The following is a 55,233-nucleotide window of genomic DNA, read 5'->3' on the forward strand; positions in this document are numbered from 1 at the left end:
CGTGACCCGGCGCCACCTCCAGATCTTCATCCTGGGGAGCGCCATCTGCGGCGTCGCGGGCGCCATGATGGTGACTCTCGACGGCCAACTCACGCCGGGCTCCTACACCCCACTGCGCTACACCTTCCTGATCTGGGTCATGGTGATCGTCGGCGGCTCGGGCAACAACTGGGGCGCGGTGCTGGGCGGCTTCCTGATCTGGTGGCTCTGGGTCATCGTGGAGCCGCTGGGCAACTGGCTCTTCGGCCACATCATCTCTGTCCTCCCCCCAGGCTCGGGCCTCGCCGCACATCTCCACGACGCAAGCGCCCATATGCGCCTGCTGACGATGGGCGTGGTCCTGCTGCTCGTCCTGCGCTTCTCGCCGAGGGGCCTCCTCCCGGAACGGTAGGGGCCCAAGCCCCTACCGTCGCAGCCTCTTGATGAGGCTAGAGGTGTCCCAGCGCCCGCCGCCCATGGCCTGCACGTCGCCGTAGAACTGGTCCACCAGGGCGGTGACGGGCAGCGAGGCCCCGATCTCACGCCCGGTGTCGAGGCAGATTCCGAGGTCCTTCCGCATCCAGTCCACGGCGAAGCCGTGGTCGAAGTGGTCGTCGATCATGGTTCCGTGCCGGTTCACCATCTGCCACGACCCGGCCGCCCCCTGCGAGATCACCTCCACCAGCGCCCGCCCGTCGAGCCCCGCCTTCCCGGCAAAGGCCAGCGCCTCCGAGAGCCCCTGCACGAGCCCGGCGATGGCGATCTGGTTGGCCATCTTGGCCATCTGGCCGGCCCCGACCTCCCCTAGGCGCTTGCAGACGCGGGTATAGGGACGAACGATGTCCTCGGCGCGCGCGTAGTCCGCCTCGGGCCCCCCGCACATGATCGAGAGCTGGCCGTTGACCGCCCCGGCCTGCCCGCCCGAGACCGGCGCGTCCACGTAGCCGATCCCATGCTTGGCCGCCTCGGCTGCGAGTTCCCGCGTGACCCTGGCGCTGACCGTCGTGTGGTCGATGAAGAGCGTCCCCTCCGCCATCCCGGCAAAGGCCCCGTCCGGCCCGAGGCAGACGCTCCGCAGGTCGTCGTCGTTGCCCACGCAGGCCAGCACGGCCTGAGCGCCGTCGGCCGCCTCGCGGGGCGTCGGCACGCTCCGGCCGCCATGTTCCCCAACCCACGCCTCGGCCCTTGCCTGCGTCCGGTTGTAGACCGTGACCGCCGCCCCCTTGGCCGCGAGGTGCCCGGCCATGGGCCCGCCCATCACGCCCAACCCAAGGAAGGCGAGCCGCTCGCCGCCCGCTCCCGCCGCTTTGTCCGCCATGCGCTTGCCCCGCCTCTGAAAGCCTGCCAAACGAATGGCCGCCCCCTCCGCCCTCGTCAACCAACTCGCCGGGAGCCCGCGAATGGTCACCCTCTTCCGCTGGCTCTTCCGGGCGACGGTGGCCTTGGTCCTGGTGGGCGTGCTGGGCTTCGGCTTCATCTGGTGGGTCGCCTCGCGGTCCATGCCCGACTACGACGGCACTTGGGCGGTCCAGGGGATCGGCGCGCCGGTCGAGATCGTCCGCGACCACTCCGACGTGCCGCACATCTTCGGCAAGACCGACGCCGACGTCTTCTTCGCCCTAGGCTATGCCCATGCGCAGGACCGGCTCTGGCAGATGCTGATGCTCCGCCGGACCGTCCAGGGGCGCCTGTCCGAGCTCTTCGGCGAGCGGACGCTCCCCATCGACCGCCTGATGCGTCGCCTCGACCTCTACACCCTCGCGACGGCCTCCGTCGACGCGCAGGACGACGATGCCGGGGCGGCGCTCGACGCCTACAGCGCCGGGGTGAACGCCTGGCTGCAGGAGGTCAACGCCGGCGCCCGCGGTCGCGGCGCGCCCGAGATGTGGCTCTTCCCGCAGGCGATCTCGCCCTGGCAGCCCGCCGACTCGCTCGCGATCCTCAAGCTGATGGCGCTGGAGCTCAACGCCCAGCTCCCGGCCGAGGTCCTGCGCGCCCGCACCTCGCTCGATCTCCCGCCCGAGCGCCTCGCCGACATCCTCCCCGATGCGCCGGGCCAGGGCGTCGCCGCGCTCCCCGCCTATGCCGAGCTCGTCGGCCCCCTCCAGCCGAGCTACGCCGATGCCGCGCCGCGCGACCCGCTCTTTCCCAACGGAGGCGAGACGGCACTTGCGGGCGCGTCGAACGCCTGGGCCTCCGGCCCCATCCGCTCCGCCACCGGCTCCACGCTCCTCGCCAACGACCCGCACCTTCCCCTCACAGCCCCCGGCTGGTTCTACCTCGCCCGCCTGGAGCTCCAGTCCGGCGGCGTCATCGGCGGCACGATCCCCGGCCTCCCCGTCGTCATCACCGGCCGCAACGCCGACCTCGGCTGGGGCGTCACCTCCTCCTACCTCGACGACCTCGACGTCTATGCCGAGGAGGTGAACCCCCAGAACGCCGACGAATACCGCACCCCCGACGGCTGGGTCCCCTTCCGCACCCGCGCCAGCATCATCGAGGTCAAGGACGCCCCCGCCGAAACGCTGACGCTCCGCTGGACCGACAACGGCCCCGTCCTCGGCCCCGAGGACTTCGACCTCGGCCTCGTCCGTCCGCCGGGCCACGTCATGTCCGTCGCCTGGACGGCCCTCTCAGACCACGATACGACGCTGACCGCCGCCATGCACCTCATGCGTGCCCGGAGCGTGCAGGAGGGACTCGACGCGACCAAGCTCTTCGTCGCCCCCTCCCAGAACCTCACCCTCGCCGACCGGGAGCACATCGCCATGGCCCTCGTCGGCGCCATCCCCGCCCGCGACCCCGGCCACCAGAGCAAGGGCCGCCTGCCCACCCTCGGCTGGCACCCCGAGAACCGCTGGCACGGCGTCCAGCCCGTGTCCTCGAACCCGGTCTTCCTCGACCCCGAGGGCGGAATCGTCGGCAACACCAACAACAAGATCCTCGACGCCCCCTTCCCCGACCACATCTCCTACCTCTGGGGCGACACGCAGCGCATCCAGCGCTGGCAATTCCTGATGCAGGGCCGCGAGATCCACACGCGCGAGAGCTTCATCGAGGCGCAGCTCGACACCGTCTCGCCCGCCGCCCGCACGCTCCTGCCCCTCGTCGGCCGCGATCTCTGGTTCACCGGCGAAGCCGCCCCCGACGGCACGCCCGAACGTCAGCGCCAGCGCGCCCTCGCCCTCCTCGCCGAATGGAACGGCGAGATGAACGAGCACATGCCCGAGCCGCTGATCTACTCCGCCTGGATGCGCGCCCTTCAGGAGCGGCTGATCCGCGACGACCTCGGCCCCCTTGCCGACAGGTTCGACCACGTCGAGCCGCTGTTCATCGAGCGCGTGTTCAAGAACGTCGACGGCGCCTCGGCCTGGTGCGACGTCAAGCAGTCCGCCCCCGTCGAGACCTGCGACGACATGGCCCGCGAGTCGCTCGACGACGCGCTCCTCCTGATCGGGGAGCGTTACGGCACCGCCATCGAATCCTGGCGCTGGGGCGACGCCCATGAGGCTGCGCAGGACCACCCGGTCCTCGGCACGACACCCCTCCTTGCCTGGTTCGTCAACATCCGCCAGAGCACGAGCGGCGGCGACCAGACCCTCATGCGCGGCGTCACCTCGGGCCAGGAGCCGAATCCCTATCTCAACGTCCACGCCTCGGCCTATCGCGGCGTCTACGACTTCGCGGACCCTGACTCCTCGGTCTTCATCATCGCCACCGGCCAGAGCGGGCATCCTCTCTCGCCTTTCTACGACGACCTGGGCGAGTTGTGGCGGCGGGGCGAATACATCCCGATGAGCCTCGACCCGGCGCTCGCGCGAGCGGCGGCGGTGGGGGTGACGACGCTGGTGCCGACTCCGTAGGCACGAACGCGCTCCTGACGTCGGCCTCGCAAAGCCACATCGTTCCAGCGGTGCAAGGACCCGCGGCCCCCGCACCGCTCGGAAGTCGTTCTCGACGGGCTAGAACGGTCGTCATGTCAGTCACCCATTCCCACCTTTGGCCCGGCGTTCCGCTCGCGCTCGCCTCGGCCGTCCTGTTCGGAGCGTCCGCGCCCCTCTCGAAGCTGCTGATCGGCTCCGTCGATCCCTGGCTCCTGGCGGGCATCCTCTACCTCGGCGCGGGCCTGGGGCTCGTGCTCGTGCATGGGGGCCGCACCGCTCTGGGCCTCGAAGGTGTCGAGGCTCCTCTCCGCCAATGCGATGCGCCCTGGCTCGCCGCCGTGATCCTGTTCGGCGGCCTCCTCGGCCCGCTCCTGCTGATGCTGGGCCTGTCCCGTACCTCGGCCGCCTCGGGCTCGCTGCTCCTGAACCTCGAAGGCTTGGCGACGATGGGGATCGCCTGGCTGGTGTTCCGCGAGAACGTGGATCGCCGGCTCCTCCTCGGCGCGGCGGCCATCCTCGCCGGGGCCGTCATGCTGTCCTGGAGCGGGGAAGGCGCGCGGCTCGACCTGGGCGGGCTCCTCATCGCGGGGGCCTGCCTGTGTTGGGGGATCGACAACAACCTGACGCGCAAGCTCTCGTCGGCCGACCCGGTGCAGATCGCCATGCTCAAGGGGCTGGTGGCGGGGACCATCAACCTGGTGCTGGCTCTCTCGGTTGGTGCAGCCCTGCCAGGGGGTGGTTTGATCGCGGCGGGAGCCGTGGTGGGCTTTCTCGGTGTGGGCGTGAGCCTCGTCATGTTCATGCTGGCGCTGCGCCACCTCGGGGCCGCGCGCACGGGCGCCTACTTCTCGCTTGCCCCCTTCATCGGCGCGGTGCTGGCGGTGCTTCTCTTCCGCGAGACGGTCACAGCGCAACTCGTCCTCGCCGGCGCGCTCATGGGCTTGGGACTCTGGCTCCATCTCGCAGAACGCCACGAGCACGAGCACGTCCACGAGGTGCTGGAGCACGAGCACGCCCATGTGCACGACGACCACCACCGGCACCACCACGACGGCCTCGTGAGCGAGCCGCACTCACACTGGCATCGGCACGAGCCCATGCGGCACAAGCATCCGCACTATCCCGACCTTCACCATCGGCACGAGCATGAGATGCGGAATCACTGATCCCCGCACGCTGGCACGCCAACGATCAGATCAGAGCGTCAGGAACCGGTCCCTCTGCCGCGCCGTCCACCGAACCCGCACGCGCGTCCCCTTCTCCTCATCCCGCTCCTCGACGACCAGCCGGTTCTCGTGGAGCCAAGCCCGCTGCCGCCCGGCGGCGTAGGGCACGACGATCTCCTCCTCCTCGCGCGGCTCGTCCAGCCGCCGCGCGACCTCGGCGAGGAGCGCGTCCAGCCCCTCCCCGGTCAGCGCCGAGACCGGGAACACCGCCGGCGCCCGCTCGCCCTGCCGCTGCACCGTCTCCCGCGCCTCGGGGGTCAGGAGGTCGATCTTGTTCCAGACCTCGATCAGCGGCGTGGCCTCGCTGACCCCGAGGCTCCCCAGGATCGCCTCCACGTCATGCGCCTGTGCGTCGGTCTGGGGATGCGAGATGTCCCGGACGTGCAGGATCAGGTCCGCATCCAGCACCTCCTCCAGCGTTGCGCGGAAGGCCGCGACCAGCTCGGTCGGGAGGTCGCTGATGAAGCCCACCGTGTCCGACAGGATCACCTGCAGGCCCGCCGGCAGCACGATCCGCCGCATCGTCGGGTCGAGCGTGGCGAAGAGCATGTCCTTCGCCAGCACCTCGGCCCCGGTCAGCCGGTTGAAGATCGTGCTCTTCCCGGCGTTGGTGTAGCCCACCAGCGCCACGACCGGGAACGGCACCTTGGCTCGCGCCGCCCGGTGCAGCGTCCGCGTCCGCGCCACCCGGTCGATCTGGCGCTTGAGCTTGATGAGCTGCTCGTCGATGGCTCGCCGGTCGGCCTCGATCTGCGTCTCGCCGGGGCCACCGACGAAGCCGAAGCCGCCGCGCTGGCGTTCGAGGTGGGTCCAGGCCCGCACCAGCCGCGTCCGCTGGTAGCTGAGCGCCGCCATCTCGACCTGCAGCACGCCCTCGCGAGTCCGCGCGCGGTCCGAGAAGATCTCCAGGATCAGCCCCGTCCGGTCGAGGAGCTTGACCCCCCATTCCTTCTCCAGGTTCCGCTGCTGCACCGGCGATACCGGCCCGTCCACTAGGACGAGCTCAACCTCGGCCTCCGTGAACCTCGCCTTCAGCTCCTCGATCTTCCCCGATCCGAAGAGCATCCCGGGATGCACGCGCCCCAGCCTCACGACCTCCGAGCCCCGCACGTCGAGGCCCGGCAGCGCGGCGGCGAGCGCCACGGCCTCCTCGAGCGCGGGCTCCGACGGCCTCGCGTCCCGGTCGCCCTTGATGTCCGGGTGAAGGACCCAGGCGCGGGTCACCTTCTCCCTGCGGTCGAGCAAGGCCTACTCGTCCCCGTCGTAGAGGTTGATGGCCTGAGCCGGCATGATGGTCGAGATCGCGCTCTTGTAGACGAGCTGCGACTGCCCGTCCCGGCGCAGCAGCACGCAGAACGAATCGAACCAGGTGATGACGCCCTGCAGCTTCACGCCGTTGATGAGGAAGATGGTCACGGGAACCTTGGTCTTCCGGACGTGGTTGAGGAACGCGTCCTGAAGATTCTGCTTGCTGTCGGCCATTCCGGCTCCCGCCTTGTTCTTGCGGCCCTGCACAGGTGGGCCGTCCCCCTCCGACTCACTCTGCCGTGAGACAACGGGGGTTTCCATCCCCGGCGCTGGCACCGGGGACACAACTGTTGCGGGTTTGCCCTGCGGAGCGACGGCCCGGGGCGCCAGCCCCAGCACCCGCCGCGGCGCCTGTCCTTCGTCCGCCACTCAACCCTCCTCTGCGTAGACCAACCTGGGCGTGGTCTTGAGTCCCGTCACCACGCCCAGCGACTTGAGCTTACGGTGCAACGCCGAACGCTCCATCCCCACGAACGCCGCCGTCCGCGAAATGTTGCCGCCGAAGCGGTTGATCTGCGTCAGCAGGTATTCCTTCTCGAAGAGCTCCCGCGCCTCGCGCAGGGGCAGCGTGGCGAGCCCACCCGACAGCACCACGCGCCCGTCATCGCTCGCGCCCTCGTCGAGGCTCGGCAGCTCCTTGGCCGTGATGTCCCCGGCGGAATCCCCCAGGATCAGCACGCGCTCGATCACGTTGCGGAGCTGCCGCACGTTCCCCGGCCAGAGCATCGTCTGGAGAAGCGCCCGCGCATCCTCGCCCAGACGCCGCAGCGGCAGGCCCTGCGTCCGGTTCAGCACCTGGATGAAATGCTCGGCCAGGAGCGGGATGTCCTCGCGCCGCTCCTCCAGCGACGGCACGTGGATCGGCACCACGTTCAGCCGGTGGAACAGCTCCTGTCGGAAGGTGCCGCCCGCGATGGCGGCGGTCAGGTCGCGATTCGAGGACGAGATGACCCGCAGGTCGACATGGACCTTTTCGCTGCCCCCCACGCGCGCGAACTGCTGGTCCACGAGCACCCTCAGGATCTTGGACTGGGTGACGAGCGGCATGTCCGCCACCTCGTCGAAGTAGATGACGCCGCCATGGGCCTGCTCCAGCAGGCCCTTCTCGATCCCCTTGCCGGCGGACTCCCGCCCGAACAGCACCTCCTCGAAGCGCTCGGGCGCGATCGAGGCGGAGGACACCACCACGAAGGGCCCGCCCGCGCGGTTCGAGTTCGCGTGGATGTAGCGCGCCGCCGATTCCTTGCCGGACCCTGGGCTCGCCGGTCAGCATCACGCGGCCATTCGACTTCGTCACCTTGTCGAGCTGCGCCCGCAGCGCCCGGAACGAGGCGGAATCGCCCAGCATCTCGGCCTTCTGGCTGTCGCCGCGCTTCAACGCGATGTTCTCGCGCCGCAGCCGCGAGGCCTCCATGGCGCGGCGGATGACGACGAGGAGCTGCTCGATGTTGAAGGGCTTCTCGATGAAGTCGTAGGCGCCCTGCTTGATGGCCGCGACCGCGATCTCGATGTTGCCATGGCCCGAGATGATGATGATCGGGATCTCGGGATGCTCGCGCTTCACCTGCTTGAGGATGTCGATCCCGTCCATCCGGCTGTCCTTGAGCCAGATGTCGAGGATCATCAGCGAGGGAACCTCCCGGGCGATCTCGGCCATGCACTGGTCCGAGCTCCCCGCGAGGCGGGTCGTATAGCCCTCGTCCTTCAGGATGTCCGAGATCAGCTCGCGGATGTCGCGCTCGTCGTCGGTGATCAGGATGTCGCCCATCTCTTTATACCGCCCTTCTTGCCTGCGATGTTTCTGGTTGATCTGCTTCGATGCTGGGTCGCGCCTTCGTGGGAAGGCGGATGACGGCGCGAGCCCCCCGCCCTTCGGCGTCCTCCAACTGGAGGGTCCCGCCGTGTTCCTCGATGATCTTCTTGACGATGGGCAGGCCCAGGCCCGTCCCCTTGGCCCGCGTGGTCACGTAGGGCTCGAACAGCCGCGCCCGGTCCTCCGGCAAGCCGATGCCATTGTCCTCGATGGTGATGCGCGCCACGGCCCCCTCGGGCTGGAGTTGCACCTTGATGACCGGCTGGAACCCCGGCTCGGCACCTTGCTCCTGATAGCTCTCAATGGCTTCGCCGGCGTTCTTGATGAGGTTGGTCAAGGCCTGCGAGATCATGCCCGGATCGACCTCGGCCGGCACCTGCGCGGCCGGAAGGACCGAGACGAACTTCACGCCGGGCTGTCCGGCCTCCTGCAGCGTCACCGCGTCCCGCACCAGCGCGGTCAGGTCGCTGTCGCGGCGGTCCGGCTCGGGCATCCGCGCGAACTTGGAGAACTCGTCCACGATCCGCCGCAGGTCCTCGGTCTGCCGCACGATCACGTCCGTCATCTGGTCGAGGTCGCCCGCCGCCGTCTCGTCGAGGTGGCGCCGGAACTTGCGCTTGATCCGCTCGGCCGAGAGCCGGATGGGCGTGAGCGGGTTCTTGATCTCGTGCGCGATCCGCCGCGCCACGTCGCCCCAGGCCGCCATCCTCTGCGCGCTCACCAGGTCGGTCACGTCGTCGAAGGCCACCACGTAGCCCTCGAGCGAGCCGTCGTCCGCGCGCCGCGGCGACATCCGGACGAGCAGCGTCTCCTGCTTGCCGCCCCTCACCAGCGCGACCTGCTCCTGCACGACCTCCCGGCTCTCCTGAGAGAGCGCGTCGAAGAGCGGCCCGAACTCCGGCACGGCCACCGCCAGGGCGACACGCCCCGGCGCCTCGCCCACGTCGAGCAGCCGCTGCGCCGAGCGGTTGGCGAAGGTGACGCGCCCCATGGCGTCCAGGCCGACCACGCCCGAGGTCACCGAGGACAGCACCGAGTCGAAGAGCCGCCGGCGCTGCTCGATCTGCTCGGTCGTCTCCAGGAGCCGTCCTCGCTGCGCCTTGAGCTGCCGAGTCATCTGGTTGAAATGCCGCCCCAGGGCCGCGATCTCGTCGTCGCCCTCCTCCTCGATCACCCGCACGTCGAGGTCGCCTTCGCCCACGCGCTGCGAGGCGCTCAGCAGGCGTCCGATCGGCTTGGACAGCCCCTCGGCGAACCAGAGACCCAGCCAGACGGCGGCCAGGATCAGGATGACGGCGAAGCCCAGATAGAGCAGCCCGAACTCGAACAGCAGCCGCCCCTTGTCCGAATCGAGCTGCCGGTAGAGCTCCACCGTGTCCTTGGTCTCGTCGAGGAGGGACAGGATCTCCCCGTCGACGGCCCGCGTCACGTAGAGGTAGCGGTCGAGGAAGGACGGCAGCGGGATCAGCGCCCGGAACTCGTCGTTCGGCCAGTCCTCGATGATACGGATGCCCTCCGCCTGAGCGAGACGGAAATCCTCGTCGCTCGGGCGTTCGTAGGCGAACTCGTAGCTCCGAGCGCCGCGCGCCCGGATATCGCCCGCACCGTCGATGACGAAGGCCTCGGTCAGCCCCCGCTCGATCTGGGCCTGCATTCGACCCAGGGCCTGCCGGATGTCCCCGTCGGACAGGGCGACGTTGGCCTGCTTCTGCTGGTCCAGCGCCTCGGCCAGGGCCTCCCCGTCGCGGGTGAGCTCCTGCCGGTGCTCCTGCTCGTAGGCCTCGGCGGCGGCCATCGAGTTGGTGACGACCTCGCGCACCCGCTCCGAGAACCAGCCCTCGAGTCCCACGTTGATCGTCAGCACCGAGAAGACGGCGACCGTCACCGTCGGCAGCAGGGCGAGGAGCGCGAAGACCCCCACGAGCCGCAGGTGCAGCCGGCTCCCTGCCGACTTCGCCCGCCGGGCCGCGACCATGCGGGCCACCTCGCGGGCGACCAGCGCCGCGATGGCCAGGACGTAGACGAGGTCGGTCAGAAGGACGATCCGCAGGGCGGTCGAGGAGGCGCCCTGGTCGAGCGGCCCAAGCACCACATAGGTGAGGCCCGCGAGCACCGGCCCAAGGACGACGAGACCCAGCGTGGCGGCATTGCGCACGCGGCGTTCCCGCCGAAAACGCGCCAACCGCGTGAGTCCCCTGCCTGCCAGCCCCCGCTGCACGCTTGCATCGCCTCATCAAGGGGGCCCGACGGGCCCCTCCGCCCTCGCCACGGTCACCTTGGGTCAAGCCCGCAGAGCCACGGTTCTGTGGCAGGTTTACATCAACTTCCGGCGACGTGTCACGCGGATATCCAGATCCGTGATCTTTTTGCGAAGCGTGTTCCGGTTGATGCCCAGGAGGTCCGCGCAGCGCGCCTGGTTGCCGGCGGTCGCATCCAGCGCGATCTCTATGAGCGGAACCTCAACTTCGTGCAGTATCCTATCGTAAAGTCCGGCCGGAGGCAGCACGCCCCCGTGCAGGTCGAAGTACCGCCTGAGGTGCTTTGCCACGGCCGAGCGAAGTTGCTCCCCACTGTCACCGTTCCGCAACGGTTCCATGGCCGGCTGGCTGCCCAGCACGGCCTCGACCTCGCCGCGCGTGATCTCGTCGCCCATCGCGGTGACCACCAGCCGCCGCACGGCATTCTCGAGCTGCCGGACGTTGCCCGGCCAGGAATATCCGCGGACGAGGTCCAGCGCCGGCCCCGCGAAGCGCCTCGGCGGCGCGCCCTCCTTCTCGGCCTTGGAGAGGAAGTGGTCGGCCAGCAGCGGGATGTCGTCCACGCGCTCCCGCATCGCCGGCACGGCCACGGTGACGCCGCTCAGCCGGTAGAACAGGTCCTCGCGGAAGCGCCCCGCCTCCATGCGGGCCGAGAGGTCCGCGCGCGAGGTGGCCAGCACCCGCGGCGCCCCGTCCACCAGCGCGTCGAGCATCCGCACGACCCGCGCCTGCGCGTCCTCCGGAAGGTCGCCCACCTCGTCGAGAAGGATCGACCCGCCCCGGGCGCGCGCCAGTACCGTGGACGGCCCGTCCATGCCCTGCAGGTCCGCCGCCGTGACTGTCACGAAGGGCTGGCCCCGACGATCCGAGAAGTCGTGGATCGCCCGCGCGACCAGCGACTTGCCCGTCCCGGATTCCCCCGTGACGAGAACGGGAAGCGTGGTGTTCATCACCCGCGCCACGAGCTTGTAGAGCGCCTGCATCGCCGGCGTCCGCCCCACCAGCGGCAGGTCCGCCCCGCGTTCCTCGGCGGGCTTCGGTGCCATCACCCGTCGCTTCACGTCCAGCGCCCGCGCGGCGCGCTTCATCAGGTCCGGCAGGTCGAAGGGCTTGGGCAGGTAGTCGTAGGCGGCCGCCTCGTTGGCCTGGATCGCCGTCATGATCGTGTTCTGCGCCGAGATGACGATCACCGGCAGCCCTGGCCGCGCGGCGCCGATCTTCGGGATCTGCTCGATCCCGTTCCCGTCCGGCATGATGACGTCCGAGATCACGAGGTCGCCCTTGCCCTCCTCGACCCAGCGCATCAGCGTCACCAGCGAGGAGGTCGCATGGACCTTGCACCCCGCCCGGGTGAGCGCTTGCGTCAGGACCGTACGGATCGTGCGGTCGTCGTCGGCGACAAGGACGGTGCCGTCCATTCAACGTTCTCCCTCAAGGGCTTCCTCGGCGTTCTTCGGAGCGAGCGGCAACGAGACCCGGAACACCGTCCGCCCCGGCACGGAGTCCACCGATATCCATCCCCCGATGTCCGCCAGAAGCTTGGACACCAGCGCGAGGCCCAGCCCCGTCCCGTTCTCCCGCCCGGAGACGAAGGGCTCGAACACGTCCGCCGCGATCTCGGGCGGCAGGCCGGGGCCGTCGTCCACGACCTCCACCTGCAGGGGCAGCCGCGCCTGCGACCCATCGGTGCGCCTCAGCCGCAGCGAAGGCTCGTAGAAGGTCCGCAGCCGGATCGTCCCGCCCTCCGCTCCCACCTCGCAGGCATTCTTGATGAGGTTCAGGAACACCTGCAGGAGCTGGTCCGCGTCCGCCAGCGTGCGCGGCAGCGACGGGTCGTAGTCCTCCACGAAGCGCATATGCGCGCCATACCCCACCGCCGCCGACTTCCGGGCCCGATCCAGAACGTCGTGGAGGTTCACGGCCTTGAGCGTCGGCGGCCGAAGGTTCCCGAACTGCTCCACCTGCTCCAGGAGCTTCACGATCCGCCGCGACTCCTCCACGATCAGGTCGGTCAGCTCCAGGTCCGGCCCCGTCATCCCCATCGAGAGGAGCTGCGCCGCCCCGGTGATCCCGGCCAGCGGGTTCTTGATCTCGTGCGCCAGCATCTCCGCCATGCCGATCGCGCTCTTGGCGGCCTTGTGGGAGCTGACGTTCTGCGTCATCCGCGTCGCCATCTCGCGGGGGGAGACCAGCATCAGCATCCGTCCCTCGCCCCGCACCAGTGGCGCGAAGCGGATGTTGCACTGAAGGGGCGGCCTCTCGCCGGAGCCCACGTCCACGTCGTTGACGTGCAGGGACGAGCTCTCGGCCCGCGCCCGCCGGAACGCCTCCTCGAGCGGCGCGTCGATCATCACCTTGTCCCAGACGGGCGCGCCGTTGAGCGCCTTCGCCGAGAGGTTCAGGAACGCTTCCGCCGCCGGGTTCGCGTCCAGGATGCGGTCGTCCGGCGACAGGACCAGGGCCGGCACCGGCAGCGAGGTCCAGAGCGTCTCGTCCGCGATCATGCCGCCCGCGCCTCCGCGCCGCGCTCGGCCAGCGCCTCGGGCAGGAGCCGCAGCACCCGCGCGGGCTCGGGAGAGGTGAGCACCAGCGACCGCAGGTCCGCCGGAGTGCCCGCCCGGTCCATGTACCAGCCCAGATGCTTGCGCGCGACCTTCGCCCCCAGAGCGCTCCCGTAGAAGGTCAGCATCGCCTCGTAATGGCCTGAGACCATTATCACCAGATCGGTCCCGACCGGCACCTCCGGCGCCCCGCCGCCCGTCAGCCCCGCCGCGACCTGCGCCGGCACCCAGGGCGCGCCCTGCGCGCCTCGTCCGATCATCACCCCATCCGCTCCCGAGAGCCGGAGCGCCTCCCGCGCGCCTCCAAGGTCCAGGATGTCTCCGTTCGCGATCACCGGGATCGACACGGCCTCCCTGATCCGCCGGATCGCCGCCCAGTCGGCCTGCCCCTTGTAGAACTGGCAGCGCGTCCGTCCGTGGATCGTCACCATCCGCACGCCCGCCTCCTCGGCGCGGCGGGCGACATGGGGCGCGTTCAGGCAGGCGTCGTCCCACCCCAGCCGCGTCTTCAGCGTCACCGGCACCTTCACCGCACCCACGACCGCCTCGATCAGCCGCAGCGCATGGTTCGGCTCCCGCAGCAGCGCCGAGCCCGACCAGCCGTTCGTCACCTTCTTCGCCGGGCAACCCATGTTGATGTCGATGATCCGCGCGCCGTTCGCCTCGACCATCCGGGCGGCCTCGGCCATCCAATGTGCCTCCCGCCCGGCAAGCTGCACGGCGGTCAGCCCGTCCCCCAGCCCCAGCTCCGCCTTCTCCCGCACGCCCGGCTTGGCCTGCACCATCTCCTGGGAGGCGACCATCTCGGACACGACCCAGCCCACCCCGAAGCTCGCCACGAGCTGCCGGAAGGGCAGATCGGTGATCCCCGCCAGAGGAGCGAGCGCCACCGGGGGCGCCAGCACCGCGCCGCCGAGGTCGATGGGAGTCAGTTCCGCCATATCTGCCGCATGATTGAACATCTGCCTCATTTTCAGGCTTGCCGCCCTCCTAACCCGAACCCCGCCGCGCCACAACGGCAACGTCCGGCGGCGGGGCCGATCAGATGCGCTCTGCCCATTATTTCAGCGATCCCAGCGCCCTCCGGCGGGGATTTGCGCCACCTCGCCAATCCGGCTAGGGAGGGCGCCATGCGAGTGGCAGGGATCATCGTGGCAGGCGGACGGGGCACGCGCTTCGGCGGCGCGCCCAAGCAATGGCGCGAGCTCGCGGGCCGAAGCGTGGCGGACCACGCGGTCCGCGCGCTCGACCGGGCCGGCCTCTCCCCTCTCGTTCTCGTGCACCACCCCGACGATGCCGAGCAGGCCGCCCATGCCCATCCCGGCTTGATCCTGGCCCCGGGCGGCGCCACCCGGGCCGAGAGCGTCCGCGCCGGCCTCGAGGCGCTCGCCGCCGACCCGCCCGACCTCGTCCTCATCCACGATGCCGCGCGTCCCTGCGTGACGCCGACGCTCGTGGCCCGCGTCGTCGAGGCACTCTCGCGGCACGACGGCGCGGCGCCGGCCCTGCCTGTGACCGACGCGCTCTGGCGCGGCGCGGCGGCCGTCCAGGGCACGCAGCCGCGCGAGGGCCTCTGGCGCGCCCAGACGCCCCAGGGGTTCCGCTTCGGCCCCATCCTCGCCGCGCACCGCGGCCATCCCGGAAGCGCCGCCGACGATGTGGAGGTCGCGCGTGACGCCGGCTTGACCGTCGCCATCGTGCCGGGCGAGGAGGACAACCTGAAGGTCACGCATCCGGGCGACCTCGAACGCGCCGCCCGCATCCTGGGGGATCGCATGGACGTGCGCACCGGCCATGGCTACGACGTCCACGCCTTCGGGCCGGGCGACCACGTGATGCTCTGCGGCGTCCGGGTTCCGCATTCCCAAGGGGTCGTCGCCCATTCCGACGGCGACGTGGGCCTCCACGCGCTGACCGACGCCATCCTGGGCGCTCTCGCCGACGGCGACATCGGCCAGCACTTCCCGCCCTCCGACCCCCGCTGGAAGGGCGCCGCGAGCCACCAGTTCCTCCGCCACGCCAAGTCCCTCGCCGACGAGGCCGGCTTCCGGGTGACCCATGTCGACGTCACGCTGGTCTGCGAGTCGCCCAAGGTCGGCCCCCACGCCCCCGCCATGCGCGCCACCATCGCCGAGGCGCTGGGCCTTTCCCCCGACCGGGTGAGCGTCAAGGCCACCACCTCCGAGCGCCTGGGCTTCACCGGCCGTCGCGAAGGGATAGCCGCCCTCGCGACGGCGACCCTGGTGAGCCCATGAGCCGCCTGATCGCGAGCGTCCTTGGCCTGGGCCACCTCCGCCCCGCCCCCGGCACCTGGGGGTCGCTCGCCGCCGTCCTCGTGGGGTTCCTGATCGCCAGGTTCGGCGGGGCCTGGCCCTTCCTCGCCGCCACCCTCCTGGCCATCGTCCTCGCGTTCTGGTCGGTGGCGGACCTGATCTCCCGCCTCGGCGAGCCCGGCCCCCACGACCCCTCCTGGGTCGTGATCGACGAGGTCGCGGGGCAATGGATCGCGCTCGTCCCCGTCGTCCTGGGCGCCGCGAACAACGGCGTCGCGCCCGAGAGGCTCTGGCCCGGCTGGATCGCCGCCTTCCTGCTCTTCCGCCTCTTCGACATCTGGAAGCCGGGCCCCGTCGGCTGGGCGGACCGGCGACACGGCGCCGCAGGCGTGGTGCTCGACGACCTTTTCGCTGGCCTCCTCGCGGCGCTCGGTGTCATCCTCCTGGCCGGATTGGCCCATGGGGTGCTGATGCGATGACCGACCGGGCCCAGCACGACATCCCGTCGCTGGCTCAGGCCCTCCTGGAGGCGGCCCGTGCCAAGGGCCTCCACCTCGCCGTCGCCGAGAGCTGCACCGGCGGCCTGCTCGCCGGCGCCATCACCACGCAGGCCGGCTCCTCCGCGATCTTCGACCGGGGCTTCGTGACCTACTCCAACGCCGCCAAGTCCGACCTCCTGGCCGTCCGCTCCGAGACCCTGCTCAAGCACGGTGCCGTGTCCGAGGAGGTCGCCGCCGAGATGGCCCGTGGGGCGCTCGATCGATCCGAGGCCGACATCGCCGTCTCCACCACCGGCGTCGCCGGCCCCGGAGCGTCGGGGCGCAAGCCTGAGGGCCGCGTCTGCTTCGGCCTCGCCACCGCGTCCGAGCTTCGCGCCCAGACCATCGAGTTCGGCGCCCAGGGCCGCGACGCCGTCCGCGCCGCCGCCGTCCGGCACGCGCTCCGCCTTCTCCTTCAGGCGGTCGACCGCGCGCCGTAGAGTGCCTGCGCCCGCTTCTCGAAGGCGCGGACGATCTGGGTCATCGCCTGGTGGAAGAACACCCCGGCCGCGTGCTGCAGCAGGCGATTCCGGAACTCGAAGTCCGTCCGGAACGACACCTCGACCCCGTGCGGCACGTCGCGGAACTGCCAGACGCTCTCCATGTGCTTGAAGGGCCCCTGGATGTACTCCGTCTCGATCCTCTTCCGCTCCGGGTAAAGCCGCACCCGGCTCCCGAACCGTTCCTGGAACAGCTTGAACGAGATCACGAGGTCCGCCAGCATCTCCTGGTGGTCGCCCCGATCCGTCACCGACCGGATCGTCGCCCCGGCCGTCCAGGGCAGGAACTCGGGATACTTCGCGACGTCCGCAACGAGGTCGTACATCTGCTGCGCCGTGTAGGGCAGCACGCGGGTCTCGGAATGGCTGGTCACGTCGGCGGGGCCTCCTTGTCCGGGGTCATGTCGTCCCGCCGGCGCCAGGGATCAAGGGCAATCCGCACGAAGCCCCGCCACAACGGCCCGGAATCCGCCGCCGGCCCTATCCGAGGGCCCTCGCCCGCGCTACAGGACGGCGCCCGACAGCCGGATGCCCCCATGCCCCAGCGCCCCTACGTCATCGACCAGATGATCTCCGCCAAGGCCATCGCCGCGCGGATCGAAGCCCTCGCCCGCGAGATCGAATCCGAGTACTGCGCCACCGACAAGCTCGTGGTCGTGGGCCTCCTGCGCGGCTCCTTCGTCTTCATCGCCGACCTCGTGCGCGAGCTCGACCTCCCCGTCGAGGTCGACTTCCTCGAGGCCTCCTCCTACGGCGACGCCATGGAATCCTCGCGCGAGGTTCGCATCCTCAAGGACCTCCGCGCCGCCATCGAGGGGCGCGACGTGCTGGTGGTCGAGGACATCGTGGACACCGGCCACACCCTCAACCACGTCACCAGGTATCTCCTGACGCGGAAGCCCGCCAAGCTCCGCACCATCGCCCTCCTCGACAAGCCCTCGCGGCGCGAGGTCGACTTCCGCGCCGACTGGATCGGCTTCTCCATTCCCGACGAGTTCGTGGTGGGCTACGGCATCGACTTCGCGCAGCGCAACCGCAACCTCCCCTACATCGGCAAGGTCCGGTTCACCGAAGGCTGACCCCGTCCGGGGAGGTTCGTTGGATCAAAACGGCCCGTCCCGCGTTGTGCGCTCGGCAGGCCGCGCCACGGGCGGCCACAACGGAGGACTGCAACATGCTTGGGGCGATCATCGCCTGGATCATCATCGGCATCATCGCCGGCTGGATCGCTGAGAAGATCATGGGCCGCAACGACAGCCTGCTGATGAACCTCATCATCGGCGTCATCGGCGCCATCGTCGGCGGCTGGATCATCGGGGCCATCTTCGGCCAGGACGCCACCTCGGGCGGCTGGATCTGGAGCATCCTCGTGTCGGTCATCGGCGCGGTGATCCTGCTCGCCATCGTCAACGCGATCCGCGGCCGGACCGCCCGCTAATCCCGGCGAAGGCTTCGGCACGACTCAGCTTCGGGCCGCACCAGCCCGACCGCGACGGGGCGCCTCTTGCGCCCCGTCCCCCCGCCCCAACTTCGGGCAAGCCCTCCCCGACCAAAGGTTCCCGTCCCCCCGGACCAAGGTCCGGTGCACACCCCATGTGCGCTTTTTTCCCTTGGGAGCCCCCTGGCGCCCCCCCTAGGGTCGCCCCACAGTCCCAACGGCCGGAGGAGTCCGTTTCCATGCACCGTCTCGCCAAGACCACCCTGCTCGCCACCGCGCTTCTGCTGCCGGCGGGGGTCCTCCTCGCGCAGGAGGCCGACGAGTCGCCCGAGGACCTCGCCGTCGAGATGCGCCAGGGCCATATGCTCAACTTCGCGCACAACCTGATGGCGCTGGGCGCCATGGCGCAGGAGAAGACGGCGTACGACGCCGCCACCGCGACCGCCGCCGCCGAGAACCTGAGCCACCTCGCCGCGATCCACTGGGACTACTACTGGCCCGAGGGCACCTCGAACGCCGACCGTCAGGACACCGGCGCCCTGCCCGCGATCTGGGAGAACATGGACGACTTCAACGCCAAGCACGAGGCGCTCCAGCAGGCCGTCGCCAATCTCCAGACCGCCGCCGGCACCGACCTCGCCTCGCTCCAGGGCGCGATGGGCGACGTGGGCAAGGCCTGCGGCGGCTGCCACGAGACCTACCGCGCCAAGGAAGAGTGATCCCATGCGCCGGGCGCTGCTCTCCGTCGCCGTCGTCGCGCTGGTCGGCGCCGGCGCGGCCTGGTGGCTGACGGCGCCCGACAACCTCCCCGCCTCGGCGCTCGACGGCGTGACCGGCGACGCCGGACGGGGACAGGTCCTCTTCGCCGCCGCCGGATGCGGGTCCTGCCACATCGCCCCGGGCGCGGAGGAGACCGATTCCCCGGTCCTTTCCGGCGGCCGTCGGTTCGCGACGCAGTTCGGCACCTTCGTCGCGCCGAACATCTCGCCCTCGCCGCAGGGCATCGGCGACTGGAGCGACTACCAGGTCGTCAACGCCGTCATGCGCGGCGTGGACGACGAGGGGCGGCACCTCTACCCGGCCTTCCCCTGGAACGCCTACAACAAGGCGACGGTGCAGGACGTGGCCGACATCGTGGCCTACATCCGCACCCTGCCTCCCTCCGACGCCGGGAGCCTGCCGCACGAGCTGAGCTTCCCCTTCGACATCCGCCAGTCCCTCGGCGGCTGGAAGCTCCTGTTCGAGCACCGCGACTGGGTCCTGCAGGGCGACCTCACGCCCGAGCAGGAGCGGGGCCGCTACCTCGTGGAGGCCCTGGGCCACTGCGGCGAATGCCACACGCCCCGCAACGCCCTGGGCGGGCTCGATCGGAGCGCTTGGCTCGCGGGGGCGCCCGACCCGGCGGGCAAGGGCCGCGTCCCGAACATCACGCCCGCCGGGCTCGACTGGTCCGAGGACGACATCGTCACCATGCTCCAGTCCGGCTTCACGCCCGACTACGACGTGGTCGGCGGCGAGATGGCCCAGGTCGTCCGCAACACCGCCCAGCTTTCCGACGAGGATCGCGCGGCCATCGCCGCCTATCTCAAGGCCGTCCCGCCCGTCGAATCCACCGCGCCCCAGCCCGGCGCCGGCGACTCGACCGCCGAGGAAGGCACGGCCTCGGACGAGGGCGACTCGTAGGTCGGGCTTCAGCCCGCTGGCGCCGCAGGGTGGGGTTTCTCCCCGCCATGATCCACGCGCCCGAGGCTCGGGCCTCTCCCTTACGCCAGCTTCGCCTCGCGCGCCGCCCTCAGCCGCGCGAAGTCGTCCCCCGCGTGATAGCTCGACCGCGTGAGCGGGCTGGACGAGACCATCAGGAACCCCTTGCCCCGCGCCGCCTGCTCGTAGGCCCCGAACTCCTCGGGCGTGACGAAGCGATCCACGCGGTGATGCTTGGGCGTCGGCTGGAGGTACTGCCCGACCGTCAGGAAATCCACGTCCGCCGCGCGCATGTCGTCCATGACCTGCAGCACGGCCTGCCGGTCCTCGCCCAGGCCGACCATGATCCCCGACTTGGTGAAGGCCGAGGGATCGAGCTCCTTCACCCGCTGGAGGAGCCGCAGCGAATGGAAGTAGCGCGCGCCCGGCCGCACCTCGGGATAGAGCCCCGGCACCGTCTCAAGGTTGTGGTTGAACACGTCCGGCTTGGCCGCCACCACGACCTCCAGCGCCTCGGGCCCGCACTTCAGGAAGTCCGGCACCAGCACCTCGACCGTCGTCCCGGGCGAGCGCCGCCGGATCGCGCGGATCGTCATGGCGAAATGCTCCGCGCCCCCGTCGGCGAGGTCGTCCCGGTCCACCGAGGTCACGACCACATGGCTGAGCCCCAGCTTCGCCACCGCGTCCGCCACCCGTCCCGGCTCGAAGGCGTCGAGCGCGTCGGGCCGCCCCGTCGCCACGTTGCAGAAGGTGCAGCCCCGCGTGCAGATCTCGCCCATGATCATCATGGTCGCGTGGCCCTGCCCCCAGCACTCGCCGACGTTGGGGCAGCCCGCCTCCTCGCAGACGGTGGTGAGCTTGTGCTCCCGCATGATGCCGGCCGTCCGCCGATAGCCCTCCGACCCCGGCGCCTTGACCCGGATCCACGAGGGCTTGCGGGGTTGCTCCTGGTCCGGGCGATGCGCCTTCTCGGGGTGCCTCTCCTCGGGGATCTTCAGGTCGCGCGGGGCCATGGCCGGTCCTTTCCTGCTCGCCCCACGAGATACGCAGCCCCCCCGGGAAAGTCCATGCGCGCGCGGGCCCTGCTGCGCATCGTTGCGCCCCCGGCGCGGTCCTTGACGCAAGGGGTCCGGGCCCGCCATGGTCCCCCGCCATGACCCTCGCCGAGACCGCCCTCGCCCTCCTCGTGCTCCTCGCCGCGCCGGGCCCGACGAACACGCTCCTCGCCATCGCGGGGGCGGAGCGCGGGCTGGCCCCGGCCGCGCGCCTCATCCCCGTCGTGCTGCTCGGCTATCTCGCCACCACGGTCCCGCTCGCGCTCCTCGGCGCACGCCTCCTCGAATCCGCCCCGTTGGCGAAGGCCCTCGTGACCGTCGCGGCGGCCGCCTGGGTCCTGCGCCTCGCCGTCGCCATGTGGCGCCTCCCGGCCCGGGGCGAGGTGGGCCCCGCCGTCACCTCCGGCCGCATCGCCGTGACCACGCTCCTCAACCCCAAGGCGCTGATCGTCGGCCTCGTCCTCCTCCCCGCCCCCGGCGCGACCCGCCTGGGCCTCAACCTTGCCCTCCTCGCCGGGACGCTCGCGGTCGCCTCCCTGCTCTGGGCCCTCCTCGGCGCCTCCCTCCGGCGCGGCGCCCGGGCCGGCCTTCCCGCCTCCTGGCGCCGAGCCGCCTCGGTCTGGCTCGGCGCCCTCGCCCTCTACCTCCTCGGCCGCGTCGCGGGCCTCGCCTAGCCGATCAGCCCGTTCCGCTGCGCCTCCGCCCGATGATGCTGGTGGAGCCGCCCCAGCGCGATCCGCAGCACCACCTTGCCCGACCGCGCCGACCAGCCCATCCGCCGCTCGAAGCCCTCCAGCCCCTCGGTCAGGCAGCAGCAGCAGAGCGCCACGTCGGCGAGCCCCGGCCCAAGCTCGGCCAGCGCCCGCTCGACCCGCAGCCGCGCGGCCTTCGCGCCGCCGCCCTGCCCCGGCCGCGGCAGATCGGACAGCGCCGGCATCCTCGAGAGCCAGGCGGCCCAGTCCCGCTCCGCCCCCGGGCCACGCTGCGCCAGCTCGAAGTCCTCGCGCAGCCGCTCCCCGGCCTTGACCTGCTCGGGGCTCAGGAACGGCAGCCCCCCGTCCACCTTCCGCCGCGCGAGCTGCAGCAGCGGGCTGTCCGCGATCTGCGACCGCATGTGCCGCAGCCTGGGGTCGTCGTCGTCCATCACCACGGGCTCGCGCAGGAACGGCGCGGGGGCTTCGGCCAGCCCGCGAAGCTGCGGCTCCAGCCGCATCCGCTTGAGCTGCGTCCGCCCGATCGCGGTGATCCGGTAGCGCCGGACCCGCCCCGCGGTGTCGGCGCAGGTGATCCAGTCCCGCAGCGCCATCACCTCCACGAGCTTGCGGTCCGCGACCGCCACCCGCTGCGGGTCCTCGCCGGGCGCCTCCCGCAGCACCACGCCCTTCTCCATCTCCCGCACCACGGCCAGCACCGAGTCGGGCTCGGCCAGCCGCTGCAGCACCGGCAGCGCCTCGCGGGCCAGCGTCGTCTCGTCCACCTCGTCCGGCGCTGCCCCGTCCGAGAGCTGCCGCAGGGCCGAATCGACGAAGGGGTCGTCGCGGCAAAGCTCCATCCGCCGCACCTGCCGCAGCACCGTCGAGGGATGCACTTGGGCCTCCCGCGCCAGATCCCGGATGGTCCGGCCCTTCTCCGTATGCGCCAGGTAGTAGCGCGCCGCCGGGGGCACCCAGCCGGGATAGCTGCCGGCCTCCTCGGCCCCGGGAAAATCGCCATCGTCCAGCGCGATGCGTGCCGTTCTCGTCATTCGCTTCTCCTTTGGCGGCGGCCGCAGGGCGGTCGTCGTCCGTTCCCCATCCCGCCCTTTCCCAGCGGTTGATTCGGAGACTGCGTCGCGAATGGTTAATGAATTCTGAGACCAACGAACGGTGCTCGGGGGGCGACGCAACACCCCCCGGAGTTGTGCGATACTCCCGTCATCCGTGTGTCTGGAAGGGAGAGGAGGAGAAACATGCCAGATCGGCAGGAAACGATTTCGGGCAGGCCGCAGCCTGCATCCACATACCGATTCGCCAAGTCGGACCGTCCTCGGACCCGTTGCGTTCTGCGTCCTTTTGACGCACCAAGAAAGGCTCATGCAGGCGAGGCCGTCCTGCGCCGACCCGGCATCGCGGGCGCGCCACGCGGCCATGATCGCAAGGCCGAACTCTCCCGCGACCCGGCCGGACCGTTCCCGCAGTCCGGCGCACTCCGTCCCTGACAGGTGGCCCGATGATCGAGATACCCAAGAAGAACCGCGAGTTCTGGCTCAGCCCGCCCAGCAACCCGGCCGCCAACCACCGCGAGGCCGCCGTGCGCGACTTCCATCGCGGCCTCGTCTGGCCGTCGGCGCGCACCCCTGGCGCGCGCCTGCCGATCCATTGGCGCCGGATGCTCCTAGAGGAACGCGTCCGGGACCGCCGCCTTCTTGCGGGCGACGAAGTCATCCAGCGATTCGACGATCGCGGGGTCGAGCGCCGGCTGCCGGTAGCTGTCGAGGAGGCGCTTCACGCGGGCGCTCGCGAGCGCCTGGGTATCTCGGGCCCCCTCCTCCTCCCAGGTCTCGAACGGCTTGTAGTCGAGGAGGTCCGTCCGCCAGAAGGCCTCCTTGAAGTTGGCCTGGGTATGGGCGCTGCCGAGGTAGTGGCTGCCCGGCCCGACCTCGCGGATCGCGTCCATGGCCTGCCCGTTCTCGCTGAGGTCCACGCCCTTCGCGAGGTGGTGCAGGATGCCGAGCTGGTCCGCGTCCATGACGAACTTCTCGTAGGAGGACACAAGGCCCCCCTCCAGCCAGCCGCAGGCGTGGAGCATGAAGTTGACCCCGGCGAGCAGCCCCATGTTGAGGCTGTTGGCCGACTCATAGGCCGCCTGCGCGTCGGGGAGCTTGGAGCCGGTGAAGCCGCCGGCGCTCCGGTAGGGCAGGCCCAGCCGCCGCACGAGCTGGCCCGCGCCCCAGGTGATGTGGCTCGCCTCGGGCGTGCCGAAGGTCGGCGCGCCGCTGTTCATGTCGATGGAGGTCACGAAGGCCCCGGCGATGACCGGCGCGCCCTTGCGGATGAGCTGGCTGTAGCTCACGCCCGCGAGGATCTCGGCCAGCACCTGCGTCAGGGTCCCGGCGACGCTGACCGGCGCCATGGCCCCGCCCACGATGAAGGGGCTGACGATGGCCGCCTGGTTGTTCGCGGCATATACCTCGAGCGCGCCCATCATGATGCCGTCGAAGGTGAGCGGCGAGTTGATGTTGATGAGCGAGGTCATGACGGTGTTGTTCTGGACGAAGTCCGCCCCGAACAGCAGCGAGGCCATGTCCACCGAATCCTGAGCCCGCTCCGGCGCCGTGACCGAGCCCATGAAGGGCTTGTCCGACAGCGTCATGTGCGCGTGCAGCATATCGAGGTGGCGCTTGTTCACCGCGATGTCCGTCGGCTCGCAGACCGTCCCGCCCGAGTGGTGAAGCCACTTGGACATGTAGCCGAGCTTCACGAACTTGCGGAAGTCCTCGATGGTCGCGTAACGGCGCCCGCCTTCCGCGTCCCGCACGAAGGGAGGGCCGTAGACCGGCGCGAGCACGAGGTTCCGCCCGCCGATCTCCACGTTCCGCTCCGGGTTCCGGGCGTGCTGGGTGAACGACCTCGGAGCCGTGGAGCACAGTTGCCGCGCGAGGCCACGGGGGATCCGCACCCGCTCGCCCTGCACGTCGGCGCCCGCGTTCCTCCAGCGTTCCAGCGCGCCGGGGTTCTCGACGAAGTTCACGCCGATCTCCTCGAGCACCGTCTCGGCGTTGTGCTCGATGATCTGGAGAGCTTCCTCGTTCAGGATCTCGAAGTTCGGGATGTTGCGCTCGATGAAGCGCGCGGTCTCCACGCTGACGGCGGTCCGTTCCGCGCGCCGCGCCGCCCCGCCACCGCCCCTCGACCGGCGACCCGTTCCCGCTTCGGCCACGTCCGACATGCTCACCTCCGTCAAGCTTGCCGCCTCATAACGGGGCAACGTCCCCCGCCGACCCAAGGATGCGCCCTCTCAGGGGCAAAAGCGACATGGACGCCGCTTGCGTGACGCGGACCAACTGCCTAAGGCCCCTCTCATGACCTCCGAACTCGCCCCCACCCTCGACACCGCCCGGATCGCCGCCCCCTCGCACGACCGGCTCCTCATCATCGACTTCGGGAGCCAGGTGACCCAGCTCATCGCGCGCCGCCTGCGCGAGCTGCACGTCTACTGCGAGATCCACCCCTTCAACGCGGTGACGCCCGAGTTCATCCGGGCCTTCGCCCCCAAGGCCGTGATCCTCTCCGGCGGCCCCGCCTCGGTCTTCGCCGAGGGCGCGCCCCTGCCGCCGCGCGAGGTCTTCGACCTCGGCGTCCCGGTCCTCGGCATCTGCTACGGCCAGCAGGCGATGATGCACATGCTGGGCGGCAAGGTCGAATCCGGCCACGGCACCGCCGAGTTCGGCCGCGCCTACGTCACGCCGGGCGACGAGAAGCTCGACCTCCTCCAGGGCTGGTTCCTCGACGGCCGGGAGGAGGTCTGGATGAGCCACGGCGACCACGTGAGCCGCCTCGCCCCCGGCTTCCAGGTCTACGGCACCTCGCCCAACGCGCCCTTCGCCATCACGGCTGATCCTTCGCGGCACTTCTACGCCGTCCAGTTCCACCCCGAGGTGCACCACACCCCGAACGGCCGGACGATCTACCACAACTTCCTGAAGCTCGCGGGCTTCAAGGGCGACTGGACGATGGCCGGCTACCGGGAGGAGGCCACCCGCAAGATCCGCGAGCAGGTCGGAAACTCCAAGGTGATCTGCGGCTTGTCGGGCGGAGTTGATTCCTCCGTGGCTGCCGTCCTGATCCACGAGGCCATCGGTGACCAGCTCACCTGCGTCTTCGTGGACCACGGGCTCCTGCGGAAGGGCGAGGCCGAGCAGGTCGTCTCGATGTTCCGCGACCACTACAACATCCCGCTGATCCACGCGGACGAGTCGGAGCGGTTCCTGACGGCTCTCGAAGGCCTCGACGACCCCGAGGCCAAGCGCAAGACCATAGGCCGCCTCTTCATCGACGTGTTCCAGGAGCACGCCCGCGAGGTCGGCGGTGCCGAGTTCCTCGCCCAAGGCACCCTCTACCCGGACGTGATCGAGTCGGTCAGCTTCTCCGGCGGCCCCTCGGTCACGATCAAGAGCCACCACAACGTCGGCGGTCTGCCCGAGAAGATGGGCCTCAAGCTCGTCGAGCCCCTTCGCGAGCTCTTCAAGGACGAGGTCCGCGACCTCGGCCGCGAGCTGGGCCTGCCGGAGTCGTTCATCCGCCGGCATCCCTTCCCCGGTCCCGGCCTCGCCATCCGCTGCCCCGGCGCGATCACCCGCGAGAAGCTGGCGATCCTGCGCGAGGCCGACGCGGTCTACATCGACCAGATCCGCAGGCACGGCCTCTACGACGAGATCTGGCAGGCCTTCGCGGCGATCCTGCCGATGCGGACCGTGGGCGTGATGGGCGACGGGCGGACCTACGACTACGCGCTGGCGCTCCGGGCGGTGACCTCGGTGGACGGCATGACCGCCGACTACTACCCCTTCACCCACGAGTTCCTGAGCGAGACTGCGACGCGGATCATCAACGAGGTGCGGGGCGTGAACCGCGTCTTCTACGATTGCACCTCCAAGCCCCCGGGCACCATCGAGCTCGAATAGCCCCTGGCGTCCCCCGCCGGAGAGTGGTTCGTTCCCCTAGCTGAGAGGGAGGAGAGACGATGCAGGCAGCGCGCTTCATCGAAGTCGGCCGCATGGACGTGGGCGGCATCCCGGAGCCGGAGCCCGCCCGGGGCGAGGTGCTGGTCAAGGTCGCCGCCGCCGGCATCTGCGGCACCGACCGCCACATCCTGAAGGGCGAGTTCCCAAGCCGCCCCCCAGTGGTCCTCGGCCACGAGTTCTCCGGGACCGTGGTCGCCCTTGGCGAAGGCGTGACGACCCACAAGGTCGGCGACCTCGTGGCCTGCGACCCGAACATCGCCTGCGGCGTCTGCCCGTCCTGCCTCCTTGGGCGGATCAACCTCTGCGAGAACCTCGTGGCCGTGGGCGTCCACCGGGATGGAGGCTTCGCCGAATACAGCGCCTTCCCGGCGCATCGGGCGATTCCGCTGCCCTCAGGCCTTGGCCTGCGAGAGGCCGCCTTCTCCGAGCCGCTGGCCTGCTGCATTCACGCGCTGGATGTCGCCGCGATCCGGCCGGGAGAGAGGGCCATCGTCATCGGCGGCGGGGTGATCGGGCTCCTCTGCGTCCAGCTCGCCCGCCTCGCCGGGGCCGAGGTCATGCTCCTGACCCGCTCGCCCGACCGGCAGCGCATCGGGGAAAATGTGGGCGCGGGTCTGACGGTCGCCACACCCACGGAAGCCAAGGCCGCTTGGCCGCGCGGGGCCGACGTCGTGCTCGAATGCGCCGGGGTCAGCGAGACGGTGGCCGAGGCGCCGCGTCTTGCTGCCCGAGGAGGTGGAGTCGTGATCGTGGGCGTTCTCGCCAAAGGCGATACGGTTCCCATCGAGCCCTTCGACCTCCTCGTGCGCGAGGTGGACCTGCGCATGGCCTTCGTGAACCCCTTCACGCAGAGCCGCGCCCTCAAGCTCCTCGCCTCCGGCGCGATCCGCACGGCCCCTCTCGTCACCCGCGAGGTCGGGCGGGAGGAAATTCCCGCGCTCCTGGCCTCGAAGCCTGGGCCCGCCGAGGTCAAGGTTCTGGTGGCGGGGTGACGGCAGGGGCGACCCGGCGTGGCGGCATGGCCGTCGCGGCGCTCTGGATGGCCGGGGCGATCGCCTCCTTCTCCCTCCTTGCCGTGGCGGGTCGGGAGGTCTCGACGGAGCTCGACACCTTCGAGATCATGTTCTTCCGCAGCGGCATGGGCGCGGTCATCGTGACCGCGACCCTCGCCATCCGGGGGCGGCTGAGGGAGGCCCGGCCGCGCCGCTTCCCTCTGCACGTCGCGCGCAACCTGATCCACTTCGCGGGCCAGAATCTCTGGTTCTACGCGCTGACGGTGCTGCCGCTCGCGCAGGTCTTCGCGCTGGAGTTCACCTCGCCGCTCTGGGTCATTCTTCTCTCCCCGGTCTTTCTGGGAGAGAGGCTGACGGCGCGGGGGCTCCTGGCCGGTCTCATCGGCTTCGGGGGCGTCCTGCTGGTCGCGCGGCCGGAGTTCGGGAACCTGCACCCGGGGCTGATCGCCGCGGCGGCCTGCGCCGTCTGCTTCGCCGTCACGTCGATGCTGACCAAGCGGCTGACCCGAAGCCAACCGGTGGTGGCGATCCTGTTCTGGCTGAACCTGATGCAGTTCGCCTTCGCCGCCGTGATCGTGGGCTGGAATGGCGGCATCCCCATGCCGAGCCTCGCCCTGGCGCCCTGGCTCCTCGTGATCGGGGTCACCGGCCTCGCCGCGCATTGGTGCCTGACCAGTGCCCTGGATTCGGCGCCGGCCTCGGTGGTGATGCCGCTCGACTTCGCCCGGCTCCCGGTGATCGCCGTCGTGGGGTGGGCCGCCTACCGCGAGCCCCTGGACCCGCTGGTCTTCGTCGGGGCGGCGCTGATCCTCGCGGGGAACCTCCTCACGCTGCGGCGGAATGATCGCAGGACGGAGCCTCCGCGAACCCGACGCGCCGTTGCGGATTGACCTCGCGCGGGAGGGCGCGATGTTCGCTTCAAGGTTGCGATCCATCCGGGGGTTTCCATGAAGCGCACTGCATCGGGGGCGGGGGCCCTTCTCCTGCTGTCCACATCCATCGCCAACGCCGGCGCGCTCGACCGGACGGGGCAGCCGGTCGACGTCCTTTTCCAGGACGGCAACTACGCGGAACTATCGTTCAGCTACACCGTCCCCGACGTCCAGGGGTCCTTCACCGATACCAATCCCCTGATCGGCGCCACCGAGTCGGGGGATGCGGCGGCGGACTTCGGCCTCGCCAGCCTGTCCTTCAAGTCCGACCTCAGCGACCGGTTCTCGCTCGCGGTGATCATCGACCACCCCTTCGGGGCCGACGTGGACTATCGCGACGCCGACCCGACCTATCCCATCTCCAACTCCCAGGCGGAGTTCGAGTCCTTGGCCGTCACCGCGCTGGGCCGTTACAAGCTGGACGACAACTTCAGCATCCATGCCGGGGTGCGCTTCCTCCAGGTGAAGGCCGACCTGCTGAGCGACGTGATCCTCGGCTTCGACCCGGTCGCGAATGCCCCCGTCGTCTACAACTACGACGGCGACTTCGAGAGCGACGACGCGCTCGGCTATGTCGTCGGCGTGGCCTACGAGCGGCCGGAGATCGCCCTGCGGGTCGCCCTGACCTACTCGAGCGAGACCGACTTCTCGCATGAGACGACCTACACGACGACCCTGACCGGGGTACCGGCGCCCTTCACCGATTCGGGGGAAACGGCTTATTCGCTTCCTCAATCGGTCAACCTCGACTTCCAGACCGGGATCGCGCCGGACACCCTGCTCTTCGGCAGCATCCGCTGGGTGGACTGGTCCGCGACCGAGATCAACGCCTACGGATATGGCGTCGTCCCCGGGGCGGTCCTGCCCTTCAACCCCGTGGTGGAATACGACGACGACTACGTCACCTACACGCTGGGCGTGGGACGGCAGTTCACCGACAAGCTCGCCGCCTCGGCCGCGGTGATCTACGAGCCCTCGATCGGAACGGACTTCGACCCGACCACGGGGGAAGGCGGCATCTCGAACCTCTCGCCCACGGATGGGCAGCTCGGCGTCCAGATCGCCGCCAACTATGCTGTGACCGACAACGTCGAGCTGGGCGTCGGCGTCCGTTACACTCGGCTCGGCGGCGGCACGACCCGGCTCTTCGGGGCGGAGTTCGACGACAACGACGCGATCACCGCGGGAATGCGGATCGGCTATCGCTTCTGATCGGCGAATGGGGCTCCGCCCGGGGTGGCGGAGCCCTCTTCCGTCTTGCGCATCCGCCCGCTTTGCGGTGAGTCAGCGGCCATGACCGAGCGATGCGTTCCGACCTCCCCTTCCCGGGCTGCCACCTCGCCGGGGCCCTTCGGGTCCCTGATCTACGACACGCCGGAGGCTTGGCTTCGGGCCGCGGATCGGCACGTCCTCCTGTTCGGGATGTCCGGCCTGGGCAAGACCCATGTCGCCAAGTGCCTGCGGGGCGCGGGAGGCTGGTTCCACTACTCGGTCGATTACCGGATCGGCACCCGCTACATGGGCGAGCTGATCGTCGACAACGCCAAGCGCGAGGCAATGAAGGTCCCCTTCCTGCGGGACCTGCTGATGAGCGACTCGATCTTCATCGGGTCGAACATCACCTTCGACAACCTCGACCCGGTCTCGACCTACCTCGGCAAGCCCGGCGACCCTGCGAAGGGAGGTCTGCCCTTCGCCGAGTACCAGCGTCGCCAAGCCGAGTTCCGTGACGCCGAGGTGGCGGCGCTGCTCGACACGGGGCGGTTCATCGACCGGGCCCGCGCGCTCTACGGCTATCCGCATTTCGTCTGCGACACCGGAGGGTCGATCTGCGAGTGGGTTGAGCCGGACGATCCCGGCGACCCCGTCCTCTCCGCGCTCTCGTCGCGCTGCCTGATGATCTGGATCGAGGGCTCGGACGCGCATACCGCCGAGCTGGTCCGACGCTTCGACAAGGCGCCCAAGCCCATGTCCTACCGCGCGGATTTCCTGGAGCGGATGTGGCGGGACTACCTGGCGCTGAACGGCGTGGCCGAGGGTGAGGTGGACCCGGACGACTTCATCCGCTTCACCTACGCCAAGGCGCTCGCGCATCGGCAGCCGCTCTATGCGGAGATGGCGCGGAACTGGGGCGTGACGGTCCGGGCCGAGGACATGGCCCGCGTGGACGGGGAGGCGGCCTTCGTGGAGGTCGTGGCAGGCGCCCTGGAAGAGCGAATGCGGCGCGGTGCGTGACGCAGGGCCATGGGGCCCCGAGTCGCGCACCTGAGGCCCGGGCCTTGCGAGACCCGCGTCGCTGCCCTAGAACCCTGCCCTTTCCGAGGTTTGTCCGATGCCCATAAAGCTCCCTGCCAACTTGCCCGCCTTCGAGGTCCTGTCACGCGAGGGCGTCATGGTCATGTCCGACACCCGCGCCGCGCGGCAGGACATCCGGCCGCTGCGCATCGGGCTCCTGAACCTCATGCCCAAGAAGATCCAGACGGAGACCCAGTTCGCCCGCCTGATCGGGTCCACGCCGCTCCAGATCGAGCTCACGCTCATTCGGATGACCGAGCACCAGACCAGGAACACCGCCTCGGAGCATATGGCGCAGTTCTACCGCCCCTTCGCCGAGGTTGCGGAATCGGGCGACAAGCTCGACGGACTGATCGTGACCGGTGCGCCCATCGAGCATCTGCCCTTCGAGGAGGTGACCTACTGGGACGAGCTGCGGCAGGTCTTCGACTGGACGCAGGGCCATGTCCATTCGACCTTCGGCGTCTGCTGGGGGGGCATGGCGATGGCCAATCATTTCCACGGCGTCGCCAAGCACAAGCTGCCCGAGAAGGCCTTCGGGCTCTACAAGCACAAGGCGCTGGAGCCGGCCTCGCCGTTCCTGCGCGGCTTCTCGGACGAGTTCGTCGTGCCGGTGAGCCGGTGGACCGAGATGAGGCAGGATGAAACCGAGGCCGCCGGGCTGCGGACGCTCCTGGCCTCGGCGGAGGTCGGACCCTGCCTGATCGAGGATGCGGGGCACCGCGCCCTCTACATCTTCAACCACCTCGAATACGACAGCGACACGCTCAAGCAGGAGTACGACCGCGACGTCGCAGCTGGCGCGCCCATCGAGGTGCCGCACGACTACTATCCGGACGACGATCCCTCGAAGATGCCGCCGAACCGCTGGAGGAGCCACGCCCACCTCCTCTACGGCAACTGGATCAACGAGATCTACCAGACCACGCCCTACGAGCTGGCCGAGATTGGTTCTTGAGCTCGCCCTCCTCCCGGCGCTGGCTCTCGGCGGCGCTGGGCTGGTCTCCTGGCGCGCTGGGCGGCGGGAACGGGCGGCGGTCGCGGCCTACCCGCCGGAAGGCCGCCTGATCGAGGTCGAAGGGCGACGGGTCCATGCCGTGACGCGCGGCGAGGGGCCGGACCTCGTGCTGATCCACGGCGCTTCGGGCAGCACGCGGGACATGACCTTCGGGCTCATGGGGCGGCTCATCGACCGTTACCGGGTTACGGCTTTCGACCGGCCGGGACTCGGCTACAGCGAGGCCGCGCCGGGGCACCTGGGCCTCTTCGACCGCCAGGGCGAGAGCCCGCAGGCGCAGGCCGCGCTCCTCCGCGCCGCCGCAGGACAGCTCGGGATCGTGCGGCCCATCGTGCTTGGCCACTCCTATGGTGGGGCGGTCGCGCTGGCGTGGGCGCTCGGGGACCCAAAGGGCACGGCGGCGGTCGTGGACCTGAGCGGCGTGGCGATGCCCTGGCCGGGGAGCCTCGACCTGCTCTACCGGATCAACGGCTCGACCTTCGGCGGCGCCGGGCTGCCGCGCCTCATCGTGGCCTTCGCGCCCCGGCGGGCCGTGGACGCCGCGCTCGCCGCGATCTTCGAGCCCGACCCGGTGCCCGAAGGCTACGCCGAGGGGTTCGGCGTCGACATCACGCTCCGCCGCGCCTCGATCCGGGCGAACGCGCGGCAGATCAATGCCCTCCGGCCCCACATCGTCGAGATGTCGAGGCATTATGCCTCTCTGCCCATGCCGATCGAGATCGTGCATGGCGAAGCCGACATCATCGTGCCGCCGACGATCCACTCCTTCCCGCTGTCGCGGCTCGCCCCGGGGGCGAACCTCACGATGCTGCCGGGCGTGGGCCACATGCCCCATCATGCCGCCCTGGAAGTGGTCGTGGCCGCCATCGACCGCGCGCGTGTCCGGGCGGGCCTCTGATGTTGCCGCCCGCGTTCGGCCCCCCATAGTATCCTCTGGGAGGACGCATCCATGGACCTGCCGCTCGACGGCGCGATCAGCGAATACTTCAAGGACGAGGCGCCCTCCGACGTGCGCCGGCTCATTGAGGGAGCCGACAAGGACGACGTCCTGAACCCGCGCTATCCCTATCCGGAGGAGATGAAGCGCCATCAGTACGAGGAGGAGATGCACCTCCTCCAGGTGGAGCTCGTCCGCTTCCAGGCCTGGGTGAAGGAGTCCGGCGCCCGCGTCGCCATCCTGTTCGAGGGACGCGACGCGGCCGGCAAGGGCGGCTCGATCAAGGCCTTCAGCGAGAACCTGAACCCGCGCGGCGCCCGGGTGGTGGCCCTGGCCAAGCCGACCGAGATCGAGGCCGGGCAATGGTACTTCCAGCGCTACATCGCCCAGCTCCCCACGGCGGGCGAGATCGTGCTCTTCGACCGGTCCTGGTACAACCGGGGCGTCGTGGAGCACGTCTTCGGCTTCTGCACGCCCGAGCAGCGCGCCACCTGGTTCGAGCAGGTCGGTCCCTTCGAGGACATGCTGGTGAACGAGGGCATCCACCTCTTCAAGTTCTGGCTGAACGTCGGACGGGCGACGCAGCTCGAGCGGTTCCTCGACCGTGAGCGCGATCCGCTCAAGCAGTGGAAGCTGAGCTGGATCGACGTGGAAGGCCTGAAGAAGTGGGACGAGTATTCGGCCGCCATCGCCGAGACGCTGATCCGCACCCACTCCACCCGGACGCCCTGGACGGTGCTGCGCGCCGACGACAAGCGGCGGGCGCGGCTCAACGTCATAAGGTCGGTGCTGACGCCCATCGACTACGGTCGCAAGGACGCCAAGGCGGTCGGCGCCCTCGACCCCAAGGTCGTCGGAGGGCCCGAGGTCGTCACCACGGGCGGAGGCGTCTGAGCGTGCTCAAGCGCGGCTACCACCACGGCAATCTGCGCGAGGCCCTTGTGCAGGCCTGCCTCAAGCTGATCGCCGAGAAGGGGCCGACAGGCTTCACCCTCTCCGAGGCCGCGCGCGAGGCGGGGGTCACGCCGGCTGCCGTCTACCGCCACTTCGAAGGGCGAGACGACCTCATCGCCGAGGCGGCGCGGCAGGGCTACGAGATCTTCGGCGACCTGCTGGAATACGCCTACTCGAACGGTCAGCCGTCCGCTCTCGCCGCCTTCGAGGCGACAGGGCGGGCCTATCTCGCCTTCGCGCGAAAATACCCCGGGCATTACGTGGCGATGTTCGAATCGGGCATCTCGGTGCAGCGGACGCCGGAGCTCGCCACGGCCGCGCGCCGCTCGATGGAGGTCATGGAGCGGGCCGCGCGGGAGCTGTCGCAGCACATCCCGCCCGAGAAGCGTCCGCCGCCGGCGATGTTCTGGGCCCATGTCTGGGCGCTGTCGCACGGGGTCGTGGAGCTCTTCGCGCGCGGCACGCCGGGGACGCGCAGCCCCTTCCCGCCCGAGGACCTGCTGGAAACGGGGATCGGGGTCTATCTTCGGGGGCTGGGACTCATTCCACCGGACGCCTGAAGGGACACCACGATCTGGTCAGAGGACGCAGCTTCCCCTACCCCGCCGGGCGGCCACCCAGGGACGGGATCACCATGGCAGGCAAACGTTGAGGATCTCTTAACAGCGGGAAGACGGATCGCAAAAAACCGCAACGCCGATCACGTTCACGCCGGTCCGTCCCAAGGAGATGGGGTGCCGACCGGCAAGGCCAAAGGCATCAGCGCGCCTCGGGCCTCGCCTCAGCGGCTCAACACAACCAGCGAACGTTCGTCCCAGGCGACCTTGGTCGGCGTTCCGACATCGAGCACCGGGCGGCCGATCAGGTTCTTCATGGAGATGGTGAGGGGCTCCTCCACGCCGGGGATACGCACGTCGTAATAGGTCATGTCGCCGTAGTAGACGACCTCGTCCACGACGCCCTCGGCCACCCGGCGGTCCGTCGTCTCCCCGGGAAACAGCAGGCTCAGGGTCTCGGGCCGGATGCCCACGGTCGAGTTACCCTCGATCACGCCGCCGGGAGCCTGGTCAGGTTCCACGGCTCCACGGCCGAGGCCCGCCACCTCCACGACGATCCGGTTTCCCTCCATGCCCACCTCGGCCGGCAGCAGGTTCATCTTGCCGATGAATTCGGCCACGCGGCGGGAATTCGGACGACGATAGAGCGTCTCCGGGTCAGCCATCTGTCCGATCGCGCCCTCGAACATGACGGCGATGCGGTCGGACATGACGAGCGCCTCCTCCTGGTCGTGGGTGACCAGGATGAAGGTGATGCCGACGTTCCGTTGCAGTCGGATGAGCTCCACTTGCATGTTCTCGCGCAGCTTCTTGTCGAGCGCGGAGAGAGGCTCGTCGAGGAGGAGGACCTTGGGCTTCAGGATCAGCGCACGCGCCAGGGCGACGCGCTGGCGCTGGCCACCCGAGAGGGCATGGGCGGCACGGTTGCCGTAGCCGCCGAGGCCCACCATCTCCAGCGCCTCGGCCACGGCGCGGGCGCGCTGCTCCTTGGGGCGCGGGTCGCGGCGGAGGCCGAATCCGACGTTCTCGGCCACCGTGAGGTGCGGGAAGATGGCGTAGGACTGGAAGACCATGTTGGTCGGCCGGTGGTTCGGCGGCACGCCCGACATGTCCTTGCCGTCGATCACGAGTTGGCCCGAGGAGGGCTGCTCGAACCCCGCGATGGTGCGCAGGAGCGTGGTCTTGCCGCAGCCGGAGGGACCCAGGAGCGAGAAGAACTCCCCCTGCCGGATCTCGAGGTCGATGCCGCGCAGCGCGTGGTAGTCGCCGTAATGCTTGTGGATGCCGCGAAGCTGGATGAGCGGCGTCGCCGGCGGCTTCGATTGGACGTTCACAGGAAGCCTCCGCTGTCCTTGAGGCCGGCGCGGGCCACGCCGCGGCGCCGGAAGTATTCGGCGATGACGAGAAGGGTGATCGACAGCGCCACCAGCAACGTGCCGAGCGCCATGATGACGGGCAGCGACTTCACGAACCGCGTGAGCCCGTAGATGTAGACCGGCAGCGTCGGGTTCGCCCCGGTCAGGAACTGCGCCAGTACGAAGTCGTCGAGCGAGATGATGAAGCAGATCAGCAGCGACGAGATGATGCCGGGGAAGACGAGCGGCAGGGTCACCAGCCGGAAGGCGCCCCACCGCGTCTCGCCCAGGTCCTGCGCCGCCTCCTCGAAGGCGGGGTCGAGGTTGGCGAAGGCGCCGTTGAGGATCGCGATGGAGAACGGCAGCGAGATGACGACATGCGCCAGGATCACCGTCACGTTGCTGAGCTGCAGGTCGAGCACCTGCCGCACCACGACGAGGAGCGACACCGCGATCACGATCTCCGGCAGGACGAGCGGCAGCATGATGAAGCCGAGGATGCCGCGCTTGCCCGGGAAGGCGGGGCCGCTCGTCGCCCGCGCGGCGCAGACGCCGAGAAGCGTGGCGATCAGCGAGTTCAGCACCGCGATGACGAGGGAATTGCGCAGCGCCTGATGCAGCGCCTCGGTCGTCCAGAGCTCCTGGAACCAGTGCGTCGTGAAGCCGGTCAGCGGGAAGGCGATGACGGAAGCGTCGTTGAACGCGAAGAGCGGGAGCAGCAGGATCGGGGCGAACAGGAAGACAAGGTATAGGAGCGCGTAGGCCCGAAGCCATCCCCCGCGCATCATGAGCGCCCCCGGAGCCAGCGGCGGTTCAGGAAGAGGAAGACGAGGCTGATGATCCCCACCATGAGCATCGTCACGATGCTGAGCGCGGCACCGAGCGGCGCGTCGTTGCCCTTGAAGAACTGCGTCTGGATGGTGTTCGCGACGAGCCGTCCGCCCGCGCCGAGCATGAGCTGCGGCGTCACGTAGTCTCCGATCGTCGGGATGAAGACGATGAGCACGGCGCCGACGATCCCGGGCACCGACAGCGGCAGCGTCACCCGCAGGAAGGTCGAGAACCGGCTCTCGCCCAGGTCCTGCGAGGCCTCGAGGAGGCTGCGGTCGATCTTCTCCAGGGCGACATAGATCGGCAGGATGGCGAACACGGCGTAGGCGTGCGCCATGGTGATGATGACCGAGGCCAGGTTGTAGAGCAGGAACTCCAGCGGCTCCCTGATGACCCCGAGCGCCTGCAGGCCCGTGTTGATGACCCCGTTGAAGCCCAGGATGACCTTCCAGAGGAAGACGCGGATCAGGTAGCTCGACCAGAAGGGAATGGTGATCAGGAACAGCCACAGCGACTTGCGCGACGGATCGACCACGAAGGAGACGAAGTAGGCGACCGGATAGGCCAGGACCACCGTGATCGCCGTCACCGTCGCCGAGACGAAGAGCGATACGGGGATCACGCCCCAGTTCTGGGCGTTGCCGAGGATGTACTGCGGCTGCGTGAAGATCGCCCGGTAGTTGGCGAGGGTAAAGGTCGTGTCGAAGTCGAGGCCGGTCTGCGTCCAGAAGCTGATCAGGACGATCGCGACGAGGGGAAGGGCGAGCAGCAGGAGGGAATAGAGGAACGGCGGCGACAGGAGCGCAGCCGTGCGCGCCTGAGGTGACCTATCGAAGATGCTCATGGAGCCGGAACGTCCCCCTCGCCCATTTGCGGCGGATGTTCAACGACTTCGCGCCAAGGTCAACGGTTAAAGACCGAATACCGCGCCAGCGACGCAAGGTTCTGTGGATCACTGACCCCTTCGGGGACGCCGAGGGGCGGCACCGCGCGGATGCCGCCCCCATGAGCCCTGCGAAGCGGATCAGCGCTTCGAGAACTGGAAGCTCCGGCGCGCCTTGCGCTTGCCGTACTTCTTGCGCTCGACCACGCGGGCGTCGCGGGTCAGGAAGCCCGCGGCCTTGAGCGAGGGACGGAGCGCCGGGTCGAAGAGCTGGAGCGCCTTGGAGATGCCGTGCTTGACCGCGCCGGCCTGGCCCGAGAGGCCGCCGCCGGTGACGGTCGCCATCACGTCGAACTGGCCGGTGACGCCGGCCACCGAGAAGGGCTGGCGCAACACCATCTGGAGCACGGGACGGGCGAAGTAGACGTTCATCTCCTTGCCGTTCACGGTGACCTTGCCGGAGCCCGGCTTGATCCAGACGCGGGCGACGGCGTCCTTGCGCTTGCCGGTCGCGTAGGAGCGGCCGAGCTCGTCGCGGACGGGCTCGCGCGGGGCGGGCGCGGGGGCGGCGTCGACGGGCGCAGCGACGGCGGCCGTGGCGGCGCCGAGCTGGTCGAAGGACCTGATCTGGTCGGCCATGTTATGCGGTCCTCGTGTTCTTCGGGTTCATGGACTTGACGTCCAGGACTTCGGGCTGCTGGGCGGCCATGCCGTGCTCGGTGCCCGCGAAGACGCGCAGGTGCGAGAGCTGCTTGCGCGACAGGCGGTTGCGGGGAAGCATCCGGCGGATGGCGTTCTCAACCACGCGCTCGGGGTGCGCGCCCTCGAGGATCTGGGCCTTGGTGCGGGACTTGATGCCGCCCGGATAGCCGGTGTGCCAGTAGAAGTGCTCCTGGCGCTTGTCACCGGTCAGTTGCACCTTGTCGGCGTTGATGACGATGACATTGTCGCCCATGTCCATGTGGGGCGTGTAGGTGGCCTTGTGCTTGCCACGAAGGCGCATCGCGACGATCGAGGCGAGGCGGCCCAGAACGACGCCCTCGGCGTCGATCAGGATCCACTTCTTCTCGATGTCCGCGGGGGTCGCGGTAAAGGTTTTCATCGGGGTGTCCCAGGATTGAAGGCGGGGAGGACCCCGCGTCGGAATGCCGGGGTTATACGGATTCGGGCCGGCGCGTCAACCGCGTGGAGGAAGTTTGTTCTAGGTGGAATCAGCGACTTAAGCATTGAGGTATATGATTACCTCACTCGGTCGATCCGATGGCGGGATGGAATAGGTCAGGTTCGCCCGGGCCACCGGTCCCGCCGTGCCCTCGCTGAATATCCGCGCCTCGACCACGACGAGCACCCTGCCGAACTTGAGGATCGTGGCCTCGCACAGGAGGTCGCGGCCGGGCGCGGGCTTGCGGAGGAAGTCGATGCCGGCGTTCGTCGTGACCGCGAGGGGCCGCCAGCCGATGCGGGACAGGATCGCGCAATAGGCGGCCACATCGGCCAGCATGAACATCGCCGGCCCGCCGAGGGTCCCGCCCGGCCTGAGGTGCCGGTCCGAGACCTTCAGCCGGACGGTGATGGAATCGTCGGTCAGCGCCTCGATCCGGACCTCGTCCGCGACCTGCGGGAACTCCTGCGCCAGGAAGTCGTGAAGCTCGGGGATCTCCATCTGGGGCATGGTCAGAGCCCGTACAGGTCTCCGAACTTGGCTTCGAGATAGTCGAGCAGCGGTCCCTCGCTTGGGTCGAAGCCGACGGCGGTCGCGACGGTCTGACGCGGTTCGCGAAGGCCGCCGTGGCGCTGCAGGTTCTCACGCAGCCAGCCGACTGCGCGCGAGGTATCCCCGCGCGCGAGGTCGCCGTCGAGCTCCGGGACCGCGTCGCGCAGCGCCTTGTGAAGGCAGCCGGCATAGACGTTCCCCAGGGAGTAGGTCGGGAAGTAGCCGAACAGGCCCACCGACCAGTGGACATCCTGGAGAAGCCCGTGCGACGGCCGATCCAAGGCGAAGCCGAAGTCCTGGCGGAAACGGTCGTTCCAGGCGGCCTCCAGATCGGCCACCTGAAGGTCGCCCCGCATCAAGGGCTGCTCGAGGTCGAAGCGCAGGAGGACGTGGAGGTTGTACTGCACCTCGTCGGCCTCGGTGCGGACGTAGCCGTCCGACACTCGGTTGACGGCGCGATGGAACGTCTCCTCGTCCGGGACGCCGAAGTCGCCAAAGACCTGCCGCATCCGCCCGTAGAGCCAACCCGTGAAGGCGCGCGAGCGGCCGAGCTGGTTCTCGTAGATGCGGCTCTGGCTCTCGTGGACGCCCATCGAGGCGCCCTGCCCCAGCGGCGTCAGGAAATGCCGGGCGTCGATCCCCTGCTCGTAGGTCGCGTGGCCGACCTCGTGGATGGTGGAATAGATGCAGTTGAAGGGGTCCGTCGGGTTGGTCCGCGTGGTGATCCGAACGTCGAGGCCGCTCCCCGAGGAAAAGGGATGGACCGCCTTGTCGAGGCGCCCCCGGGCGAAGTCGTAGCCGAAGGCGCGGGCTACTTCGTTCGCGATGACGAGCTGGGCCTCCTCGGGGAAGCTGCCCTGCATCTCCGGCACTTGAGGGGCGGCCTTGATCGTCTCGCGCAGGGCCACGAGTCGCGGGCGAAGGGCGCCGAACATCGCCGTCAGCTCGGCGGAGGAGGTGCCGGGCTCGTAGTCGTGGAGCAGCGCGTCATAGACGTCGCCACCGTTCGCGATGGCCTGCCCCTCCTCGCGACGGAGGCGCACGACTTCCTCCAGCACCGGCAGGAAGGCCGCGACGTCCTCGTTCCGGCGCGCCTCGGCCCAGATGCCCTGCGCGCGCGAGGTGACGCGCGCAAGCTCGGCCGCGAGGCGGGCGGGCACGCGGAGGTTGCGCTCGTAGCGGCGGCGAATCTCGCGCAGGTTGGCGCCGGCGGTCTCGTCGCCGGCCTCGGAGGCGGCCAGCCACTCGCCCAGACGTGGGTCGGTCCGTCGGGCGTGGAGGACGCCTTCCAGCGCGGCCATCTCCTCGGCCCGCTGCGCTGCGGCGCCCGAAGGCATCATGGTCTCCTGGTCCCATCCGAGCCGGCCCATGACCTGGGCCAGGGCCTCGGTCTCGCGCTGGAAGGCCATGAGGTCGACGTAGGCAGTCATCGGTGCCCCCGGATGCTGGTGGGAATGGGGTGGCGGGCCAGGAAGCGGCCCCGGATCACGAGCGTCCAGAGCAGGATCGCGCTCGCCTGGTGAGCGATGGCGACATGGAGCTGCGCCATCGACAGCACGGCCCAGATGCCGAGCAGGACCTGGAGCGCGACGGCCGCAAGGATCAGGTGGAAGGCCAGCCTCGTCGACGGATGGGGCGAGCGACGGCCGTGCAGCCAGACCACGACGGCGAGGATGGCGACGGCGTAGCCGGCCATCCGGTGGATGAACTGCACCAGCCCAGGGCTCTCGAAGAAGTTGCGCCAGAGCGGCTGGAGATCCAGCGGATCGGGCGGGAGGAAGCCCCCGGCCATGTCGGGCCAGGTCGGGAAGGCCCGGCCAGCGTCGATGCCCGCCACCAGCGCGCCAAGGATGATCTGCAGGAACAGCAGGTGCATGAGCCCCGGTCGCGCCCGAGAACAGCCTCGGCTCGCCCCTGCCGCCGGGCCGTCAGCAGCTCGGTCTCGCGTCGCGACAGGAGCAGAATGTCCCAGGCCAGGAGGCCCAGGATCGCGAAGGCGAGGCCCAGATGGGTCGCGAGTCGGTAGGAGGCGACCGAGGTCATGCCGTTTTCGAGCCCCGAGGACACCATCCACCAGCCCACGACGCCCTGGAGGCCGATCAGCACCCCGACCGTCAGCAGCCGCGCCGTCCAGCCCGACGGCAGCCGCCGGGTGGCGAGGAAACCCACGAACCCCAGGATGAAGACGAGGCCGATCACGCGGCCGAGGAGCCTGTGGCTCCACTCCCACCAGTAGATGAACTGGAAGTCCGAGAGTGTCATGCCCTGGTTCATCAGCTCGTACTGCGGGCTTTGGCGGTAGAGGTCGAACTCCGCCTGCCAGTCTGCCGCGCCCATAGGCGGGATCGTCCCGGTCACGAGGTTCCACTGGGTGATCGACAGCCCCGAGTCGGTCAGCCGCGTCAGGCCGCCGACGAGGATCATTGCCACCACCAGCACGAAGATCAGCCCGAGCCAGAGCCGAACCCAGCGGCGGGCGTCGGGCCGTCCCCGGTCGATTGCCCCGGTCGTCGTGGCGGGGCGCTCGGAGGTGCCGACCTCCTCGAAGATGCTGCGCGGCTTGGTCGCCATCCTTGTCCCCCTTGCTCCGGCAGGGGTCTAGTGCCGGGCGGCGGCCCCTTCAAGACCGGCCCTTCGGCGCCTCGCGGCAAGTTGGCCGTCAGTCGTCGCGCCGGCGCGCCCAGCGGACCATCTGCCTCAGGATGCCGTGGAGCGTCTGCACGTCCTGCCCGGTCAGCGGCATCCGGCTCCAGAGGTTCCGCAGGGAGAGCTTCATGCTCTCGGCCTTGTGGTCGGGGAAGAAGAAGCCCGCCTCCGTGAGGCGTTCCTCGAAGTGCCGCGCGAGGTGGTCCATCTCCAGGGCGCTGGCCTTCTGCGTCCCGGCCATCTCCTCGCGCACGGCAGGCGCCTCGTGGGTCGCGCGGCGCCATTCGTAGCCAACCAGCAGGACGCATTGCGCGAGATTGAGCGAGGGGAACTCGGGGTTCACGTCGACACTGATGATGGCGTTGGCCCGTGCCACGTCCTCGTTCTCTAGCCCCGCCCGTTCCGGGCCGAAGAGGATGGCGACCCGCTCCCCTTCCGCGATCCGACGCGCCATGTCCTGGGCGGCCGCCTCGGGCGTGAACACCGTCTTGGTGAGGTCACGGGGCCGCGCGGTCGTCGCATAGACGAAGGTGCAGTCCCCGATCGCGCCCGTCAGGTCCCCATGCACCTGCGCCGCGTCGAGCACGCGCCCGGCCCCCGAGGCCATGGCCACCGCGCGCGGGTTCGGCCAGCCGTCTCGCGGGTCCACGAGCCGCATCCGTTGCAGCCCGAAGTTCCACATGGCGCGGGCGGCGGCGCCCACGTTCTCTCCCATCTGGGGGCGGACGAGCACGACGGCGGGTTCCTGGGGTCCTTGCATGGCGCGCTGAATAGGGGTCCGGGCGCCCGGGGGCAACCGCTTGCAAACGCGGGCCGCGCGTCTAGAAGCGTCCGGACGCCCCGGAGGACCGCCCGATGACCGACACGCGCGACAGGCCGCAGATCACCCTCGTCACGCCGCCCGAGCTGGAGCTGTCCACCTTTCCGGACCTCCTGGGCCGCGCGCTAGATGCCGCGCCGGTGGCCTGCCTCCGCCTCGCCCTCTCCACGCGGGACGAGGATCGCATCGGCCGCGCCGCCGATGCACTGCGCGAGGTGGCCCATGCCCGCGACATCCCCCTGGTGATCGAGGGTCATGTCCTCCTTGTGGGGCGGCTTGGCCTGGATGGCGTCCATCTGACCGACGGCGCCCGATCGATCCGCAAGGTCCGCAAGGACCTCGGAGACGATGCCATCGTGGGTGCGTTCTGCGGCGCCTCGCGCCACGACGGCATGACGGCGGGCGAACTCGGGGCCGACTACGTGAGCTTCGGGCCGGTGGGCGCGACCGGGCTCGGCGATGGGCGGCAGGCGGGCCGCGACCTCTTCGAGTGGTGGTCCGAGATGATCGAGGTCCCGGTCATTGCCGAGGGCGCCCTGGATGAGGATCTCGTCCGAAGCCTCTCACCCGTCACGGACTTCTTCGCATTCAGCGCCGAGGTCTGGGACGCCGAGGACCCGGCTGCGCGCCTCCGCGCACTCGACGCAGCGATGGGCTAGAGCGCGGAGCGGACCGCCGTCTCCGCCTCGGCCCCGAGCGATTTCCGGTCCCGTCCTGCGACTCGGATCGGCGCATGGTAGGTGACCCGGACCCGGCCCGCGCGACGCGACGCCAGCACCGAGAGAGCATGGGACCCGAACTCCATGCCGCCCCACCAGCCGTAGAAGCGTGGATCCTCGCCCTCCGGCGAAACCCAGGACAGCGTGACGGGCTGCACGGCCAGTCTCTCCGGCAGGCCCGGCGCGAGGAGCCCTGCGAAGAGCGCCGGCTTGAAGGGCAGCACCCGACGGCCGTCGGTCGAAGTCCCTTCCGGGAAGAAGAGGAGCGTCTCCCCATGAGTCAGCCGTCCGGTGATCGCGAGGGCTTGCTCCGCCACCTCGCCCCGGGCCTCGCGTCGGATGAAGAGGGTGCCGGTCGCGCGAGCCAGATGGCCGATTCCGGGCCAGTCCGCCACCTCGGACTTGGCCACGAAGACGATCGGCGCCAAGGCATTCAACGCGAAGATGTCGAGCCACGAGGAATGGTTCGCCACCATCGCGCCGGGCCCCCGCATAGGCCGACCCGCCACCTCGAGTCGAATTCCCAAGAGCGCGAGGGCTCCGCGGCACACCAGCACCGTCACCCAGGGCGACACGGGCCGGCGGGGACCGCATAGCGGCCGCTCGACCAAGCGGATCGCCATCTTGATCGCGAGTCCGAGGACGAGGAGCACCGTCAGCGGCCCACCACGAGCCACGGCCCTCGCCCAGCCTGCGGGACCGGGGCGGGCGTGGACAGGATCGGGGACCTCCCGCCAGGTGATGCTCACCTCCGACGCTCGGCGTAGATCGCGCGCGAGCGTTCGCTCAGCATCGCGGTATGCAGCACCATGCACACGTCGATGCAGCCGAATTCGCGATCGAGGAACGCCCCCTCGCCGACCTTGCCACCCAGGCGAAGATAGGCCTTCACCAAGGCCGGAGTGGCCAGCATCGCGGTCCGCCGGTCGGCGTCACGGGCCGGCCGGGGGCTAAGCGGAACCGGCTTCAGCGACCGGGGCCGGATCTCCCCGGGCGCGAGATGGTCGCGCTGCAGGCAGGCCAGGGGCTCCGCCACCGCATCCGAATCGGTTCCGGGGAACGAAGCCAGCCCGAAGAGGAGCTCGACCCCCCGCTCCTCGACCAAGGCGGCGAGGCCCTGCCAGAGACGGTGCATGGCCGCCCCCCCGCGGTGGTCGGGATGCAGGCAGGTGCGTCCGACCTCGAGGAGGCGCCGGCCCGAACGCCGCAAGGCCGAAAGATCGAACTCGGCCTCCGAGGCGAAGCGCCCCGCTCGCGCTGCCCCCTCCTGCGTCATCACCCGCGTCGTTCCGATCACCGCCTCTCCCCGCATCGAATCCAAGAGGAGAAGGTGCTCGCAATGGGCGTCGAACTCATCGGCCTCGATGCCCGCGCAGGGGTCGGAGAGCCGCCCGCCCATCGCCCCCAACTCCTCGACGAAGACCTGATGGCGCAGGGCTTGGGCCGCTGCTTTCTCGGCCTCCGTGGCGGCCAGTCGCAGGGCGAAGAACGGCGAGTGGCGGGTCATGAGGAGACAGTTCTATTTCGACGGCGGCTGCGATTCCTACGCCCGCGTTAACCCATTGGCAACCAAACTGGGGTAGTCCTGTGGACGAGTACCCTTCACGCCTGGGATGGTCCCAGCGACACAAGGGTCAGCGGAATGCGCGTGCCATCGATGACGATCTTGCCGGCCTCAGGAAAGTTGACCGTAATGCGGCCGCCGATGGAGGACTGCACCTGCCCGACGCCCCAGTCGGGGTGGTCCGGGTGGGCGACCAGCATTCCCGGAGCCAGTATCGCATTCAAGTCGGTCATGGCACCCCCGGGTATGGCCGTCGCGCTGCGGAACAGACTGGAAAGGTGCCCTGGTTCATGAGTGAAGTCCATAACGCCGCCGAGGAGGCCCCGATCGCCGTGGCTCCCCGAACCTCGCCACCGCGCTGGCGTCTCGCATCTGCCACGACCTCATCAGCCCTCTTGGAGCCATCGCCAACGGCGTCGAGCTTCTCGTGCTCTCGGGCACCGAACGAACGCCCGAGATCGACCTGATCGCCGAAAGCGTCGAAAGCGCGAACGCCCGACTTCGGTTCTTCCGCCTCGCCTATGGCGCGGCTGGCCAGCAGCGCGTCGGCCGGGGCGAGGTGACCCGCATCCTTGCCGCCCTCGCGCGCGGCAGCCGGCATTCCTACGACTGGTCCGCCGAGGGTGACCACCCCCGCGACGAGGTCAAGGCCATCTTCCTGCTGTTCCAGTGCCTGGAAACGACGCTTCCGCTCGGCGGTCGGCTCGTTGCACGGAAGGTGGACGAGTCCTGGGTCGTCTCGGCCGAGGGTCCCCGTCTCCGAGCCGACGGCCCGGCCTGGCGCGCCTTCGACCCTCGGACCGACCTCCGCCCCGGAACGGCCGCCGAGGTGCAGTTCGCGCTTCTGGCCGATCTCCTCGGCGATCTCGGGCGTCCGCTCGCCTTCTCGGCTACTCCGCAGCGCATCGAGGCCCGCTTCTGAAGGAACTTCGCAGGCCTTCGCCTTGTTCGGCCGGCAGGAGGGTCGGTCCGGAGCATGGAGATGGAAGAGGCCGATAGCCTGCGGCGCGTCGCCATGGCGTTCGACCTGGCCGCTCGCGCGCACGAAGGCCAGCGGCGAGGCGCAGGACGGCGGGAGCCGTTCATCAGCCACGTCGCCGATGTCGCCCGCCGAGTCGCGCAAAGTCCGGCACTCGACGAAGAGACGTTGCTCGCGGCGCTGCTCCATGATGTCGTGGAGAAGACGGATCACGACATGGCCGAGGTCGAACGTCTGTTCGGCTCGGAGGTGGCGTCCGTGGTCGCCGAGCTGACGGACGATCGATCGCTGCCAAGTCGAGAGCAGAAGCACCGCCAGATCGAGGAGGCCCCGCGCTTCTCGGATCGGGCCAAACGGATCAAGCTGGCCGACAAGGCCTCCAAGCTCGCTTCCATCGCGGCCAAGCCGCCGGGGTGGTGGGGGCGCCCGAAGGCCCGGCGGGAGGTGGAACAGGCCCGCAAGGTCGCTGCGGGGCTTCGCGGCTTGGACCCTGTGCTCGAGCAGGCCTTCGACGAGGAAGCTCGGCGCGCGGACGAAGCTCTCTCCTAGTGGAAGGGGATCAGGGGTGATCGAGACCCGCCGATGCGTTGAAAGCGTGCCGAATTTGCTGCGAAATGTCCTGCGCGATCCGATCAGGAGCGGACCGTTCCATCCCCGGTGACGAGATACTTGAAGCTCGTGAGCTGCTCGGCCCCCACGGGTCCGCGGGCGTGGAGCTTGCCGGTGGCGATCCCGATCTCGGCGCCCATGCCGAACTCGCCTCCGTCGGCGAACTGGGTCGAGGCGTTCCGCATCAGGATAGCGCTGTCGAGCTCGTGGAAGAAGCGTTCGGCGGTTGCGTCGCTCTCGGTCAGGATCGCTTCGGTGTGACCGGAGCCATACTTGCGGATGTGGGCGATGGCCTCGTCCACTCCGTCCACCAGCTTGGCGGCGATGATCTTGTCGAGGAACTCGCGGCCGAAGTCGTCGGGGGCGGCCGGGACCGTGCCGGGAACCTTGAGGAGCTCGCCCGTCGTGCGGACCTCGACGCCGGCCTTGAGGAGGTCCTCGATCAGGACTGGCCCGTGCTGCGTGTAGAAACGCCAGTCGATCAGCAGGCATTCGGCCGCGCCGCAGATTCCGGTGCGGCGGGTCTTGGCGTTCAGGACGACGCGACGGGCCTTGTCGAGGTCGGCGTCCTTGTCGGCGTAGACGTGGCAGATGCCTTCGAGATGGGCGAAGACCGGAACCCGCGCCTCGGACTGGACGAGGCCGACCAGGCCCTTGCCGCCGCGGGGGACGATGACGTCGATGTGCTTCACCGCGCCGAGCATGGAGGAGACCATCGCGCGGTCGCGGGTGGGCACGAGCTGGATCGCATCCTCCGGGAGGCGCGCCTGGCCGAGGCCCCAGCGCAGACAGTCGTGGATCGCGGTCGAGGAGTGGAAGCTCTCGGAGCCGCCGCGCAGGATCACGGCGTTGCCGGCTTGAAGGCAGAGCGCGCCGGCGTCGGCGGTGACGTTCGGGCGGCTCTCGTAGATGACGCCGATGACGCCGAGGGGCGTCGCGACGCGCTGGATGTGGAGGCCGGAGGGCACGTCCCATTCCGCCAGGACGCGGCCGACCGGGTCGCGCTGCGCCGCCACGGTGCGGAGGCCGTCGGCCATGGCGCGGATGCGGCGGCTGTCGAGAGTGAGCCGGTCCACCATCGCGGGCGAGAGGCCCTTCGCCTCGGCATAGGCGAGGTCCTCGGAGTTGGCGTCCAGGATCTCCTGCTCGCGCGTCTCGATGGCGTGGGCGGCGGAGATCAGGGCAGCATACTTCCGCTCGGAGCCGGTGGTGGCGAGAACCTGGGCGGCGGCGCGGGCGCGGGTGCCCATGTCCTCCATGAGCGCGGGGATGTCGGTATCGTCCAGCATCAGAGCACCATGTCGTCGCGGTGGATCAGGGTCGCGCGGCCTTTGTAGCCCAGGATGGCCTCGATGTCCGCGCTCTTCCGGCCGGTGATCGCGCGGGCCTCCTCGGCGGTGTAGCGGGTGAGGCCGAGTCCTAGGCGGGCGCCGTCGGGCGAGAGGATTGCCACCGGGTCGCCCCGGCCAAAGCGACCATGGACAGCGGTGATGCCGGCGGGGAGGAGGCTCTTGCCCTCGGCGAGCGCACGGGCAGCACCGGCGTCGACGCAAAGCTCGCCCCTGGGCTTCATCGCGGCGATCCAGCGCTTGCGGGCAGCCTGGGGGTCAGTCTGGGCGAGGAACCAAGTGGCGTCGGCGCCCTCTTCCAGACCTCTCAGCGGGTTCATCGGGGAGCCCAGCGTGATCGCCATGGCGCAGCCGGCGTCGGTAGCAACCCTGGCGGCCATGAGCTTGGTGATCATGCCGCCCTTGGAGAGGCCGGAGACGCCTTCGCCGGCCATGGCCTCGATCTCGGGCGTGATGCGCTCGACCGTCTCGAAGCGGCGGGCGGCGGGATCCGTGTGAGGGTTGCCGCTGTAGAAGCCGTCCACGTCGGAGAGGAGGACCAGCACGTCGGCGCCGACCGTCACGGCCACCTGCGCGGCGAGGCGGTCGTTGTCGCCGTAGCGGATCTCGTCGGTGGCGACGGTGTCGTTCTCGTTGACGATGGGAACGACGCCGAGGGAGAGCATCGTTTCCATCGTCGCGCGGGAATTCAGGTAGCGGCGCCGGTCGGTCGAGTCCTCCAGGGTCACGAGGACCTGGCCGGTGACGATGCCGTGGGGGCGAGGGCCTCCTCGTAGGCGCGGGCGAGGCGAATCTGGCCAACGGCGGCGGCGGCCTGGCTCTGCTCCAAGGGGAGGCCTCCGGTGGGGAGGCCGAGAACGCCGCGACCGAGGGCGATGGAGCCGGAGGAAACGAGGATGACCTGCGTGCCGCGCGCGCGGAGGTGGGCCACGTCGGCGGCGAGGCTGCGGAGCCAATCGCCGCGCAGGCCGGTTGCCCGGTCCACGAGGAGCGCGGAGCCGATCTTGACGACGAGGCGGCGGGCGGTGGCGAGCGAGGGCATCGCAACGGTCTCGCGCGCAGCGGTCAGGGTTGCCACGGCTTCACCTCCTCGGTGTCGGCACGCTCCTCGGCGCGGCCTTCGTCGATGATGGCGCGGAGGGCGCGGAGGACCTCGGTCACACCCGCCTTGGTGGCGCCGGACATCATCATCACCGGACCTTCGGCGACCTCCTCCAGGGCGGCGAGCTTCTCCTCGCGCTCTTCGGCGTCGAGCGCGTCGATCTTGTTGAGCACCGTGATGCGGGGCTTGTCGGCGAGGTCGCCGCCATATTCCTCGAGCTCGTTGATGATGATCTCGCAGTCGGTCGCGGGGTCCTCCGAGGTGCCGTCGATCAGGTGGAGGAGGACCTTGCAGCGCTCGACGTGGCCGAGGAACTGGTCGCCGAGGCCCCTGCCCTCGCTGGCGCCCTCGATCAGGCCGGGGATGTCGGCGATGACGAACTCGGCGCCGTCCACGGCGACCACGCCGAGGTTCGGGACCAGCGTCGTGAAGGGATAGTCGGCGATCTTGGGGCGAGCGTTGGAGGTCGCGGCGAGGAAGGTGGACTTGCCGGCGTTTGGCATCCCGAGGAGGCCCACGTCGGCGATGAGCTTCAGGCGCAGCCAGACCGTGCGCTCCACCCCCTCCTGCCCTGGATTGGCGCGGCGTGGGGCGCGGTTGGTGGAGGTGGTGAAGGCCATGTTGCCCCAGCCGCCGTTGCCTCCCTCGGCGAGGACGACGCGCTGCCCGACCTCGGTCAGGTCGGCGATCAGGGTTTCCTCGTCCTCGTCGATGATCTCGGTGCCCACGGGGACGCGGAGGATCACGTCGTCGCCATCGGCGCCGGTCCTCTGGCTGCCCTGGCCGGAGCGACCGTTCTTCGCGAAGAAGTGCTGCTGGTAGCGGAAGTCGATCAGGGTGTTCAGCCCCTCGACCGCCTCGACGATCACGTCGCCGCCCTTGCCGCCGTTGCCGCCGTCGGGGCCGCCGAACTCGACGAACTTCTCGCGGCGGAAGGAGATGCAGCCGTTGCCCCCGGAGCCGGAGCGGACATGCACGCGCGCAAGGTCGAGGAACTTCATGGGTCGCGGTCCTTTCGTCAGGCCGCAGGGCATAGCGGAAGCGGGGGTCTGGCTCAACATGATCCTGTCGTCGTTCGGGGTCCCTTGAGGGGCGATTCGAGAACAGGATGCCAGAGAGAGGTTAACGAATTGCGAGACCAACGAACGGTGGTCGGCGGGGGGAGACGCAACACCCCCTGGAGCCGTGATATGGGCGCCCGATTCGCCTTGCGCTAGGCGCGGCTGGCCCAGCGGTCGGGGGTGAGGCGCATCAGGCGGCTGTGGACCTCGTGGCCCCGGGCACGGCAGGGACTCAGGCGCAGGCCCACCGGCTCGAATCCGAGCTTGGCGAGGACGTTCGCGGAGCGGTCGTTGCCGAGGAAGTGCCCGGCGAAGACCTCCCCTGCCCCGGGTTGGGCGAAATGCCACCCGAGGACGGCGCGGCCCGCCTCGGTCGCCAGGCCCCGGCCCCAGGCGCCGCGCTCCAGCCAGTAGCCGAATTCGTGACCCAGGCCGATGATGCCGCGAAGCTGGCCGTCGTCGATGACCCAGACCTTCCCTGCGTCGTCGCGCGCGTGGGCAAGGAACCACTTGGCGTCAGCCTGGGTGTAGGGGAACGGGACCACCGAGAGCCATCGCGCGATCTCGAAGTCGTTGATCCTCTCCACCAGGGTGGAGAGGTCGGCTTCCTCGATGGGCCGCAGCGCCAGGCGCGCGGTGCGAAGGACCCTCACCTCGGCTTCTTGAGGGGGAGCGCGTAGGTCCAGGTGGGCACGACCACGCCCCGGGCGACCGAGAAGGACTCGGCGTCGCCCAGGTATTCGAAGCCGTTGTTCGTCAGCACGCGCGCGGAGCCGGGATTGTCCTGGAAGACCTCGGCGAACATGGTCTGCGAGCGCTGCGGATTGGCGGCGATCAGGGCGCCGACGGCCTCGGAGGCGAGGCCGGTGTTCCAGAAGGCGGGGGCGATCCAGAAGCTGATCTCGCTCTGGTCGCGGTCCATGCGGGCGAGGTGGATGAGGCCCAGGAGCTCCCCGAGGCCCTGCGCGGTGCCGTCGAGGGCCCAGACATCCTCGCTTCGCGTGGGGCCGAGGGCGCGGGCCACCAGCGCCTCGGCGGCGCCGGGCGGAAAGGGATGGGGAATCGAGCGGGTGCCACGGGCGACCCGCTCATCGCCGGCGTAATGGGCGATGAGGCCGGCGTCCGAGCGCTGCAGGGGGCGGAGCACGAACCGCTCGGAGGCGATCACCGGCTGTGGCGCGACCGGATCGGCCAACGTCTTGGCGATGGATTCGAGCATCGATCTGTCCTTCCCCTCGAGCGTCCGGACCCTCCTCCGATCCGGGGCGCCTGCAGGAATCCTAGCATGGAAGTGCGGCGGATTCGTGAACGTAATTGGGGCGGCGCATGGCAGGCCTGCGCCCTCCCCGGAGGCTTGACCCTGAAATGCGAAGGGGGATCGGCCGTTCCGCCGATCCCCCGTCCTTGCCACTTGGGGCTGTTCGGCGCTTACTCGGCGGCTTCGGCGACGGGCTGGACGGACACGAAGGTCCGGCCCTTGAGGCCCTTGCGGAAGGTCACCTGGCCGTCGGCCACCGCGAAGAGCGTGTGGTCCGTGCCCATGCCGACGCCGGTGCCGGGCCAGATCTTGGTCCCGCGCTGGCGCACGATGATGTTGCCGGCGATCACGGCTTCGCCGCCGTACTTCTTGACGCCGAGGCGGCGTCCGGCGCTGTCGCGCCCGTTGCGGGAGGAGCCGCCTGCTTTCTTGTGGGCCATGGGATCTTACTCCTGGGTCGAGGCGGCGGCCTTGCGGCTCGCGCGCGGCTTCGGGGCGGCCTCGGCGGCCGGCTCATTGGCGGCGACGGGGGCCATGTCGGCGAAGGCGGGCCGGGTGCCCGAGCCGATTGCGGCCTTGACGCCCGTGGCCTCTCCGCCCGAGGCGAGGATCTCGGTCACGCGGACGAGCGTGAGTTGCTGGCGTGGCCCTTGGTCCGCTTGGAGGAGTGCTTGCGGCGGCGGCGGACGAAGTGGATGACCTTCTCGCCCTTGATCTGGTCGATTACGGTCGCCTGGACCGCGGCGCCGGCCACGAAGGGCGCGCCGATCTGGTCGCCGACGACCAGGACCTCGTTGAACTGGATGGTCTCGCCCGCCTCGCAGGAGAGCTTCTCGACACGCAGCACGTCGCCCTGCTGGACCCGGTACTGCTTGCCGCCGGTCTTGAGAACCGCGAACATTGGTCTTCCTTTTCTGCTCCGCGCCCTGCGGCCCCCCGTTCTGGGGCGTTGTGGGACCGGTGGGTCCCGCCTCGGACAGCGCGCCCCTGGGGGGCGTTCGTGATAGGGACGCGGCCGAAACCGCAGTGTCGTCAAGTCCAGCGCGGCAAAGCCACGCGGGCCCCGCAAACGAATCCGCTTGCCGGGATGGCGGCTTATCTGCGCAACTGCTGCCCGAGTCAACCGGAAAGCAGGGGCTGCACGATGATCCGACCGATGCTCGTGGCCGCGCTTCTGGCGCTGGGAGCCTGCTCGCAGGGGCTCGACATCGGCGCGCTGATCAACCCGGCCGAGGCCCAGCGGCGTGGCGCCGTGGAGGTGGCGGTGAAGTCGGCCTGGCCCGGAATCCTGGGCGAGATCGAGGTCGGGAGCGGGCCGAACCTCGCTCGCGCCATGGACGCCGCTGGCGTGCCGGCGCAGGACCGGACCGCCCGGGTGATCCAGCTCCGCGGCGACCTCGGTCTCTACGAGGCCAATCCGGCGGCGCTGACGACGGCGCTGATGCTCTATGGGGGATGATGACGGCCGGGGGCGCGACGGACGGTCGCGGGGGCGCCGTTCCCGGTTCATTCCCTTGAATACGTTCGACTAATCCCCATCTGGGGCGCGTGTCCGGTCCGGTGACGGGCAAACGGTGTCCTGCTTCCGGGCCGCGATGGCTCACACAAGCAAGGAGGACCACGATGGCTCGCAATCCGCTTTCCCCCTACCGCGGCGGCGGCCTGCTCGGCGGGGGCTTCGACCCTCTCTCGCTGCATCGGGAGATGAACCGCCTCCTCGACGACTTCATGGGCGGGACGCCGATGGCCGCCCAGGGCCAGTCCGGCGGGGGCAACATCATCAACGCCCACATGAACGTCTCGGAGACCGAAAACGAGATCCGCATCTCGGCCGAGCTGCCGGGCGTCGGCGAGGACGACATCGACGTGAGCCTGAACGACGACGTGCTCACCATCCGGGGCGAGAAGAAGTTCGAGAGGAAGGACGACAAGGAGAACTTCCACTTCGTCGAGCGCTCCTACGGGACGTTCCAGCGCTCGCTGCGGCTCCCCTTCCCCGTCGATCCCGAGCAGGTGCGGGCCAGCTTCGAGAACGGCGTGCTCACCGTGACGCTTCCCAAGGCGGCCCAGCGGGAGCGCACCCGGCGCATCCAGGTGCAGCGGGGACAGGGCGGAGCGCAGCGGATCGGCCAGGAGCGGGAGGGCGGCTCCACGGGCCAGGCCCAGGACGGCAAGGCCGGGGGAGGACAGCCGTCCGGCGGGCCGCGATGAGGCGCGGCGACGCGGCGGGGCCCCTCGGGGTCCCGTCCTGCGGTCAGATCTCCTCGGTCGTCATGTAGCGCGCCGCGGCGAGGCCCAGGGCGCGGGAGACATCGGTGAAGCGTTCGTCGAAGGCTTCGAAGACGGCAAGGTTCAGGGCCTGGCCGGGCTCCGTCTCGGAGAAGGCGATCAGCGCCTCGATGTCGGCATCGGTGGCGGGCTCGTAGGCCTTGAGGAGGAAGGAGTAGGCCCATTCCTCGGTCTGGGCGCGGATCTGCGGCTCCTGGCCGGCGACGTCGGCGAGGAGGTCCGACTCGGTCATGTCGTCCGAGAGGGCGCCGCCGTCGAGGAGCCCCGTCAGGTAGGCCACGTTGTTGTTCATCGTGCCCGCGACGTTCATCTCGATGAGGTCGGTGGCCTCGGCGTAGCGCTGCAGGATCTCCAGGCGCGGCGAGTTCTGGAACAGCGCGACGGCGGCCCTCTCCTTGGCCTCCTGCTCCACCTCCTCGTCCATCATCGCCTCGCGCGCGTCGAGCTCCAGCGCCGTGAGGCTGCGCCCGGGCTCGGCCTGGAGGAAGGCCAGCATCGCGGCGGTGTCCTGGCCCCGGAGGTCCTCGGCGAGCGAGGCCAGGACCTCCTGCTCCATGTGGCCGGGGTCGTAGATCGCGGCGACGAGGTCGGTCCAGTGCTGGGGCACGGGGCGCCCCTCGAAGACCGTCCGGGCCAGGTCCTCGCCGTGGGAAGCCCCCTCCTCCGCGACGACGTCGATCACCTCGGGCAGGAGCAGGGCGTCGTAGATCGCGCGCACGTCGTCGGGCACCTCGCCGGTGGTGGCGGTCGAGGTCTGCGCGAGGGCGGGAACGGCGGTCAGGGCGACGGCCAGGATGCTGGCGGTGCGGAGGATCATCGGTCGGGGCTCCTCTTGGGTCCGCGGCGTGGACGGACGTTCCAGGGAGCATAGGCTCCGGCGTGGGGGGCGCCAAGGGACAGCCTGGGCCACTGACGGGATCGTCAGGACGTGCGACTCCGCGCATAAGGGGGTTGCGCCCGACGACGCCCCCGACTAGATCGGACCTCGGCCGCGGAGAGATGCCGGAGCGGTCGAACGGGGCGGTCTCGAAAACCGTTGAGGGTGCAAGCCTTCCCAGGGTTCGAATCCCTGTCTCTCCGCCACATCAACCCTGAAAACTGAGCCTTTTCAGATAGTTATATGGTCGTTGTCGGCTCTGGCCCCACGTTAAGCCCCACGTTCCGACCGTGAATGTCTGGGACTCGTGCCAGTTGCGAGGGGGCCCGAAGACCCCCTTTCGCGATTCAGGGAGTCACCTCATGGTGAGCGGCCGACCGGGGCTGGCGGCAAAGGAAAGTTGCGAAGTCGTCGGACTCGTCCGGAGAAAGTCTGTCCCAACTGAAGCCATGTGCAGGCTGCGTGACGCTGGCACCGTCGGCGCCCGCAAACATCTCGGCGATCGCGATTGCGTCCGGCAGACTGTTCATGACCACCTCCAGGCGAACTAGTGCTCGTTCGCCAGCGGTAACGTAGGCGACGACATAGCCGCTGGGGATACCTCGCGCGACGATGGCGGTACACGCCTCGTCTCCCTCGCCATAGGTGCTGCCGTTCCAGAGAACACGAAGGCCTAAGTCGAACTCCCTCTCCACCACGGCCATGGTGGACTCCATTAGCGAACGGAGATTCTCGCGAGGTAATGACCAATCCTTGGGCGAGACGCGCAGTTCGCTCCTGTCAATCAGTTGTGCTGTTGGTTTAGCCATGATCCTTCCTACCCCGGCCCCGTGCCGGGTGAGGCAAGACCTAGCGCGCGCGCTCTCAGGCGTCCAGAAAAATATTGAAAGTCAGAGACTTACACGCATAACTTGACAGTCAACATACGCGTGTAAGTGCGAAATCAGTCCCTTAGAACATCTTGTCGAACAGAGCCGCGTTCATGGATGGGCGACCCGGCCGCCGCTGCCGCTTCAGCGCCTCCACAGCCTTTTTCGCCTTCTCCAAGAAGTGAGCCACAAGGGCCGCATCCATGGCCCTCAGCGTCTCGATATGGTGAGGCTGGAACGGGACCCCCTTGAGCCGGCACCAGGCTTCGATCTCAAGGAAGGTGATAGGTGCCGGTCCCGCGTCCCCGACGTGACGGGTCGCGTCCAACTCGAGGAACGCCTGCC

The 55,233-nt window shown here is 69.6% G+C and carries 55 protein-coding genes, 1 tRNA gene and 4 pseudogenes (2 of these 60 only partly in view); 26 read left to right on the top strand and 34 right to left on the bottom strand.

Annotated features, from left to right (window positions below; genetic code table 11):
* Positions 1-391, top strand: partial view of a branched-chain amino acid ABC transporter permease gene (locus RUMESO_RS06795; RefSeq protein WP_245639185.1) — the final stretch only. Its footprint begins 875 nt before the window's first position; the window shows 391 of its 1,266 coding nt (coding positions 876-1,266); its start codon lies off the left edge, out of view; its stop codon occupies positions 389-391.
* Between the two features lie 12 nt (positions 392-403).
* Here the strand turns inward: RUMESO_RS06795 and RUMESO_RS06800 are convergent, their stop codons facing one another.
* The gene (locus RUMESO_RS06800) at positions 404-1,297 is read right to left on the bottom strand and encodes an NAD(P)-dependent oxidoreductase (RefSeq protein WP_037279127.1); all 894 of its coding nucleotides are present in this window, start codon (positions 1,295-1,297) and stop codon (positions 404-406) included.
* A gap of 82 nt (positions 1,298-1,379) precedes the next feature.
* Here RUMESO_RS06800 and RUMESO_RS06805 point away from each other — a divergent pair, with 82 nt between their 5' ends.
* Both RUMESO_RS06805 and RUMESO_RS06810 read left to right on the top strand, forming a co-directional pair.
* Positions 1,380-3,842, top strand: a complete 2,463-nt coding sequence (locus RUMESO_RS06805; protein ID WP_037279129.1) for a penicillin acylase family protein — start codon at positions 1,380-1,382, stop codon at positions 3,840-3,842.
* A 113-nt stretch (positions 3,843-3,955) separates the two neighbouring features.
* Entirely contained in the window at positions 3,956-5,029 is a 1,074-nt protein-coding gene (locus tag RUMESO_RS06810) for a DMT family transporter (protein ID WP_037279131.1), read from the top strand.
* A 30-nt stretch (positions 5,030-5,059) separates the two neighbouring features.
* On the opposite strand, the gene hflX is transcribed toward RUMESO_RS06810, so the two are convergent.
* The 7 genes and pseudogenes from hflX to dusB all read right to left on the bottom strand — a co-directional run bounded on the left by hflX (position 5,060) and on the right by dusB (position 13,970).
* Positions 5,060-6,334, bottom strand: coding sequence for a GTPase HflX (hflX, locus tag RUMESO_RS06815; protein ID WP_037279134.1), 1,275 nt, complete (start codon positions 6,332-6,334; stop codon positions 5,060-5,062).
* A gap of 3 nt (positions 6,335-6,337) precedes the next feature.
* Entirely contained in the window at positions 6,338-6,571 is a 234-nt protein-coding gene (gene hfq, locus RUMESO_RS06820; protein ID WP_037279136.1) for an RNA chaperone Hfq, read from the bottom strand.
* A gap of 195 nt (positions 6,572-6,766) precedes the next feature.
* A pseudogene (gene ntrX, locus RUMESO_RS06825) lies at positions 6,767-8,165 on the bottom strand (nitrogen assimilation response regulator NtrX).
* 4 nt (positions 8,166-8,169) lie between these two features.
* Complete coding sequence (locus tag RUMESO_RS06830) at positions 8,170-10,365, bottom strand: sensor histidine kinase NtrY-like (RefSeq protein ID WP_037279138.1); 2,196 nt, start codon at positions 10,363-10,365, stop codon at positions 8,170-8,172.
* 159 nt (positions 10,366-10,524) lie between these two features.
* Positions 10,525-11,886, bottom strand: coding sequence for a sigma-54-dependent Fis family transcriptional regulator (locus RUMESO_RS06835; protein WP_037279142.1), 1,362 nt, complete (start codon positions 11,884-11,886; stop codon positions 10,525-10,527).
* A complete protein-coding gene (locus RUMESO_RS06840) occupies positions 11,887-12,972 on the bottom strand; it encodes a two-component system sensor histidine kinase NtrB (protein WP_037279143.1) in 1,086 nt (361 codons plus the stop codon).
* Positions 12,969-13,970, bottom strand: coding sequence for a tRNA dihydrouridine synthase DusB (gene dusB / locus RUMESO_RS06845; RefSeq protein ID WP_037279145.1), 1,002 nt, complete (start codon positions 13,968-13,970; stop codon positions 12,969-12,971). Before dusB ends, RUMESO_RS06840 begins: the two co-directional genes overlap by 4 nt.
* Positions 13,971-14,159: 189 nt before the next feature.
* On the opposite strand from dusB, the gene RUMESO_RS06850 reads away from it, so the two are divergent.
* Genes RUMESO_RS06850 through RUMESO_RS06860 form a run of 3 tightly spaced genes read left to right on the top strand, consistent with a single transcriptional unit; the run spans position 14,160 to position 16,281 of the window.
* A complete protein-coding gene (locus RUMESO_RS06850) occupies positions 14,160-15,284 on the top strand; it encodes a bifunctional 2-C-methyl-D-erythritol 4-phosphate cytidylyltransferase/2-C-methyl-D-erythritol 2,4-cyclodiphosphate synthase (protein ID WP_037279147.1) in 1,125 nt (374 codons plus the stop codon).
* On the top strand, positions 15,281-15,781 hold the full coding sequence (locus RUMESO_RS06855; protein ID WP_037279149.1) for a phosphatidylglycerophosphatase A family protein: 501 nt from the start codon (positions 15,281-15,283) through the stop codon (positions 15,779-15,781). Before RUMESO_RS06850 ends, RUMESO_RS06855 begins: the two co-directional genes overlap by 4 nt.
* On the top strand, positions 15,778-16,281 hold the full coding sequence (locus tag RUMESO_RS06860) for a CinA family protein (RefSeq protein WP_037279151.1): 504 nt from the start codon (positions 15,778-15,780) through the stop codon (positions 16,279-16,281). The genes RUMESO_RS06855 and RUMESO_RS06860 overlap by 4 nt, the downstream gene beginning before the upstream one ends.
* On the opposite strand, the gene RUMESO_RS06865 is transcribed toward RUMESO_RS06860, so the two are convergent.
* Positions 16,257-16,715: a type II toxin-antitoxin system RatA family toxin gene (locus RUMESO_RS06865; RefSeq protein WP_037279152.1), complete on the bottom strand. Its 459-nt coding sequence runs from the start codon at positions 16,713-16,715 to the stop codon at positions 16,257-16,259. The genes RUMESO_RS06860 and RUMESO_RS06865 overlap by 25 nt on opposite strands.
* Positions 16,716-16,877: 162 nt before the next feature.
* Here RUMESO_RS06865 and hpt point away from each other — a divergent pair, with 162 nt between their 5' ends.
* The 4 genes from hpt to RUMESO_RS06885 all read left to right on the top strand — a co-directional run bounded on the left by hpt (position 16,878) and on the right by RUMESO_RS06885 (position 19,462).
* Complete coding sequence (hpt, locus tag RUMESO_RS06870; RefSeq protein ID WP_037279153.1) at positions 16,878-17,420, top strand: hypoxanthine phosphoribosyltransferase; 543 nt, start codon at positions 16,878-16,880, stop codon at positions 17,418-17,420.
* Positions 17,421-17,515: 95 nt separating this feature from the next.
* Positions 17,516-17,779, top strand: coding sequence for a GlsB/YeaQ/YmgE family stress response membrane protein (locus tag RUMESO_RS06875; RefSeq protein WP_037279154.1), 264 nt, complete (start codon positions 17,516-17,518; stop codon positions 17,777-17,779).
* Between the two features lie 239 nt (positions 17,780-18,018).
* Positions 18,019-18,498, top strand: coding sequence for a c-type cytochrome (locus RUMESO_RS06880; RefSeq protein ID WP_037279155.1), 480 nt, complete (start codon positions 18,019-18,021; stop codon positions 18,496-18,498).
* Between the two features lie 4 nt (positions 18,499-18,502).
* A complete protein-coding gene (locus RUMESO_RS06885) occupies positions 18,503-19,462 on the top strand; it encodes a c-type cytochrome (protein ID WP_051521096.1) in 960 nt (319 codons plus the stop codon).
* Between the two features lie 80 nt (positions 19,463-19,542).
* Here RUMESO_RS06885 and lipA read toward each other — a convergent pair whose 3' ends face one another.
* Positions 19,543-20,493: a lipoyl synthase gene (gene lipA, locus RUMESO_RS06890; RefSeq protein ID WP_037279156.1), complete on the bottom strand. Its 951-nt coding sequence runs from the start codon at positions 20,491-20,493 to the stop codon at positions 19,543-19,545.
* Positions 20,494-20,633: 140 nt separating this feature from the next.
* Between lipA and RUMESO_RS06895 the strand changes: the two genes are divergently transcribed.
* Complete coding sequence (locus tag RUMESO_RS06895) at positions 20,634-21,209, top strand: LysE family transporter (RefSeq protein ID WP_037279157.1); 576 nt, start codon at positions 20,634-20,636, stop codon at positions 21,207-21,209.
* On the opposite strand, the gene RUMESO_RS06900 is transcribed toward RUMESO_RS06895, so the two are convergent.
* Positions 21,206-22,279, bottom strand: a complete 1,074-nt coding sequence (locus tag RUMESO_RS06900) for a DUF6456 domain-containing protein (protein WP_082483401.1) — start codon at positions 22,277-22,279, stop codon at positions 21,206-21,208. The two genes, RUMESO_RS06895 and RUMESO_RS06900, sit on opposite strands and share 4 nt — an antisense overlap.
* A 629-nt stretch (positions 22,280-22,908) precedes the next feature.
* Positions 22,909-24,462: a trimethylamine methyltransferase family protein gene (locus RUMESO_RS06905; RefSeq protein WP_037279159.1), complete on the bottom strand. Its 1,554-nt coding sequence runs from the start codon at positions 24,460-24,462 to the stop codon at positions 22,909-22,911.
* A gap of 133 nt (positions 24,463-24,595) precedes the next feature.
* Between RUMESO_RS06905 and guaA the strand changes: the two genes are divergently transcribed.
* From guaA to RUMESO_RS06950, 9 genes are all read left to right on the top strand, one after another.
* Positions 24,596-26,197 (top strand): glutamine-hydrolyzing GMP synthase, encoded by a 1,602-nt coding sequence (gene guaA, locus RUMESO_RS06910; RefSeq protein ID WP_051521097.1) that lies wholly within the window; start codon positions 24,596-24,598, stop codon positions 26,195-26,197.
* 59 nt (positions 26,198-26,256) lie between these two features.
* Entirely contained in the window at positions 26,257-27,249 is a 993-nt protein-coding gene (locus RUMESO_RS06915) for a zinc-dependent alcohol dehydrogenase family protein (RefSeq protein ID WP_037279161.1), read from the top strand.
* Positions 27,246-28,160, top strand: coding sequence for a DMT family transporter (locus tag RUMESO_RS06920; RefSeq protein WP_342670733.1), 915 nt, complete (start codon positions 27,246-27,248; stop codon positions 28,158-28,160). Before RUMESO_RS06915 ends, RUMESO_RS06920 begins: the two co-directional genes overlap by 4 nt.
* A gap of 57 nt (positions 28,161-28,217) precedes the next feature.
* Positions 28,218-29,414, top strand: a complete 1,197-nt coding sequence (locus RUMESO_RS06925; protein WP_051521099.1) for an OmpP1/FadL family transporter — start codon at positions 28,218-28,220, stop codon at positions 29,412-29,414.
* Positions 29,415-29,561: 147 nt separating this feature from the next.
* Positions 29,562-30,437 (top strand): ATPase, encoded by an 876-nt coding sequence (locus RUMESO_RS06930; RefSeq protein WP_037279357.1) that lies wholly within the window; start codon positions 29,562-29,564, stop codon positions 30,435-30,437.
* Between the two features lie 97 nt (positions 30,438-30,534).
* Positions 30,535-31,455 carry a homoserine O-succinyltransferase gene (locus RUMESO_RS26955; protein ID WP_037279163.1) on the top strand — a complete coding sequence of 307 codons (921 nt, stop codon included), beginning with the start codon at positions 30,535-30,537 and terminating at the stop codon, positions 31,453-31,455.
* Positions 31,445-32,413, top strand: coding sequence for an alpha/beta fold hydrolase (locus RUMESO_RS06940; RefSeq protein WP_037279164.1), 969 nt, complete (start codon positions 31,445-31,447; stop codon positions 32,411-32,413). The genes RUMESO_RS26955 and RUMESO_RS06940 overlap by 11 nt, the downstream gene beginning before the upstream one ends.
* 51 nt (positions 32,414-32,464) lie before the next feature.
* The gene (ppk2, locus tag RUMESO_RS06945) at positions 32,465-33,346 is read left to right on the top strand and encodes a polyphosphate kinase 2 (RefSeq protein WP_037279166.1); all 882 of its coding nucleotides are present in this window, start codon (positions 32,465-32,467) and stop codon (positions 33,344-33,346) included.
* 2 nt (positions 33,347-33,348) lie between these two features.
* Entirely contained in the window at positions 33,349-33,966 is a 618-nt protein-coding gene (locus RUMESO_RS06950) for a TetR/AcrR family transcriptional regulator (protein ID WP_037279168.1), read from the top strand.
* Positions 33,967-34,187: 221 nt separating this feature from the next.
* On the opposite strand, the gene RUMESO_RS06955 is transcribed toward RUMESO_RS06950, so the two are convergent.
* The 9 genes and pseudogenes from RUMESO_RS06955 to RUMESO_RS06995 form a co-directional block, all read right to left on the bottom strand.
* The gene (locus tag RUMESO_RS06955; RefSeq protein WP_037279169.1) at positions 34,188-35,297 is read right to left on the bottom strand and encodes an ABC transporter ATP-binding protein; all 1,110 of its coding nucleotides are present in this window, start codon (positions 35,295-35,297) and stop codon (positions 34,188-34,190) included.
* Complete coding sequence (locus RUMESO_RS06960) at positions 35,294-36,103, bottom strand: ABC transporter permease (RefSeq protein ID WP_037279359.1); 810 nt, start codon at positions 36,101-36,103, stop codon at positions 35,294-35,296. Before RUMESO_RS06960 ends, RUMESO_RS06955 begins: the two co-directional genes overlap by 4 nt.
* Positions 36,103-36,993, bottom strand: coding sequence for an ABC transporter permease (locus RUMESO_RS06965; protein ID WP_037279171.1), 891 nt, complete (start codon positions 36,991-36,993; stop codon positions 36,103-36,105). Before RUMESO_RS06965 ends, RUMESO_RS06960 begins: the two co-directional genes overlap by 1 nt.
* Before the next feature lie 180 nt (positions 36,994-37,173).
* Positions 37,174-37,671, bottom strand: coding sequence for a 30S ribosomal protein S9 (gene rpsI / locus RUMESO_RS06970; protein ID WP_037279172.1), 498 nt, complete (start codon positions 37,669-37,671; stop codon positions 37,174-37,176).
* Between the two features lies 1 nt (position 37,672).
* Positions 37,673-38,134, bottom strand: coding sequence for a 50S ribosomal protein L13 (gene rplM, locus RUMESO_RS06975; RefSeq protein WP_037279174.1), 462 nt, complete (start codon positions 38,132-38,134; stop codon positions 37,673-37,675).
* 117 nt (positions 38,135-38,251) lie between these two features.
* Positions 38,252-38,704 carry a PaaI family thioesterase gene (locus RUMESO_RS06980; protein ID WP_037279175.1) on the bottom strand — a complete coding sequence of 151 codons (453 nt, stop codon included), beginning with the start codon at positions 38,702-38,704 and terminating at the stop codon, positions 38,252-38,254.
* Positions 38,705-38,706: 2 nt separating this feature from the next.
* Complete coding sequence (locus RUMESO_RS06985) at positions 38,707-40,176, bottom strand: carboxypeptidase M32 (RefSeq protein WP_037279176.1); 1,470 nt, start codon at positions 40,174-40,176, stop codon at positions 38,707-38,709.
* Positions 40,173-41,317 (bottom strand): annotated as a pseudogene (ctaA, locus tag RUMESO_RS06990) (heme A synthase). Before ctaA ends, RUMESO_RS06985 begins: the two are co-directional and overlap by 4 nt.
* Before the next feature lie 88 nt (positions 41,318-41,405).
* Positions 41,406-42,152 (bottom strand): RNA methyltransferase, encoded by a 747-nt coding sequence (locus RUMESO_RS06995; RefSeq protein WP_037279177.1) that lies wholly within the window; start codon positions 42,150-42,152, stop codon positions 41,406-41,408.
* A 95-nt stretch (positions 42,153-42,247) separates the two neighbouring features.
* Between RUMESO_RS06995 and RUMESO_RS07000 the strand changes: the two genes are divergently transcribed.
* Entirely contained in the window at positions 42,248-42,871 is a 624-nt protein-coding gene (locus RUMESO_RS07000; RefSeq protein WP_037279179.1) for a thiamine phosphate synthase, read from the top strand.
* On the opposite strand, the gene olsA is transcribed toward RUMESO_RS07000, so the two are convergent.
* From olsA to RUMESO_RS07015, 3 genes are all read right to left on the bottom strand, one after another.
* Positions 42,868-43,680: a lyso-ornithine lipid O-acyltransferase gene (gene olsA, locus RUMESO_RS07005; RefSeq protein ID WP_037279181.1), complete on the bottom strand. Its 813-nt coding sequence runs from the start codon at positions 43,678-43,680 to the stop codon at positions 42,868-42,870. The two genes, RUMESO_RS07000 and olsA, sit on opposite strands and share 4 nt — an antisense overlap.
* Positions 43,677-44,438 carry a GNAT family N-acetyltransferase gene (locus tag RUMESO_RS07010; protein ID WP_037279183.1) on the bottom strand — a complete coding sequence of 254 codons (762 nt, stop codon included), beginning with the start codon at positions 44,436-44,438 and terminating at the stop codon, positions 43,677-43,679. The genes olsA and RUMESO_RS07010 overlap by 4 nt, the downstream gene beginning before the upstream one ends.
* Positions 44,439-44,533: 95 nt before the next feature.
* The gene (locus RUMESO_RS07015) at positions 44,534-44,728 is read right to left on the bottom strand and encodes a DUF3553 domain-containing protein (protein ID WP_037279361.1); all 195 of its coding nucleotides are present in this window, start codon (positions 44,726-44,728) and stop codon (positions 44,534-44,536) included.
* A 194-nt stretch (positions 44,729-44,922) separates the two neighbouring features.
* Between RUMESO_RS07015 and RUMESO_RS07020 the strand changes: the two genes are divergently transcribed.
* On the top strand, positions 44,923-45,417 hold the full coding sequence (locus RUMESO_RS07020) for a histidine phosphotransferase family protein (protein WP_245639178.1): 495 nt from the start codon (positions 44,923-44,925) through the stop codon (positions 45,415-45,417).
* Between the two features lie 54 nt (positions 45,418-45,471).
* Positions 45,472-46,023: an HD domain-containing protein gene (locus RUMESO_RS07025; RefSeq protein ID WP_051521100.1), complete on the top strand. Its 552-nt coding sequence runs from the start codon at positions 45,472-45,474 to the stop codon at positions 46,021-46,023.
* 83 nt (positions 46,024-46,106) lie between these two features.
* On the opposite strand, the gene RUMESO_RS07030 is transcribed toward RUMESO_RS07025, so the two are convergent.
* The 7 genes and pseudogenes from RUMESO_RS07030 to rplU form a co-directional block, all read right to left on the bottom strand.
* On the bottom strand, positions 46,107-47,369 hold the full coding sequence (locus RUMESO_RS07030; protein WP_156362749.1) for a glutamate-5-semialdehyde dehydrogenase: 1,263 nt from the start codon (positions 47,367-47,369) through the stop codon (positions 46,107-46,109).
* Between the two features lie 2 nt (positions 47,370-47,371).
* Positions 47,372-48,474: pseudogene (proB, locus tag RUMESO_RS07035) on the bottom strand (glutamate 5-kinase).
* 23 nt (positions 48,475-48,497) lie between these two features.
* A complete protein-coding gene (gene obgE, locus RUMESO_RS07040; RefSeq protein ID WP_037279189.1) occupies positions 48,498-49,535 on the bottom strand; it encodes a GTPase ObgE in 1,038 nt (345 codons plus the stop codon).
* Positions 49,536-49,747: 212 nt separating this feature from the next.
* Positions 49,748-50,248 carry a GNAT family N-acetyltransferase gene (locus RUMESO_RS07045; RefSeq protein WP_037279191.1) on the bottom strand — a complete coding sequence of 167 codons (501 nt, stop codon included), beginning with the start codon at positions 50,246-50,248 and terminating at the stop codon, positions 49,748-49,750.
* A complete protein-coding gene (locus RUMESO_RS07050) occupies positions 50,245-50,814 on the bottom strand; it encodes a GNAT family N-acetyltransferase (protein WP_037279193.1) in 570 nt (189 codons plus the stop codon). The genes RUMESO_RS07045 and RUMESO_RS07050 overlap by 4 nt, the downstream gene beginning before the upstream one ends.
* A 209-nt stretch (positions 50,815-51,023) precedes the next feature.
* Positions 51,024-51,293, bottom strand: a complete 270-nt coding sequence (rpmA, locus tag RUMESO_RS07055; RefSeq protein WP_037279195.1) for a 50S ribosomal protein L27 — start codon at positions 51,291-51,293, stop codon at positions 51,024-51,026.
* Positions 51,294-51,299: 6 nt separating this feature from the next.
* Positions 51,300-51,754 (bottom strand): annotated as a pseudogene (gene rplU, locus RUMESO_RS07060) (50S ribosomal protein L21).
* A gap of 243 nt (positions 51,755-51,997) precedes the next feature.
* Here rplU and RUMESO_RS07065 point away from each other — a divergent pair.
* On the top strand, positions 51,998-52,312 hold the full coding sequence (locus RUMESO_RS07065; RefSeq protein ID WP_037279196.1) for a hypothetical protein: 315 nt from the start codon (positions 51,998-52,000) through the stop codon (positions 52,310-52,312).
* A gap of 164 nt (positions 52,313-52,476) precedes the next feature.
* The gene (locus RUMESO_RS07070; RefSeq protein ID WP_037279197.1) at positions 52,477-53,064 is read left to right on the top strand and encodes an Hsp20/alpha crystallin family protein; all 588 of its coding nucleotides are present in this window, start codon (positions 52,477-52,479) and stop codon (positions 53,062-53,064) included.
* 43 nt (positions 53,065-53,107) lie between these two features.
* Here the strand turns inward: RUMESO_RS07070 and RUMESO_RS07075 are convergent, their stop codons facing one another.
* Entirely contained in the window at positions 53,108-53,959 is an 852-nt protein-coding gene (locus RUMESO_RS07075) for a hypothetical protein (protein ID WP_037279198.1), read from the bottom strand.
* Between the two features lie 176 nt (positions 53,960-54,135).
* Between RUMESO_RS07075 and RUMESO_RS07080 the strand changes: the two genes are divergently transcribed.
* Positions 54,136-54,225, top strand: a tRNA-Ser gene (locus RUMESO_RS07080).
* Positions 54,226-54,366: 141 nt separating this feature from the next.
* Here RUMESO_RS07080 and RUMESO_RS07085 read toward each other — a convergent pair.
* Together RUMESO_RS07085 and RUMESO_RS07090 are read right to left on the bottom strand one after the other, a co-directional pair.
* Positions 54,367-54,723: a hypothetical protein gene (locus tag RUMESO_RS07085; RefSeq protein ID WP_156362719.1), complete on the bottom strand. Its 357-nt coding sequence runs from the start codon at positions 54,721-54,723 to the stop codon at positions 54,367-54,369.
* Between the two features lie 247 nt (positions 54,724-54,970).
* Positions 54,971-55,233 carry the 3' portion of a phage tail assembly chaperone gene (locus tag RUMESO_RS07090; protein WP_156362721.1) on the bottom strand. It continues 73 nt past the right edge of the window, so only the last 263 of its 336 coding nucleotides appear in the window; its start codon lies off the right edge, out of view; it ends in the stop codon at positions 54,971-54,973.

Origin of the sequence: Rubellimicrobium mesophilum DSM 19309 (genome assembly GCF_000600335.2) — a bacterium.
GTDB lineage: Bacteria > Pseudomonadota > Alphaproteobacteria > Rhodobacterales > Rhodobacteraceae > Rubellimicrobium > Rubellimicrobium mesophilum.

Excerpts from the sequence above, each read along its gene's own strand:
- RUMESO_RS06805 (WP_037279129.1), top strand. The coding sequence starts at position 1,380 with ATGGTCACCCTCTTCCGCTGGCTCTTCCGGGCGACGGTGGCCTTGGTC.
- RUMESO_RS06925 (WP_051521099.1), top strand. The coding sequence starts at position 28,218 with ATGAAGCGCACTGCATCGGGGGCGGGGGCCCTTCTCCTGCTGTCCACA.
- RUMESO_RS06895 (WP_037279157.1), top strand. The coding sequence starts at position 20,634 with ATGACCCTCGCCGAGACCGCCCTCGCCCTCCTCGTGCTCCTCGCCGCG.
- RUMESO_RS07085 (WP_156362719.1), bottom strand. The coding sequence starts at position 54,723 with ATGGCCGTGGTGGAGAGGGAGTTCGACTTAGGCCTTCGTGTTCTCTGG.
- RUMESO_RS06960 (WP_037279359.1), bottom strand. The coding sequence starts at position 36,103 with ATGCGCGGGGGATGGCTTCGGGCCTACGCGCTCCTATACCTTGTCTTC.
- RUMESO_RS06980 (WP_037279175.1), bottom strand. The coding sequence starts at position 38,704 with ATGCCCCAGATGGAGATCCCCGAGCTTCACGACTTCCTGGCGCAGGAG.
- RUMESO_RS06880 (WP_037279155.1), top strand. The coding sequence starts at position 18,019 with ATGCACCGTCTCGCCAAGACCACCCTGCTCGCCACCGCGCTTCTGCTG.
- hfq (WP_037279136.1), bottom strand. The coding sequence starts at position 6,571 with ATGGCCGACAGCAAGCAGAATCTTCAGGACGCGTTCCTCAACCACGTC.
- RUMESO_RS06875 (WP_037279154.1), top strand. The coding sequence starts at position 17,516 with ATGCTTGGGGCGATCATCGCCTGGATCATCATCGGCATCATCGCCGGC.
- dusB (WP_037279145.1), bottom strand. The coding sequence starts at position 13,970 with ATGGCGGAACTGACTCCCATCGACCTCGGCGGCGCGGTGCTGGCGCCC.
- RUMESO_RS06850 (WP_037279147.1), top strand. The coding sequence starts at position 14,160 with ATGCGAGTGGCAGGGATCATCGTGGCAGGCGGACGGGGCACGCGCTTC.
- RUMESO_RS07075 (WP_037279198.1), bottom strand. The coding sequence starts at position 53,959 with ATGATCCTCCGCACCGCCAGCATCCTGGCCGTCGCCCTGACCGCCGTT.
- RUMESO_RS06840 (WP_037279143.1), bottom strand. The coding sequence starts at position 12,972 with ATGATCGCGGACGAGACGCTCTGGACCTCGCTGCCGGTGCCGGCCCTG.
- RUMESO_RS07050 (WP_037279193.1), bottom strand. The coding sequence starts at position 50,814 with ATGCTCGAATCCATCGCCAAGACGTTGGCCGATCCGGTCGCGCCACAG.
- RUMESO_RS06965 (WP_037279171.1), bottom strand. The coding sequence starts at position 36,993 with ATGAGCATCTTCGATAGGTCACCTCAGGCGCGCACGGCTGCGCTCCTG.
- RUMESO_RS06985 (WP_037279176.1), bottom strand. The coding sequence starts at position 40,176 with ATGACTGCCTACGTCGACCTCATGGCCTTCCAGCGCGAGACCGAGGCC.
- RUMESO_RS07015 (WP_037279361.1), bottom strand. The coding sequence starts at position 44,728 with ATGACCGACTTGAATGCGATACTGGCTCCGGGAATGCTGGTCGCCCAC.
- obgE (WP_037279189.1), bottom strand. The coding sequence starts at position 49,535 with ATGAAGTTCCTCGACCTTGCGCGCGTGCATGTCCGCTCCGGCTCCGGG.
- RUMESO_RS06900 (WP_082483401.1), bottom strand. The coding sequence starts at position 22,279 with ATGACGAGAACGGCACGCATCGCGCTGGACGATGGCGATTTTCCCGGG.
- rplM (WP_037279174.1), bottom strand. The coding sequence starts at position 38,134 with ATGAAAACCTTTACCGCGACCCCCGCGGACATCGAGAAGAAGTGGATC.
- RUMESO_RS07025 (WP_051521100.1), top strand. The coding sequence starts at position 45,472 with ATGGAGATGGAAGAGGCCGATAGCCTGCGGCGCGTCGCCATGGCGTTC.
- RUMESO_RS07065 (WP_037279196.1), top strand. The coding sequence starts at position 51,998 with ATGATCCGACCGATGCTCGTGGCCGCGCTTCTGGCGCTGGGAGCCTGC.
- ppk2 (WP_037279166.1), top strand. The coding sequence starts at position 32,465 with ATGGACCTGCCGCTCGACGGCGCGATCAGCGAATACTTCAAGGACGAG.
- RUMESO_RS07010 (WP_037279183.1), bottom strand. The coding sequence starts at position 44,438 with ATGACCCGCCACTCGCCGTTCTTCGCCCTGCGACTGGCCGCCACGGAG.
- RUMESO_RS06800 (WP_037279127.1), bottom strand. The coding sequence starts at position 1,297 with ATGGCGGACAAAGCGGCGGGAGCGGGCGGCGAGCGGCTCGCCTTCCTT.
- RUMESO_RS06860 (WP_037279151.1), top strand. The coding sequence starts at position 15,778 with ATGACCGACCGGGCCCAGCACGACATCCCGTCGCTGGCTCAGGCCCTC.
- RUMESO_RS06905 (WP_037279159.1), bottom strand. The coding sequence starts at position 24,462 with ATGTCGGACGTGGCCGAAGCGGGAACGGGTCGCCGGTCGAGGGGCGGT.
- RUMESO_RS06855 (WP_037279149.1), top strand. The coding sequence starts at position 15,281 with ATGAGCCGCCTGATCGCGAGCGTCCTTGGCCTGGGCCACCTCCGCCCC.
- rpsI (WP_037279172.1), bottom strand. The coding sequence starts at position 37,671 with ATGGCCGACCAGATCAGGTCCTTCGACCAGCTCGGCGCCGCCACGGCC.
- RUMESO_RS26955 (WP_037279163.1), top strand. The coding sequence starts at position 30,535 with ATGCCCATAAAGCTCCCTGCCAACTTGCCCGCCTTCGAGGTCCTGTCA.
- RUMESO_RS06810 (WP_037279131.1), top strand. The coding sequence starts at position 3,956 with ATGTCAGTCACCCATTCCCACCTTTGGCCCGGCGTTCCGCTCGCGCTC.
- RUMESO_RS06915 (WP_037279161.1), top strand. The coding sequence starts at position 26,257 with ATGCAGGCAGCGCGCTTCATCGAAGTCGGCCGCATGGACGTGGGCGGC.
- lipA (WP_037279156.1), bottom strand. The coding sequence starts at position 20,493 with ATGGCCCCGCGCGACCTGAAGATCCCCGAGGAGAGGCACCCCGAGAAG.
- rpmA (WP_037279195.1), bottom strand. The coding sequence starts at position 51,293 with ATGGCCCACAAGAAAGCAGGCGGCTCCTCCCGCAACGGGCGCGACAGC.
- RUMESO_RS07000 (WP_037279179.1), top strand. The coding sequence starts at position 42,248 with ATGACCGACACGCGCGACAGGCCGCAGATCACCCTCGTCACGCCGCCC.
- RUMESO_RS06885 (WP_051521096.1), top strand. The coding sequence starts at position 18,503 with ATGCGCCGGGCGCTGCTCTCCGTCGCCGTCGTCGCGCTGGTCGGCGCC.
- RUMESO_RS06995 (WP_037279177.1), bottom strand. The coding sequence starts at position 42,152 with ATGCAAGGACCCCAGGAACCCGCCGTCGTGCTCGTCCGCCCCCAGATG.
- guaA (WP_051521097.1), top strand. The coding sequence starts at position 24,596 with ATGACCTCCGAACTCGCCCCCACCCTCGACACCGCCCGGATCGCCGCC.
- RUMESO_RS07070 (WP_037279197.1), top strand. The coding sequence starts at position 52,477 with ATGGCTCGCAATCCGCTTTCCCCCTACCGCGGCGGCGGCCTGCTCGGC.
- RUMESO_RS06835 (WP_037279142.1), bottom strand. The coding sequence starts at position 11,886 with ATGGACGGCACCGTCCTTGTCGCCGACGACGACCGCACGATCCGTACG.
- hpt (WP_037279153.1), top strand. The coding sequence starts at position 16,878 with ATGCCCCAGCGCCCCTACGTCATCGACCAGATGATCTCCGCCAAGGCC.